The sequence below is a fragment of the Rhodococcus sp. BH4 genome (genome assembly GCF_002079265.1).
Lineage (GTDB): Bacteria > Actinomycetota > Actinomycetes > Mycobacteriales > Mycobacteriaceae > Rhodococcus_F > Rhodococcus_F qingshengii.
The window spans coordinates 5093212-5148844 of record NZ_CP014941.1; the positions used below are offsets into that span (position 1 = coordinate 5093212).

Sequence of the window (55633 nt, forward strand, 5' to 3'; positions counted from 1 at the left end):
CACGGAGTGACTGTTCGAGAGGTCTTCGCCGGAACGGACCCTGAGCGGCTTCGACGGCTACTCGCAGAACACACCGATCTTGCACCGAACGTCACCGCGCGTGTCCAGAGGTTCATCGAACAAGCAGAAGCGCAGGTGCACTCGTGAGTATCGAATTGGTGGAAGTGGTCCGCTCCGGATTCCGCGAATGCGTGCATCGCGGATCGGCCGTCATTCTCGGCGCCGACGGCGAGGTCGTTGTCGGACTCGGGGAAATTCACACACCTATCTACCCGCGCTCGGCGAACAAGCCGCTGCAAGCCGTCGCTGCGCTTCGTAACGGCTTTGCACCCACCAGCCCGGAAGAGCTGGCCGTCGCGTCGTCCTCACATGCGGGCGAGGCCGATCACATCGAACTGGTCGCAGCGCTTCTCGCTCGCTACCAACTCGGTGTCGACCAGTTGCAGTGCCCCTCCGATCTGCCGGGCAACGAACTGGCCCGAGCCGAACTGATCGCAGCGGGCGAGCTTCCCAGCCCGATCTACATGACCTGCTCGGGCAAGCACTCCGCGATGCTCGCCACGTGCGTCGTGAACGACTGGCCGCTCGAGACGTACATGGAGCCGACTCATCCCCTCCAACTCGCGATCCAGGAGACGATCTTCGATCTCAGCGGCGAGGAAGAGCAGGAACTCGGCATCGACGGTTGTGGTCTCCCGATCGTGCCGCTCTCGCTCACGAACCTGGCTCGGGCATTCGGACGCCTGCCATCGGCTGAGCCCGACTCACCCGAACGAGCTGTGGCCGACGCGGTCCGCGAGAACCCCTTCCTCGTCTCGGGCACCGGCCGCAACGATCAGCGCCTGATGTCCGCAGTGCCGGGTCTGTTCTCCAAGACCGGATACGACGGCATCTACGCCGGAGCGCTTCCCGACGGTTCCGCTTTCGCCCTCAAGATCGACGACGGTCACGAGCGGGCGCTCCTGCCCTTGGCGGCAGCTCTGCTCAAGCGGATGAACACCGAGTGGACCGAGGAGTTGGCGGCTCTCGCATCCGCTCCGGTCTTCGGCGGCGACGCCCGAGTGGGGACGATTCGCGCAATTCCCGGAAACTTCTGAGCAGTTCTCACAAAGTTCTGACGAGTTCTTTCAGCATCCTGGCAGCTCGCGGCCATAGTGAGAGCAATCAGACACGGCGGTGAGGCCTTCGTGGAAGCGGAAGCGACTTTTCCACGCTAGAGTGTGTGTCAGGAAACTTACACACTCAAACGGGGCCGCCAAATTCCCCAGGCCGCCCCGCGAAAGCGCGAGGGGGTCAGCCATGGGCCGCGGCCGGGCTAAGGCAAAGCAGACCAAGGTTGCACGCGAATTGAAATACAGCGTACCGACCACGGATTTCGACAGCCTGCAAAGAGAGCTCGCAGGTGGATCGACCAACTCGCATCGGAGCAGTGTCCGATCGGACCAGACTTCCGATAGGGAAGGGCATGCGCGAGAGGACGACTACGACGACTGGCGGCGTTGACCGCGCACTGCCACCGCGCAGACTGTGAAATGAGGAAGAGCTGATCGCTCTTCCTCATTTTTGCGTTCGATTTTCCGCCTCGCGCCTACTTGTACGGACACACAAAACTGCCCCACCGGATCTCTCCGATGGGGCAGCTGACGTTGCGGTCTAGAAGCGCGGGTGGTCTCCGGCCAGGAACGCACGCTCTGCAGCGGCGTCCGACGCCTTCTTGACGCTACCGAGCGTCCAGCAGTCGATGTGGCGTGCGGTGAGGACGGCAAGTGCGCGGTCGACGTCCTCGGGTGCGACGACGGCGACCATGCCGACGCCCATGTTGAACGTCTGCTCCATCTCGGCGCGCTCGACGCGTCCGCGCTGCGCGATCATGGCGAAGACCGGAGCGGGGCTCCAGGTTCCGCGATCGAGTTCGGCGACCAAGCCCTTGGGCATGACGCGCGCGAGGTTGTTGGCGAGGCCGCCACCGGTGACGTGGCAGAACGTGCGCACGTCGGTCTCGGCAGCGAGTGCCAGGCAGTCCTTGGCGTAGATCTTGGTGGGCTCGAGCAGTTCCTCACCGAGCGTGCGGCCGAACTCGTCGACGTGTGCGCTCAGGTTCATGCGGTCGATCTCGAGCAGGACCTTGCGGGCCAGTGAGTAACCGTTGGAGTGCAGTCCCGAAGAACCCATCGCGATGACGACGTCGCCGGGGCGAACGCGATCCGGTCCGAGCAGCTTCTCTGCCTCCACGACGCCGACACCGGTGGCGGAAAGGTCGTAGTCACCGTCGGCCATGATGCCGGGGTGCTCGGCGGTCTCGCCGCCGAGGAGAGCGCAGCCGGCCTGGATGCAGCCCTCGGCGATTCCGCTGACCAATTCCGCGACGCGCTCGGGGATGACCCGGCCGACGGCGATGTAGTCCTGGAGGAACAGCGGCTCAGCGCCACAGACGACGAGGTCGTCGACAACCATGGCGACGAGGTCGAGTCCGACCGTGTCGTGCTTGTCCATCGCCTGGGCGACAGCGAGCTTGGTTCCGACGCCGTCGGTCGATGCGGCGAGCAACGGCTCCTTGTAGTCACCCTTGAGGGAGAACAAGCCGGCGAAACCACCGAGGCCACCCATGACCTCGGGGCGGCTGGCCTTCTTGGCCAGAGGGGCGAAGAGTTCCACCGCCCGGTCGCCTGCGGCGATATCGACTCCTGCTGCCGCGTAGGAGGCGCCTGCGGTGCGGTGACTGTCCTCGGTCATCGGGTTACTACTCCAGCCTTGTATTTCTCGCGAGCACGTATTGCTCGTGCACAGGTAAGTGGTCTTGCAATGTGAAGTGTTTGCAATCCTCGTGACGCGAGATGGATCGTTCGACTCGAGACCCAGAGCGCGCACACAAATACCGACGATTACGCCCATACGCTACCGGACCGGCCCCCTCGGTGAGACCTCGCGTACCCCGAGACGTCAGTTCTGCAGCCGGGCACCGATCGAGGCGTGCAGTGCGCGCAGACTGTTCTGCCCGAGTGCGACCGTCTCGGATTCGATGTGTTTGAGGAGGTGTCCGTCGTGGACGACCTTCTCGCTCGACTGGATCAGTACCGTCCCGGCTCCGGTGAAATCGAACTGGCGTTCTTCACCGGTGTTCGCGCCGAACATGCTTCCGCGAACCGCGCCCAGGAAGCTCTGCATCCAGTCGGCGTCGAAGTGGTGGGACGGCGACGGGCAGTCGGCCCAACCCACCAACGCCTGCGGGTCGATGCGCAGCGGCGGCTCCGCGAACATGACCGGGCCATTGGACGACGCCAGGAACTTGCCTGTCCCCAGTAGCGTCAAAAAGCCTGGGACGATGGACTGTTTGAGGTCCAGGCTCGTCTCGAAGGCGAGGAGATTGGCCGCGCGAATCGTGAGGTTGCCGTCGTCGAGGTCGTAGGAATTGATGTTGAATCCGCGGTCCCCGAGGATCAACTTGCCCTGTCCCTGAGCGAGCACCCAGTCGTCGGCGTAGAGCGGCGAAGAGAACCTGGCCGCGACGATCGCCGTCATACTCGTGCGCCCGAGCGGCTCGAAGTTGATGTTTCCGTAGTACGCGATCATCGCGCCCTTGGACGTGAACCACGGCTGCCCGGCCATCTCGACGCAGAAGGCGTAGTCGTTGCCCGGGACGTTGTCGTTGGCGGGCAGAGTTGCCGGATTGTGAATTTCGATACCCATGCTCTGTGCCCTCTCAGAACTTCTGCTCGGACGCCTGGACCCAGACGGTGCCGGCGCCGGTCATCTTCAGCTGGATGGACTCCCCCGAGCCCTTGCCGACGGCCTCGCGCCAGCCGACGTTCGCGGAGATGTCGACGTTGATCTGACCGATGTGGCACACGTATGCCTGCGGGTCGACGACGACCTGAGGATTGTTCGGACCGACCTGCAACGGAATCGCGCCCCCGTGCGAGAGGACCGCGACGCTTCCCTGTCCGTGCAACTGCGTCGTGAACAGCCCTTGACCGGTCATGGCGCCGCGTACCGCTCCGCGCACACCGCCCTGCGACGTGAGAGCGACTATCGAACTCTGCAGGTAACCGTCGTGTGCGAGGAGCCGGTCGGCTTCGACCGTGAGCATCGACGAACCGTCGAGGTGGATGACCTCGACGTACAAGCCGGCGTGCCCGTAGAAGACCTCACCGTTTCCCTCGGCCGCCATCATGCGTGCGTGTTCGCCGGACATCATGCGGCCGGCCATCCCGGCGATCCCGCCCATGTTCGGCATGGCGCCGGGCCCACCGCCCATGCTGTGCGGGATGAAGCGGACGTCGCCGGTGTAGTAGAGCATCGACCCGGTGCGGGCGAGCACGTTCTGTCCCGGTGCGAGGGTCGACTTGACGACCTTGCTGTTCACCAATTCCAACGGCATGGGTCAGCGCTCCTCAGGCTGGATGTAGACGACACCGGATCCGTCGAATCGCAGCGAGAACGCTTCACCGCTGCCACCGCCGATCGCGGAGCGCCAGGTGACGTCGGTGACGAAGCTCTGGTTCAGCTGACCGCGGTGAGCGACGAAGGCGTCGGGATCGGCAACCAGCGGATACTGCGGGCTGACTTCGAGCGCGATGATCGGTCCGCCCTTCGACAGCACGGCCACCAGACCGGTGCCGCTGACGACCGTCGTGAACAATCCCTGTCCGGAACCTGCGCCGCGGAGGCCGGCAAATTTCACGTCGGTTCGCAGTTGTCCGACCAATGCGAGCAACTGTGACGCTTCCACGTGCAGAGCGTCGTTGTTGAGCTCGATGATCGTGATGTCCTGGGCATCGACCGCGAAATAGACGGTGCCTTGACCACTGACTTCCATCAGGGACAGTGATTCACCTGCCGCCTTCTGTTTCAGCGCGGCACGCAGCCCGCCACCACCGCCCATTCCGGCGTTCTTGAAGGTGATCGCACCCTCGTACGCCACCATCGAGCCGTTGATCGCTTTGATGGTGTCCCCCACCAGGTCTGCGACCAGTACCCGGTGCCCATCCATTCTCAGTTGCGCCACGGAGGGCACTATGCCAGATGCTCACGACGTATGCCGTGTCGTGGAACAGAAAGTCGTGAACAGAAAATCTGCCGCCCACATGCTGTGGACGGCAGATTCTCGGCTGTCGAATTTCAACGATTCTGATGTTCAGGGGCGGCTGAGCGCGCTCGCATTGTCGTTGTCGCGAGTGGCCGTCGAACCTGCGGTGCTCTCGAGCATCCCCTCGAGGACGTTCTTGCCGATCGACGTTTCTTTGGGAAGCGCGATCGGGTAGGTCCCGTCGAAGCACGCGGCGCACAGACGGCTGGCCGGCTGCTCGGTGGCGGCGATCATGCCCTCGGTGGAGATGTATCCGAGGGTGTCCGCTCCGATGGAACGACGCACACCGTCGAGCATCTCCTCGAACGTCGCATCCTGTCCGCCCGCGCCGTTGGCAATCAATTCGGCCGGTGAGGCGAAGTCGATGCCGTAGAAGCAGGGCCACTTGACCGGCGGCGAGGCGATACGGACGTGAATTTCAAGGGCGCCGGCTTCGCGGAGCATCCGGATGAGCGCACGCTGGGTGTTGCCGCGGACGATCGAATCGTCCACCACCACAAGGCGCTTGCCGCGGATGACTTCCTTGAGCGGGTTGAGCTTGAGCCTGATACCGAGCTGACGGATCGTCTGCGACGGCTGGATGAAGGTGCGGCCGACATAGGCGTTCTTCATCAAACCCTGGCCGTAAGGAATGCCTGAGCCCTGTGCGTACCCGACTGCTGCGGGGGTGCCGGACTCGGGAACGGGGATGACCAGATCACCTTCGGCGGGATGCTCGCTGGCGAGCAGACGGCCGATCTCGACGCGGGTCGAGTGGACCGAACGGCCACCGATGACGCTGTCGGGACGGGCAAGGTAGACGTACTCGAAAACACAGCCCTTGGGCGTCGGATTCGCGAAACGTGAGGAGCGAACGCCGTCGGCGTCGATCGCAAGCAGCTCACCGGGTTCGATGTCGCGAACGAACGACGCACCGACGATGTCGAGGGCTGCCGTCTCGCTGGCGACTACCCAACCGCGGTCGAGTCGACCGAGGCAGAGCGGGCGGATGCCGTGCGGATCGCGCGCTGCGTACAGCGTGTGCTCGTCCATGAAGGTGAGGCAGAACGCGCCCTCCAACGTGGGAAGCAATTCCATCGCGGCCTGTTCGATGGTGCTGTCGCCGGCAGCGTGTGCCAGGAGACCACCGATGAGGTCGGAGTCGGAAGTCGCGGCATTGGGGCGCTTGTCGTTGACCAGGCCGGCTGCACGGGTGCGGCTCGCGAGTTCAGCGGTGTTGACCAGGTTGCCGTTGTGGCCGAGCGCGATGCCGGTACCGGCAGTGGTGGTACGGAAGATGGGCTGCGCGTTCTCCCACGTCGTGGAACCGGTAGTGGAGTAACGGCAATGTCCGACGGCGACGTGACCTGGCATCGCTGCGAGGGTCTGCTCGTCGAATACCTGACTGACCAGGCCGAGATCCTTGAACACCAGCACCTGGGAGCCGTCGGCTACCGCAATGCCGGCAGCTTCTTGACCACGGTGCTGAAGTGCGTACAGGCCGTAATAAGTGAGCTTCGCCACATCCTCTCCCGGCGCCCAGACGCCGAATACACCGCATTCTTCGCGGGGCTCGTTCTCGTCCTCGTCGGACGGGTTCGAAGCGAGGAGATTTGGACTGTTGACCGACAGATCGGCACGAGTCACCGGGCGCTCCCTTTGTGGGCAGGGGTTGGGGGGCATCCACAGTCTACGGCCATTTTGGGACTCACTTCCCCTGAGGGCTGCCTTGGCTCTCAGATCACGCCGAAGCGAACCGGATGGTCTCTCACTGTTACTGCGTCAACCACTCTGTTGCTGCGCCAACCCCTCTGTTGCTAGGTCAACCGCAGCAGTGGGAGCCAGTGCGCAATTTCGGGAGCGCGGCTACCTGAGGCGTCGACTCTTCCGTCACCTGAGGCCTCGGAGAACTCGAGCAGTCCGGTGACCATCTGCAACCACGTCCGAGCGTCCGTCTCGACGACGTTGGGCGGGGTTCCGCGCGTGTGACGCGGACCTTCGATGCATTGCACCGCAACAAACGGTGGGACCCGCACCTCGACGCTCGATCCGGGGGCGATCTGTTCGAGAGTGCGCGCACTCATCTTCACTGCCGCACCGAGTTCACTGCGCGAAGGCTTCGGCAGTTCCGGATCTCGAAGCCACGGGCCGACGGCCAGGACGGCGGCACGAAATTCGGCGGGGTCGACGGCGCGGCGGGGCGGCATCAGTTCACTCCCTGTCTGCGAGTAGCGATACGAACGGCAAGTGCGCCACCGGCATTCGTGGCCAGGTGCAGCAGGGCGGGGGCAAGTACGCTGCCGCCACGGCGGTGCAGCCACTCGAACAGCAATGCCGAAGCGCCGGTGAACGCCACGGCTGCGGGAACGTTGTCGCCGGCACCGCGGGCGGGGGCGACGTGCCACAGCCCGAAGGTCAGTGCGTGAACAGCCTGCGCGGTCGGCCTGTTCAGTTCGCGGCTCCAGACGGCCGACATCGCGCTACGGAACAACAGTTCCTCGGAGAGCACCGTCCCGAACGGGATGTGCAGGATGATCCATTCGAGGAAGTCTTCGCGGCCGTCTGCTCGCTCGTCGGCAGCGAGAGTCGCGCGCAAGGACGGAACGGCCAAAGCGACGCTGTAGCCGGTGAGGACCGCCCCCGCCGCGGCTCCGCCGAACTGAGCACCACCACGAATGCCGGTGTGCGCCAAGCCGAGTTCCTCGCGGGTGTAACCACGTGCGAGTAGGACTCCGATCGCCGACAGACCGGCCGCGGTGTTGACCACGGCGCGGGCACGAGGCGAAAGACCGAATGCCGGAAGCACGACGTTGCTCCAGGTGATCGCGGTAGCGGAGAGCGCGATCGAGGCGACTCCCCTCACTTCTCGGGGCCCTCTGATTTCACGGCGACAACCAAAGCCGATCGCACCCGCTCGGTTTCTGCGGCCGTCCATCCCTCGGGCTGGGCAACGCTGATCCAGGCGTCCAGAACGGAGGTTCCGTAATTGTGACCATGGCCGTCCGGAACTCCCGCGGCGTTACCGAGGTCTGCAGACACCTGCCAGAACGTCACGACCGGGAACCACTTCATCGACGGCGAGCGGTCGAATCCCGGTACTTCCTTGAGCCACTCGGGCCGATTGAACATGAGGTCGGGTGACCACCACACCACTGGATCGGAAGGGTGCTGGACAAACAGAACCCGCGGCTGCGGCCACGTCATCCCGTCGGTCGGAATGTCTTCGGAGCGATCCGCGAACCGCACACCGGCCAAGCCGTCCGCGTAGACAGGAGCTACTTCGGGAGTGCCTGGATCGCGCCTCTTCTCGATCGAACGCCACAACTGCGTCGCGTTCGGTGGGCCAACCCACAGAATTCCGTCGGCGGTATCGCGTGCCGCCTGCAGTGTGTCGAAGGCTCCGGCGCCGGCCATGACGCCGAGGCTCTCGCCGTAGACCATCAACTTCGGCCTGGTGGCTTCCGGTTCCTGGAGCCATCTTTCGTGTACCCGCTCGATCAACAGGCGTCCGGCAGCTTGCGCCTTCTCCTGGTCGGCGAGGAACGAGATCCAACTCGGCAGGTACGAGTACTGGCTGGCGACAAGAGCAGTGTCGCCGTCATGCACAAGTTCGATTGCCTGTGCCGCAGTGGGATTGACCCACCCCGTACCCGTCGTCGGAATGACCACGAGGACCTTGCGTTGGAAGGCGCCGGTTCGCTCCAGCTCCTTGATGACCAGATCCATACGCTCTTCGGGATCTTCGGCGCTTTCAAGTCCGGCATATACGCGAATCGGATCCATCGCAGGCTTACCGGTTGCCGCTTCGAGTTCCTGCGCGTCGAGTCCGCGCGAGACGAAGTTTCGTCCCTCGAACCCCAATGTGTCCCAGGGAGCGGCTGATTCGGGGCTACCCGATTTCATCGGATCCTGCGGTTCGACGACGCCGTCGCGAGTGGTCGAGTTCTGCAGACTGAAGATCGAGTTGGTCGCTGCATAGATTCCGCGGACCAGGACGCCGTCGACCAGCATGAAGAACAGGACGGTGACAACCAGGGCACCGACGCCATTGGCCACCGACCGTGACCAGTGGAACCGCCGCATCAGCTGTCGGGCAATCAGTTTCACCAGATCGTGGAGGACCCGCCAGATCGAGATGAGCAGGCCACCGACGAGCAGGCTCAGTCCGAGGGTTCGGATGTAGCCGGAAGTGGTCGTGCCTTCGGCATCGGTCAGTGCCGCGATTTCACGTTGCCACCCGGCCGCGTAGACCAGCATGATGATCGCCGCGACGATGGACGCGACCGGAACGAAGACCTTGATCGCGGAAGGCACCGGCTCGGGCAGTGGCCACCACCGTCGCCCGCTGAGCAGGTATCGCTCGACAGCCCAACCGATCGCAGTACCGACGCCGTAGCCGATGGCCGAGTTGATTCCGCCGATCAGACCTTGGAAAAGCCAATCGCGCGGCAACAGCGAAGGGGTCAACGACCAGCAGAAGAAGAACGCGGCAAACGCGATGCCGGTGAAGTCGAGTTTGAGGAGCCCCCACGCCCACTCGGTGAAGCGGTTGTCGAGCTTCTCGAGGGGTGCGGGAACAGCCAGCCGCAGGTGGTGTTCCTGCGGCTGGCTGTCAGAAGAAGTCAGTTCTCCGGAATCGACCATCTATCACCCGAACAGTGCGGGCAGCGTTCCCTCGAAGGCCTCACGGAGCTTGGCCATCGTGACGGAGAAGTGTCCCTGGACCTCGACGGAGTCGCTGCCCTCGTCGACGACCCCGATACGCGTCCACGGCAAGCCGCGGGCGGTGCACATACCGGTGAAACGAGTCTCCTCGGTACGCGGAACTGCAACGAGGACACGTCCCGACGATTCCGAGAACAGGGTCACGAACGGATCTGCGCCCTCGGGAATCAGGATGCGGCAACCGGTTTCGCCGGCCAGCGCGGCTTCGACGACAGCCTGGGCCAGTCCACCCTCGGAGAGGTCGTGGGCTGCGGTGACGAGACCGTCACGCGAAGAGGCGAGCAGAATGTCGGCGAGCAGTTGCTCACGGGCGAGGTCGACCTTCGGCGGCACGCCACCGAGGTGACCGTGCTCGACCTGCGACCAGATGGAGCCGTCGAACTCGTCGTGGGTGTCGCCGAGCAGGATCAGCGTCTCGCCGGGCTCGAGTCCGAGGCCCGTCGGGATGCGGCGGTGAACGTCGTCGATCACACCGAGGACGGCAACCACCGGCGTCGGCAGGATTGCCGTGGATCCGGTCTGGTTGTAGAAGCTGACGTTGCCGCCGGTGACGGGGATGCCGAGGGTGGCGCAGCCGTCGGCAAGGCCGCGAACGGCCTGCTGGAACTGCCACATGACACCCGGGTCCTCGGGAGAACCGAAGTTCAGGCAGTTGGAGACGGCCTTGGGCGTTGCGCCCGTGACTGCCACGTTGCGGAAAGCCTCGGCCAACGCGAGCTGCGCACCGGTGTACGGGTCGAGCGCGGTGTAGCGGCCCGAAGCGTCGGTGGACAGTGCGATCCCGCGTCCGGTCTTCTCGTCGATGCGGATGACACCGCCGTCGGCGTTCTCGGCCAGGACGGTGTTTCCGCGGACGTAGCGGTCGTACTGCTCGGTGATCCACTTGCGGCTGCACAGGGCAGGCGAGGCGATCATCTTCAGCAGGGTCGCTTCGAGCTCGGCGTCGGTTTCGGGACGCTTCAGTCCGGCAGTCGTATTCGCGATCAAGGCATCCTGCGTTGCCGGACGCTCGACGGGGCGGTGGTAAACCGGACCCTCGTGCGCGACGGTGCGCGGGGGAACGTCGACGACGGTCTCGCCGTGCCAGGAGATGGTGAGGTGCTCACCGTCGGTGACCTCGCCGATGTCGGTGGCCAGGACGTCCCACTTCTTGCAGACCTCCATGAACGCATCGACGTTCTCGGGCGTGACCACGGCGCACATGCGCTCCTGCGATTCGCTCGAGAGCACCTCGGCCGGGGTCATTCCGGTGGCGCGCATCGGAACCTTCTCGAGGTTGATGTGCATGCCGCCGTCGCCGGCCGCGGCCAGCTCGGAGGTGGCGCAGGACAGCCCGGCGCCGCCGAGGTCCTGGATGCCGACGACGAGGCCGGCCTTGTAGAGGTCGAGACAGCATTCGATGAGCACCTTCTCGGTGAACGGGTCGCCGACCTGAACCGCGGGCAGCTTCTTACGTCCGCCGGTGTCTCCACCCTCGTCGTCGAACGTCGCCGACGCGAGGACCGAGACGCCGCCGATTCCGTCGAGACCGGTGCGTGCGCCGAACAGGATGATCTTGTTGCCCGCGCCCGAAGCGAAGGCCAGATGCAGATCCTCGACGCGCATGACGCCGGCGGCGAGGGCGTTGACCAGCGGGTTACCTGCATAGGACTCGTCGAAGACCGTCTCGCCGCCGATGTTCGGCAGGCCGAGGGAGTTTCCGTATCCACCGACACCACGCACGACACCGTCGACGACGCGACGGGTATCGGGGGCGTCAGCAGCACCGAACCGAAGCTGATCCATGACGGCGATCGGACGAGCACCCATGGCCATGATGTCGCGGACGATGCCGCCGACACCGGTCGCCGCACCCTGGTAAGGCTCGACGTACGACGGGTGGTTGTGGCTCTCGACCTTGAACGTGACTGCCCAGCCGTCACCGATGTCGACGACGCCGGCGTTCTCACCGATACCGGCCAGCATGTTGGCGCGCATCTCGTCGGTGGTGGTCTTGCCGAAGTATCCGAGGTGGACCTTCGAGGACTTGTACGAGCAGTGCTCGCTCCACATCACCGAGTACATCGCCAGTTCGGCGTCCGTGGGACGGCGGCCCAGGATCTCCTTGATGCGTGCGTATTCGTCGTCCTTGAGACCGAGCTCCTTGAACGGCTGAGCGGCATCGGGATCAGCCGATGCGTGCGTGACGGTATCGACCTGGTGAGCAGACACTGGAGAGTGGTCCCTTCCCTACGGGAGTCAAGAGGCAAGCCGGCGCGGAGCGGGACACCACGAATGTGCCCAACGAAAGAACGTGCCGGGGGACAGTCTATCGGTGTGGGCCGACGACTTCCGCAGACGGCAGCACCCGCAACACCTCCGGGCCTGCGAAGTATCGCCCGTCACACCCGCCCCGGTTGGGTGATCCGGTCGGTTTTCTTAAAGTCAGGGCCGGCCCACTCTCTCCCTCGAAAGGCCTCGCATGCCCCAGGATGTTCGTCAGTCCGACCTCACGGCACAGTCCCAGTCGGTGACCACTCCCCTCACTCCGGCTGCAATTTTCCTGGTCGCGACCGTAAATCCGGGTGGTGAGAACACCACACGAGAACTACTCGCCGACGTCGCCGGCCTGCAGCGCGCCGTGGGGCTGCGCGTCCCCGGATCAGGTTTGGATGTGGTGACAAGCATCGGTTCGTCGGTTTGGGATCGACTGTTCGCCGGTCCGCGCCCCGCGCTACTGCACCCGTTCGCCGCTCTACAGGGTGACGTTCACTCGGCGCCGTCGACTCCCGGCGATCTGCTCTTCCACATCCGCGCGATGAGCATGGATGCGTGTTTCGAGGTGGCTCGGCAGATCACGAAGCGACTGCACGGCGCAGCCACGGTGGTCGACGAGGTTCACGGCTTCCAGTACTTCGAGAACCGAGACCTCATCGGCTTCGTCGACGGCACCGAAAATCCGGTGGGCCGCGACGCCGTCGCCGCCGTGACTGTCGGAGACGAAGATCCTGCGTTCACCGGAGGAAGCTACGTCCATATCCAGCGCTACGTCCACAAGATGCGGGACTGGGAAGCAATCACCGTCGACGAGCAGGAACGTGTGATCGGACGCAGCAAGCTCGAGGACATCGAGATGACGTCCGAAGTGAAGCCGGCCAACTCGCACGTAGCCCTCAACGCAATCAAGGACGAGAACGGCAAGGCTCTCGAGATCCTGCGTGCCAACATGCCGTACGGGCGCCTCGGCGACGACGAGATCGGCACCTTTTTCATCGGCTACTGCCGCACGCCGGCGATCACCGAACGGATGCTCGAGAACATGTTTCTCGGCAACCCTCGCGGCAATTACGACCGTCTGCTCGATTTCTCGACGGCCGTGACGGGCTCGATGTTCTTCACTCCGAGCGCCGACTTCTTCGAGGATCTACCGGCTGCACCCGCTGGGCTCTCAGCCGTTTGACTGCCCGCTCCCAGCTACCCACCCTCTAACTACGCGGCGTGAGGAACGCACCGAGCGCGTCGGCATACATGCGGACATCTGCCGCGCCCATCAGCTCGCGGGCAGAGTGCATCGCGAGCTGAGGCGCGCCGACGTCGACGGTGGACAGTCCGGTGCGTGATGCCGTGATCGGTCCGATGGTGGAGCCGCACGGCAAATCGGCGCGGTGGACGTAGCGCTGCATCGGCACTCCCGCCTGATCGCACGCGAGCGCGAATTCGCCGGCACCGGCCGCATCGGTGGCGTAGCGCAGGTTCTGGTTCACCTTGAGTACCGGCCCACCGTTGATCTCGATCCGATGAGCGGGCTCGTGGCGGTCCGGGTAATTGGGGTGCGTCGCGTGTGCCATGTCGCCCGACGCGCATACCGAGCCGGCCATCGCCTGCAGGAATTCTTCGCGGCCACCACCGCGTCCCAACACGATCCGCTCGAGCACGGTGTTCAGCAGGTCCGAGAAAGCTCCGCGATCGGACATGCTGCCGACCTCTTCATGATCGAAGAGAGCAAGCACTGGGACCTGCTGAACGGGCGACTCAGCCGCGGCCAAAAGTGCTTGTGTCCCTGCATAACACGTGCCCTGATTGTCGAGCCTGGGGGCGCTGACCAATTCCTTGTCCACCCCCACGACTGCGCTGGGCGCAAGGTCGTGTGTCATCAATTCCCAGCCGAGAACCGACGACGCGGCTACACCCGCACGCTCGGCGACAAAGCCGATGAACGACTTGGGCTTCGAACCCACGCCCCAGATTCCGTTGACGTGCCTCTGCGGATCCAGCGTCACACCCTTGCGATCTTCGGACAGGTGGATAGCCAGCTGCGGAACACGAAGAATCGGGTCGTCGATGCGAACCAGCTTCTGCTCCACAGTGTTTCCCACCCGGACACTCAATCGGCCGGAGATACCGAGATCGCGGTCGAGCCAGGAGTTCAGCCACGCACCGCCATACGGTTCGAGGCCCACCATCTGCCACCCGGCCGAAGTGAGGTCGGGATGCTGTTTGACCCGCAGGTTCGGGCTGTCGGTATGACCTCCGACAATCCGGAACGGAGCGGTGTTTCCCACGCCCTCGGTGCTCCAGGCGATCAGCGAACCGCCTCGCACGAGGAAGTACCGTCCGGGCTCGGCTGGCCACGACTGCGTTTCGTGGACTTCGACGAACCCGCCGGCCGTCAGCTCGGTCGCCACCGTCGCGCACACATGGAACGGCGACGGTGACGAATCGACGAAGCTGCACAAGCCGTCTGCGTCGGCCCCGGTCAGAGAAGCCGCCCCGGCCCGAGCCGCCCGAGAAGTCTGAGAAGTCATGCCTCTCATCATGCCCGAACAGGTGTCCGGGATATCAGTGGCCACGAATCAGGTGAGCACAGAATCGGTTAGCTCAGGCGTGAGGACCGGACACGCAGAACTGATTCCCATCAGGATCGAGGAGCGTCACCCAGCGGAAACCGTCCATGTTCTCGCGGTGGTGCTCGGTAGCTCCGGCCTCGACGAGCCGCGCCACCTCGGCGTCGAGATCCGGACTCCCCAAATCGAGATGGATGCGATTCTTGCCGGCGGTGGGGTCCGGGACCTTCTGGAATGCGAAGTTGGTGGCGCTGTCAGGGACCGCGACGATGTAGAACCAACCGTCGTTTTCCTCGACGATGTTTCCGCCCAACTGCGCTGCCCACCACGTTGCGAGCGGACCGGGATCGAGACTGTCGAAGGTGATCATGCCGAGTGTGAGAGTCATGCGCACACGCTAATGGAAGCCACCGACAAAGACTCTCGATCTCGGGCTGAGATGAGACGATCGTCGAATGCGACTCACAACGCTGCGCGACCGTGTTGCAGAACCACTCTTCGCCGTTATCCACTTCGACCTCGAGCCGAACCTGATCACCTTCACCGCAACAGGTCTTGCCGTCGGCCTTCTCGCGGCCGCCCTGCTTTATGTCCGGAACTACTCGCTCACACGAACGAACTAGCGGGCGCGGAGATCACTCGACCGCTTCGAGTTCCGCGACACTCCCGTCCGAGATCACCCGGACGTGGCGGGTGATCTTCTCGATCGGCCAGTCCCACCATGCAATTCGCACCAACTTCTCGATGTCTTCGGCACTGAAGCGGCGCTTGATCTCCGTTGCCGGGTTGCCGCCGACAATTGCGTAGTCCGGGACGTCGCGCGTTACGACGGCGCCAGTGGACACGATCGCCCCGTGACCGATCCGGACACCGGGCATGACTGTCACGTTCCCGCCGAACCACACGTCGTTCCCGACGACGGTGTCACCGCGTGACGGCAGATCCTGCACCAAATCCATGTGCCTGGCCCAATCACCGCCCATGATCGGAAACGGGTAGGTGGAGACACCGTTCATACGATGGTTCGCGCCGTTCATGATGAAGGTGACACCGGTGGCCAGGGCGCAGAACTTTCCGATCACCAGTTTGTCGGGACCGTAGTGATGCAACACGTTTCGAGTCTCGAACTCTTCGGCGAACTCCGGATCATCGTAGTAGGTGTACTCCCCTACCTCGATCAACGGGTTGTCGATCAACGGCCTCAGCAACACCACACGCGGTTGCCCGGCCATCGGATGAACATTTGTGGGATCCGGCGCGTTCACTGCTTACTCCGATCCGTCGGCGCGGTGTCGCCGACCGCAGCAAGACTATCTGGTTCCTGCTGCGATCGACCGACAAGCGAAAACGTACCGGTGTCAGCCCAGGAGGCCCTTGGCGATATGGGTGACCTGAATTTCGTTGCTGCCCGCATAGATCATGAGCGACTTGGCATCACGCGCCAACTGCTCGACTCGGTACTCGGCCATGTAGCCGTTTCCACCGAACAGCTGCACGGCTTCCATCGCGACCTCGGTCGCTGCGCGCGAGGAGTACAGCTTCATCGCCGACGCCTCCGCCAGGCTCACTTTGTCTCCGGCTGCGGTGCGCTCGATCGCATTGAAGACCATGTTCTGCACGTTGATTCGAGCGACCTCCATCTCGGCGAGCTTGAGCTGGATGAGCTGGAACTGCCCGATCTCGCGTCCCCACAGTTTGCGGGACTTCGCGTATTCGATACTCAGACGGTGGCATTCGTTGATGATGCCGAGAGACAGGGACGCGATGCCGATGCGTTCGGCGGCAAAGCTCTCCTTGGCGCTGGATTTGCCGTCCGACTTTCCGCTGTCCTCGGTCTCGCCGAGCAGACGGTCCTTGGTGATGCGGACGTTGTCGAAGAACAGCTCACCTGTGGGTGAGGAGTTCATGCCCATCTTCTTGAACGGCGGGCTCTGGGTGAGACCCTCCATGCCCTTGTCGAGGATGAAGGCGAGCACCTTGCGATCGCGACGATCAACCGACGCATCGCCCTCGTCGAGCTTTGCGTACACGATCATCACGTCGGCGTACGGACCGTTGGTGATGAAGGTCTTGTTGCCGTTGAGAATGTAGTCGTCGCCGTCGCGGCGTACGTAGGACTTCATGCCGCCGAAGGCATCCGAGCCGGAGTCCGGTTCGGTGATCGCCCAGGCGCCGACGGTCTCGAATGTCACCAGGCCGGGGAGCCAGCGTTCCTTCTGCGCGAGTGTGCCGCGGCTGCGGATAGTTCCGGCGGCCAATCCGAGGCTGACACCCAACGATGCGACCAGGCCGAGGCTGACTCCGGCCAATTCGCTGTTGAGCACGACGCCCATGCTGCCGGCGCCGCTGAAGGCGCTCGACTTCTCACCGTCACCGGAGGGCGCATCGCCGCGCTCGCGTGCCAGCGACTTCTCGAGGCCCTCGCGTGCCATGTCCGCCAGACCGAAGGTCGAGTACAGCTTGCGAATGATGTCGAACGGCGGCAGCGCACCGCTTTCGAGCTCGTCGACGTGAGGTCGCACCTCTTTGTCGATAAAGCCCCGCAAGGCGTCGCGGAACATCAGGTCGGTGTCGGACCACTCGTACATGTGCCTGAACTCCAGTCGGTGAACGATCGAGAGACTGCCGAACGACAGCCACACACCGAATATAGAACACGTTCCAAAACCGGAACAGGATTCAGCTGATCAGTCCCATTCGCTGCGAGATCCACGTCAGCTCCTGCTCGACGCCGGCCGACCACACCGAAAAGCTGTGACCACCGGGAAGCTCGAGATACCTGGCGTCCATTCCGGCCGCTTTGGCCGCTTCGTACACCTTTTGCTGACCGGGCTTGAACTCATTGTCATCTGTTCCGACGACGAACACTCCGCCCGAGTTCGGGAACTTCCGAGTCGCCAGCAGGTCCATCGGATTCACCTTCACGAACGCCGCTTCGTCGCCGCCGAATATCTCGTCGACGGTTCGCTGTCGGTCACCGAGCGAAGGCTCCAATTGACCGGACAGATCGAGGAATGTCGGGTACACCTCGGGGTAATTGGTCGCCATCTGCAGTGAGCAGGTGCCACCGTAGGAGAGCCCGCCGATTGCCCACGCTCGCGGATTCGTGTCGATCTGGAACGCATTCGCCACCGCAGCGGGCAAGTCCTTTGCCAGATACGTGCCGACCTTGCCCTGTGACGAGTCGGTGCACAGCGGATTGGCCATCTGCGACCCTGTTCCATCGGCTATCACGACGACTGGAGCCAACCCCTCGTGATCTCGTGCAAAGGCATCCATTGTCGCGGTCAGCTTTCCGCCCTGGAGCCAGTCCTCGGGCTTGCCAGGCTGACCTGCCATGAGCACGAGCACGGGAAGAAGCGGACGCGGATTGGTGAAGTACGACGGCGGCAGATACACCTGCGCGTCGCGCGCGGAGAATCCTGAAATCGTCCCGGGGACAGGCAAAGTCGTGACCCGTCCGCGAATCGGCATGCCCTCCGGCGCTTTCCACACAGTGTCGGTGGGATCGCCGGTGACAACAGGATCGGTCGGACCGGGAACTTCACTGAGTGAGATGCGGTCGAAATCGTCGTGTCCGAACGCAATTCCCACAGTCGGATACGCGGCGAAAACCAGATTGATCTGCGTCGCGGCAGTGATGACGACCAGAACCGTCGCGATCACGGACAGGAGCGCTTTCGCGACGGTTCCGCCCGCCTTGATTCGCGGCCCGAGAAGTAGCAGCGCGTAGATACCGAGACCGATCCACACGTAGATCGACATCTCGATGGGATCGGGGAACGGCACGATCACCTTTTCGACGGTGATCCACACGGCGATCATGATCACCAGCGCAATCAGCCCCGCGATCGGCACCGCTCTGCGGTAGTACCAGCGCACGTTCGAACCGAGCAGCCACACGCCACCCAGGACCCCAAGGACAGTCAGGATCACCGGCAGCGGTCCCGAGATCAAACTGATTCGGTAGAGCCAGTCCACGTCAAACCTCTCGCGCGTAGAAATGTCGCACGCACGAGGCTAGACGACGACGCTAGTACTCTGTATCAGGTGACATTCATCAAGGTCTGTGGCCTACGCGACGTTGACACGGTCGACCTCACGGTGGGCCTGGGCGTCGACGCCATCGGTTTCGTCTTCGCCGAGAGCGTCCGCAAAGTCGACCCCACACTCGCAGTCGCTCTGCTCGCGCGAGTTCCCGATCACATCCGTGCAATCGGAGTCTTTCTCGGCAACCCGATCGGACAGATCCTCGAGATCGCGAAGATCACCGGGCTTCGCACCGTACAGGTTCACGATCTTGTCGACGCCGAGCAAGTGCAGCGGCTGCACGATGCCGGCCTCACCGTCATCCGCGCGGTCGTCTCCAGCAACGTCCGCGACGGTTACAATCTCGACCTCGGCGAGGACGAACTCCTGATCGACGGCGCAGACGCCGGATCAGGGGTGCCGTGGAACTGGGCCCAACAGCAATCGCGCCCGCAAGGCAAGTGGATCCTGGCGGGCGGACTGTCCCCGGACAACGTTCGCGACGCACTCGATGCCACCGGAGCCTGGGGCGTCGACGTCTCCAGCGGCGTCGAATCCTCCCGCGGCGTCAAGGACCACGCGTTGATCGAGAAGTTCGTGAGCGCTGTCCGCCAGACCGATCACTCGAAATAGGACGCGTAGTCACTGAAAGCGACTTGACCGGTGGGACTCGCTTTCACGGCGTCGGCAACGGCAGGCGGAATGGGAGCCCAGTGCGCAGGCATGGCCGCCGCCAGTGACGGCTTCAAGATGTAGAGCAGTGCGAAGTTCACTATCCAGAGCGGCGGTGCCATCGACATGCCGACTTCCGAATTCACATCGCCTTTGGTGTTGGCCACCAGCTGCGCTGCTCCCGAAATCTGTTGCGCTGCAAATCCGTAGACTGCCTGCACCGTGTATGCCGACTGATAGAGCGCAATCAGAGTGTGCGTTGCACCGTTGTTGCGCAACCAGGTGCCCACGAAACCGCCAGGGGCGATCAGCGTATTCACCTGTCGCGTCGGCGCATCCGCGTTGGCCGGACTCTCCAGCAATCCGTCGGGATTCACGTACAACCCGTAACTGGCCAGAACCGACGGCGTAGTGCCGGAATAGAGGGGCCGCCCGTTCGTATTGGTGAGAATCCGGGCGCATTCGTCGATCACCTCGGCATCCTCGAGATTGCCACCGACCCCACCACCGGCCATGAGGTCGCGATACTGCTCCTCGGTCAAAGCGTCGGCTGGCTCGAGTCCGATCTGCGCGGCAATCTCTTCCGCAGTCTGCTGACCGAGTGGCTGGTTGAGTTGATCCGGAGTAGTCATCTGCGTGGGCGCGACGCTCTCGTAGACCGGTGCCCCGGCAAAAGGGATCACGAACCCGGTATCGACATTCTCTGCAACCGGTTGCGCGCCGGCCATCTGAGTGGTGGCAAACGAAAGTACGCACACCCCAACCAAAGCCAGAACCGAGACGGTCCCGCGATGAGACCGTGCTCCACGTCTACAGCCCTCGCCTGAGAAAGCCTTGCCTGCAATTCCATTGCCGCGCATAGGTCAACCTCCCGGAACGCAGTCGGGCGAATCAACTCGAGCTTGCATCTCAGTCAAACGCTGTGAACAGCGCCGTGTCAAGACACAGGTCAGGTCGAGGCACGGCGACAGCTCGCTCGATACAGGCGACAGCTCGCCCGCTACAGTGATGCTTCCATCTGAAGTGACCTCACCCCATTTGAATTGCAGGACATCTCTGGAGGCGAGCAGTGTCTGACAAGCGCGGGACCGTATTGATCACCGGTGTCGGTCGGAGCAAGTCGATCGGAGCGGGCCTCGCATTGGGCCTTGCCGAGGATGGTTGGGATCTGGCTATCGGCTACTGGGAGCCTTACGACGAACGCGTCGGGTTCGGGCGCGGAGCGCACGATCCGCAAGACATTGCCGAGAAGTGTCGCGCACTCGGAAGCCGTGTCGACCTCGTTCCCGGAGATCTGGCCTCGCCCGACGTGGCCGATCAGCTCGTTGACGCTGCCGCAGCGCGGAACGACCTCCGTGGGCTGGTGCTCTCACATTGCGAAAGCGTCGACAGCTCGATCCTCGATACCACCGTCGAGAGCTGGGAACGACATTTCGCCGTCAACACTCGCGCCTCCTGGCTGCTGATCAAAGCGTTCGCTGAACGGCTTCCGGAACAGCGCGACGTCAGTCAGGTGGCCGGGCGGATCATCGCACTCACCAGCGACCATGCGGCCCACAATCTTCCGTACGGGGCCAGCAAGGGCGCTCTCGACCGCATCGTCATCGCCGCCGCAGTCGAACTTGGATCACGCGGCATACGAGCCAACGTCGTCAACCCAGGACCTATCGACACAGGATGGATGACACCCGAGATCAGACAGGCCACAACCCTCCAGACTCCTGCCGGCCGGCTGGGTACTCCCGGCGACACTGCAAACCTCGTTCGGTTTCTGATGTCCGACGCCGGAGGCTGGATTACGGGACAACTCCTTCACTCCAACGGCGGATTCAGTACGAACTGAGCCTTGGCCGGACTCAGTTCAGGCTTTGTAGGTCGGTAGCGTCTGCCCGAGCCTCTTACCCATTTCGGCAGCCAAAGCCGCGAGCCCGCTGGCCGGACGCACCATGACCTCGAAATCGACGATCTTGCCGTCCTCGTCGAATTCGACCATGTCGATTCCCTTGAGACTCTTGTCGCCGATGTTCGCACTGAATTCGAGCACGACCTGTCGACCGTTGGCTCCGGCGAACTGACGGTGGTACTCGAAGTTCTCGAACACCTGGATCACCGTATTGAGAATGAGCACAACGGCATCCGCGGACTGGTACGGCTTGAATCCCGTGGGCGATCGGAACTGCGCGTCGGGCGCGACGATCGTCGGTAGCGCCGACAGATCGCCGGTTTCGATCATGGTGTGCCACAACTTCAGTGCAGCTTCGACTTTCGGTTCGAGCGTCAATTCCGTGCTCATGCTTCTACCCTTCCCTCGACGTTACCTGCCGCTTGATCTACCGGCACTTGACTTGCGACGGACCACGCACTCAACACAGTTCGCACCCCGGTCACGAGTTGCAACGGCTGATCGATCATGACGTGATGTCCGGCTTCGGGAATCTCCGCCACGATGGCCTCCGTTCCGAACAATCCGCGCATGTGCTCCATGAGTCGATCGGACACGATGCCGTTCTCGGCTCGGAAATAGGCTACGCGGCAACGTGGTTCGCTGTCGAGGACATCTTCGGCGCCTACTCGGAGAAAGAAATTCGGATCGAACTTCCACGACCAACCGCCCTCGACTTCCTCCATCGACGTGGCCGCCACATGGTCACGCACCGCAGGCAGACCCGAATCCTGCGGCGGAACGAAGCGGAAACGGCCCATCGCGTCTTCCCTGGTGGGATAAACCTTCTTGGGGCCGAACGCATTCTGGCGTCGAGCCGCCTCCTCTTCGGGCGTACGCGCCTTGAGCGGAGAATCGATGATGACAACCCCGTCCAACAGTTCGCCATGCAGATGCGAGGCCACGAAAGAAACAATCCCACCCATACTGTGCCCCACCAGAATCGGCTTGCCGTCGATTCCCCCGGCCTCGGCCGCCGCCAGCACCTCGCGAGCCCACTGGGACATCGCGTAGGCGTCGCGAGTGTCACTGTCGCCGTGGCCCGTCAAGTCGAGAGCGACGACGCGGCGCCCCTCGGCGAACTGCGGCGCAATGTGATCCCACCAGCGACTGTGGGCTGCGCCGCCGTGAATCAGCACGATTCCCGGCCCCGCCGGCCCCCAAGCCCGAAAGTGCACCGAGGCACCCTCGACCTCCACCGACCCCGTCTCGACCGGCGCTGCCAACGCCCGAGTGAACCAACCAGGCGCGTCTTCGACCACATTGCTCATCGATCGAACATACATAGTCGTCAATCGGTTCATCCAACTCTTCCCAGTTCGTGATCCATCACCTATATTGAATCCGGCCTCAAGTTCAATTCGTTTCGCCGAAGGGGAGAGATGACCAACCGCCAAGTACGCCTCGCCGCCCGCCCGACAGGACTTCCCGACGCTTCCACCTGGGAATACGTCGATGCCGAGATCCCGTCCGCCGGACCGGGCGAGTTTGTCGTCAAGGTCGAATACCTCTCCCTCGACCCCGCGATGCGCGGTTGGCTCAACGACGTCAAGTCGTACGTTCCGCCGGTCAAGCTCGGTTCCGTCATGCGCGCCCACGGCGTCGGACGCATCACCGAATCACAGCACCCCGATTACCAGGTCGGGGACATCGTGGCCGGATCCTTCGGCGCTTCCGAGTACGGCGTTTCCGACGGTACAGACGTCACTCGGGTCGACGAATCGATCGCTCCCCTACCGACCTGGCTCGGCGCTCTCGGTTTCCCCGGCGTCACTGCGTATTTCGGATTACTCGACGTCGGAAAGCTGAAAGACGGTGACACCGTCGTCGTGTCCGGTGCCGCGGGTGCGGTCGGCAGTCTGGTCGGCCAGATCGCAAAGCTTCACGGATGCAAGGTCATCGGCATCGCCGGCGGTCCGGAGAAGTGCGCGTGGCTCACCGAGGACCTCGGCTTCGATGTCGCCATCGACTACAAGAACGAATCCGTATACAAGGCGCTCAAGTCCAACGCTCCCGACGGTATCGACGTGTACTTCGACAACGTCGGCGGAGAAATTCTCGACGCCGCTCTCTCCCGTCTGCGCCTCGGAGCTCGGGTGGTCATCTGCGGCGCCATCGCGGGCTACAACGCCACCGAACCTCAGCCAGGCCCTGCTCACTACCTGTCACTTCTCGTCAACCGCGCCACGATGGCCGGCTTCGTGGTCTTCGACTACCTCGATCGCTACGCAGAAGCACAAGAGCAGATCGGAAAGTGGATCAAGAGTGGCGAATTGACTGCTCGCGAGCACGTCGTCGACGGCGGTATCGACGCGTTCGGCGACAGCCTCAATCTTCTCTTCGCCGGAGCGAACACCGGAAAGCTGGTCTTGAAGGTCAGCTGAGTCGGCCACACACGCAGATCGGCCACCGGTATTCCGGTGGCCGATTCGCTTGGGTCAACTGACTCCGGACGGAGTGGGAACGCTGTCCTCCCCCAACCGCGGCGGGGCCGACCGATAGGTTGCCGGCGTGCCGCTCATCCGAATCGGATTGGCTACCTGCCGAGTCGGTGCATCGCGACGCGGGTCGTCGATGGACACCACCGGATCGAGATTCAGCCGTTCCGCCAGCGCTATCGCGTCGGCGATGTCGTTGAGAGGCCCACACGGAACACCTCGCTCGGTCAGTGCCTCGAACCACGAGTCCGCAGAGCCCTTGGCCAATGCAGCAGTGACGGCGTCGAACAGTTCTTCTCGATGCGCAACCCTGTCGCTGTTGGACGCGAAACGCGCATCAGCGGCAAGTTCGGAAACTCCGAGAACCTCTGTCAACGAACTGAATTGCCGATCATTGCCGACCGCGAGGACCAGCGGACGGTCCGCGGTGTCGAATACCTCGTATGGTGCGATGCTCGGATGCCGGTTGCCCATTGCCTGCGGCACCACGCCCGCGGCCACGTAGCCGGACGACTGGTTGGCCAGTGCGGACAGCAACGAGGACAACAGATTGACCTCGACGTGCTGCCCTTCGCCTGTGCGATCGCGATGGCGCAGCGCTGCAAGGATTCCCACGCTGGCATGCAGGCCGGTGATGACGTCGACCACCGCGACACCGACCTTGGTGGGAGTCTTGGGATCGGGTCCGGTGATACTCATCAATCCGCCGACCGCCTGAATCAACAGGTCGTATCCCGGCAGAGAGTTGTTGCCACCGAAGCCGCTGATCGAGCAGTAGACCGCACGCGGATTCATTTCTCGGACAGCGTCGTAGCCCAGCCCCAGACGGTCCATCGTTCCCGGCAGGAAGTTCTGCACCACGACGTCCGCATTGCGAACCAGCTCGCGTGCACTCTCCAGATCCTCGCGCTCGCGCAGGTCCAGAGTGACCGACTTCTTGTTACGGTTCACCGACAGAAAGTAGCTCGACTCGTCCCCCACCCACGGTGGGCCCCAGCTGCGAGTGTCGTCCCCGACACCCGGCCGCTCGATCTTGACGACCTCGGCACCCAGGTCGGCGAGAATCATCGTGGCGTACGGACCGGCGAGGACGCGGCCGAAATCAGCGATCACCAACCCGTCGAGCGCTCCGACAGCATCTGCCGTCACCGGAAAGCTTCTTCACCGGTGAGAGCGCGGCCGATCACGAGCTGGTGAACCTCGGACGTGCCCTCGTAGGTGAGAACGGATTCGAGGTTGTTGGCGTGCCGGATCACGGGGTACTCGAGCGTGATGCCGTTGGCGCCCAGAATGGTTCGGCATTCACGGGCGATCTTGATGGCCTCGCGGACATTGTTGAGCTTGCCGGTGCTGACCTGCTCGGGGCGAACCGTCCCGGCGTCCTTGAGGCGCCCGAGGTGGATGGCGAGCAACTGCCCCTTGCCCAATTCGACTGCCATGTCGGCGATCTTGGCCTGGGTGATCTGATACGCGGCGAGCGACTTGTCGAAGACCTTGCGATCACGTGCATATGAGATCGCAGTCTCGAGGCAGTCACGTGCTGCACCCATTGCCCCGAAGATGATGCCGAAGCGTGCCTCGTTGAGGCAGCCGAGCGGGCCGGACAGTCCGCGAGCCTTGGGCAGCATCGCCGAGGCAGGCAGACGCACGTCCTCGAGCACCAGTTCCGAGGTGACCGACGCCCGGAGCGACATCTTGTTCTTGATCTCGGGGGCGGAGAATCCCGGAGTGTCGGTGGGAACGACAAATCCGCGCACGCCGTCGTCGGTTCGAGCCCAGACCACGGCGACGTCCGCGATGGAGCCGTTGGTGATCCACATCTTGGTGCCGTTGAGGATCCAGTCGTCGCCGTCGCGCTTGGCGTTGGTTCGCATACCGCCGGGGTTGGATCCGAAATCGGGTTCCGTGAGACCGAAGCAGCCGATGGCTTCACCCGCCGCCATTCGCGGGAGCCATTCTTCCTTCTGCTCTTCACTTCCGTTGTGGTGGATCGCGAACATGGCGAGCGAGCCCTGGACCGAGACGAGGCTGCGAATGCCCGAATCGACAGCTTCGAGTTCCTGGCAGGCCAACCCGTACGCCGTGGCGCTCATCCCGGCACAGCCGTAGCCCTCGAGGTGCATGCCCAGTACGCCGAGCGCGCCCAGTTCCTTGGCCAGCTCACGAGCCGGCAGTGCTGCCGCTTCGAACCATTCACCTACGTGCGGGCGAATGCGATCGTCGACCATCTTGCGGACCGTGTCGCGGATCGCGATCTCCTCGGCGTCCAGCAGGGTGTCGATGGCAAAAAGCTCGGACAGGGACTGCGGCGTGGTCACGGGGCCTCCAGTGTTCTCGGGCGCAATCCTTTGCGAGAACGATTGCGCAATCGTTTGCATCGCCTAGAGTAGAGCCCGGTTGCGCACCCGTCAATCCCCGAACAGCCGACCGACACCGAACCAACTCAGAACCGACGCACACCAGGAGCCACGACGCAGATGACGCCCGATCCGTCGAACCGCAGCAACGGCCGTCCGCCGACGCTGCGCGAAATCGCCGACCAGGCCGGGGTCCACATCTCGACGGCGTCGCGGGTCCTCCGTCAGCCCGAGCCCGCCGACGGCTGGTCCGACTCCGCACTCCGGGTTCGTCAGGTTGCCGAGGAACTCGGTTACCAACCGAACCTGTGGGCGGCCAGCCTTCGTACCCGCAAGACCACCACCATCGGCGTCGTGATGCCGAGATTGACAGACGTTGTAGTGGCCACCATGTTCCAAGGCATCGAGGAAGCCGCCACCGCAGCCGGGTACTCCGTCTTGCTCTCCAGCCCGCCCGACGATCTGGAAGCGCAACGCAAAGCGGTCGAGTTCCTGGTGAGCCGACAGGTCGACGGTCTCATGCTGAGCAGCATCCACCTGCCGGGTACCGATTTCGTCGACTCGCTCCCCCTGCGCTCACTGCCGATCCTGCTGCTGAACCGGCACATCGACTCGGCGACGTCATCCGTCAACCGAAGCCTTCCCTTTGTCAGCGGCGACGACCGCCTCGGCGGCTACCTCGCGGGGAAGCATCTACTGGACTGCGGCTATCGCGATCTCGGAGTGATCGCGGGGCCGGATCACGCCAGCACGTCGCGGGAACGCGTCGCGGGTTTCCGCGATGCCCTGACCGAAGCCGGTCTGGAACTGCCGCCGAACCGAATAGTGGCGTCCGAGTTCGAAGTTCAAGGGGGTGTCGATGCGGCGGCGACACTGCTCAGCGGGAACACGCGCCCTGACGCCGTCTTCACGGTGAGCGACACCATCGCGATCGGCGTACTCGGTGTGGCCCGTGATCTCGGGTTGAGCATTCCCGACGATCTTGCGTTGGTCGGCTACAACGACATTCCGGTTGTCTCCCAACTCCCGGTGCCCCTGACGACGGTCAGGTCCCCCGCCCGAAAGATCGGTGCGACCGGGCTCGAGCACCTACTCGCACTGATCTCCGGCAAGAACGTCGAATCCGTGAAGCTTCCCGTCGAACTGATCGCGCGAGCCTCCACCAGAAAGCCTGCCAGTCGCAAACTCTGAGCAGCTACCAGACCTGAGATTCGTCGATGCCCAACTGTCGCGCGTAACCGGAGTTGAGTGCGTCCCAGCCGTACTCGCGCGCCCGTTCACCCACAATCGGTCCGAAGGGCTCGCCTGCCAGAAGGGCATCGAGTACGTCGAAGCACAGATGCCACCCCGCAGCGAGCGCCGACGCCATCCCCTCGGCGCGCGACCTCTGCGTCAGCACGACGCGGGTACCGTCTTCGATCGGGGTCAGGTCCCACACCAATTCGTCCGGGCCCCACTCGTGTTCGAGCCGCCGAGTGGTCTCCACGACGTGAACGGTGACCGGCAGCGACATTTCGGGGGCGCCGTCCTCGGTGAGCATGGTGATCACCGCATCACCGGTACGGCTCAGATTCCGATCGGCGGTGTACGGCGTCCATTGCGCCAACATCTCAGGGTCGGTGATCGCCTCCCACACCTTCTCGACGGAATACGGCAGCACCCGAGGAAAGCTGACGACTGTGTCGTCACCGTCGACGCTCACCGTGACGTCGGACAGGGCACTGGGCTGATACGGCTGGGCACTCATGGTTCGATCTCACCAGGAACCACCGACACGGGCAACCGCCCGCTCGGCGTTCAGAACGCAAACACCGCCGATGCGGCCGCGACTGTCTCCTCCACCACCGGAAATTTCACCACGGACAAGTCGTGTCGAGCTCCTTCGAACTCCACCAGACGCGTCGCGGCGGGAATCAAGGCGAGTGCTGCCCGCATCTCCTCCGTTGTCGCGAACTCGTCCTTCGATCCGTGGACGACAACGGTCGGTGTGTTCAGGTCGGGCAGGTGTTCGGTTCTGAGCTTCTCGGGCTTCTTCGGTGGATGCAGTGGATAGGAGAGAAGGACCAGGCCGTCGACAAGTCCCGGGTTCTCCGCCGCAAGCATCGACGCCTGCCGACCGCCGTACGAATGTCCGCCGAGCAGAACGGGTCCGGGCACCGAGTAGTCCTTGCGAAGAGCAGCAATCACCTCGGCAATGCCCGCGCGATCCTCCGCAGCACGCGACGGATGCGGAGGCCCCGAAGCTCGACGCACCCGAAACGCGAGATCGAAGCGCAGAACTTGCGCTCCTGCCGCAGCAAAGCCGTCGGCAACAGCACGCAACAGCACGGTGTCGCAGTTACTTCCCGCGCCGTGAGTCAGTGCAAGCGTGGCGACGGGCGACGCGAAGGACACAGAAGCAGGTCGATGAAGGAAACCGTGCACCGCACCTTCGTCGACCGTTTCGACAGTAGTCATGGACGCATCCTTGTCCGACCCGCTCGGGCCTGTTCGACCGCGGCAGTCATGCTGCCCTCGTAAACCGGACCGTGTCCGGGAAACAGCACGCCGGCAGGTGCACCGGCGATATTGTCCAACGCCTGGTCGGTCGCTTCACGGTCATGATTGAAGGGGCACACCAGAAATTGTGGTCCGGCGACGCTCGACGTCGCGTGTCCGGTCACCAGAGCGTCACCCGACGCGATCACTCCTGCGTCGGGAACAAGGTAAGCGCTGTGGCCGTCGGTATGCCCATGAGTGGGAATCGGCACGATCCGACCGGGAACGTCCAGCGCACCACCGGACGCAAAGGACTGTGCCCGAGGCAGTTCCGCACCTTTCAACGCGCCGACTCCGATCACGTCGCGAAGCCATTTCGGAGCACCTCGCCGCCACAACAGCAACGGAACTCCGGCCGGCGACAACTGTTGCAGATACTCCCTCTTCGCATGCGGCACTTCCAACGGATCCATCAGGACCGGAACCTCGAGCCGAGTCACGATGTCCGCGATCCCACCGATGTGATCGATGTGCGCGTGCGTGACGAGAATTGCCCGAACATCCCCGAGCTGGTGACCGATCTGTTCGATCGAGCGTTCGACGTCGGTGCCGTTGGCCGGATATCCGCCGTCGATCAAGGTCAGATCGGACCCCTCTTCGACCAGGACCCAATTGGCGTGACCGCACCGAACCAGATGTGTGTTCTCGATCTGCGTGATCGACAGTGCCGCAGTAGTCATGCTTGGTAGTCTGCGCCACGTGTCGGAATCCGTGAAGCAGGCCAGCAGCCGCAGCATTCGAGATCGCGCCGAAGCATCCTTGGTGGCAGCCGCATTCGCACTGCCCAGCGCGGTGAAACGTCGAATCACCGGACCACCCGTCGTCATCGAGGGCAACACGCTCGACGCCGACGCACACCTTCTGCTCACGCTCGCGAAGACGCGGCCACTCCCCTCGCATTCAACCGATCCCCAGTCACTCGCCGCTGCTCGCGCCAATCTCACCCGAACCGCGATCATGATGGGCGGCAGGCCCACGCCCGTCCACACCGAGGAGATCTCCGTTTCGGGTGCCGACGGCCCGCTTCGCGCCCGGCTCTACGTCCCGACAGCCGACACCGGCGCTCTGCTCGTCTACTTCCACGGCGGCGGGTGGGTACAGGGCAGCATCGAATCCCACGATGCCCCGTGCCGCCTGTTGGCCGAAACCTCCGGCGCACGGGTCATCTCGGTCGACTACCGGCTCTCACCCGAATTCGCTTTCCCCACACCGGTACACGATGCCTACGCCGCCTACCTCGATATCGTCGACCGCGCCGACGAGTTCTGCGCAGACCCGACGCGCATCGCTGTCGGGGGCGACAGCGCGGGCGGGCATCTTTCCGCAACGGTCGCGCTGCGTGCCCGCGACGACGGCAAGACCCCACCGGCGGCGCAGCTGTTGATCTACCCCGCGACCGACTTTCACGAGAAGGCCCCCTCGCGAACGACGTTCGGTGAAGGTTTCTTCCTGACCGAGGCCAACATGAACTTCTACGAGTCCAGCTTCCTCGGCAGCAATGCCGATCGACTCGATCCGATGGTGTCGCCGCTACGCGCCCCCGACGCGACCGGACTGCCGCCGGCCATCGTGATCACGGCGGGATTCGATCCACTCCGGGACGAAGGCGAAGCCTACGCAGCTCGATTGCGCGACAACGGTGTTCACGTGACCGATCGACGCTATCGCGGGTTCATCCACGGCTTCGTCAACGTTCTGGGACCGAGCGTGAGTTCGCGCACCGCCGTCGCCGAGATCGGCGGAATGCTCCGCGTTCTACTCACCCACCCAGCAAAATCTCCCGCAACGTATCCACCAGCGGATCAACCGGCAGCTCAGGGCTGATCGCACGCTGTAGCCCCAAACCGATTCCGACGCTGAGTATGCGCAGTGCCGCGGCGTTCGGGTCCAGTGCCGGCGTCACGCCGTTGGACTCGGCAAGATGTTGCACCACTCCGGCAATCAATCCGCGCACCTGATCGGCACCCGTCGCGATCTTTTCGCGGATCTCTTCGCTGTGCCGCGATCGCACCGAGAACTCGACTTCGAGCAACGTCCATCTCTTGTCCCCGATGGTTCGCTCGGCCCATCGCGCGAACTCGGCCACCGCGTCGTCGAGCGTCGAATTGGCTCCGAGCTGTGAGGTGATCTCGCCGACCTTGGTCAACCTGATTCGGCCGAGCACCTCGGCGCACAACTCGTCCTTGTTCTTGAAGTTCGAGTACACCGCACCTTTGGAATAACCGGCATCCTCAGCGATCTGATCGAGCGACGCGGCGGCGTACCCGCGATCGAGGAAATGTTCGACGGCCGTCGCCAACAAGGTCTCGCGGGTCATCGCCTGCGCTTCCTGCCTGGTCAATCGCGCCATCGGAACCTCCTCGCGGTTCTGAGTATCGAGATTCCAACGGTAGCCGAATACCGGAAGCGCACCGCAGGCGCACTCCCGAAACCCCAATTTGGGGTACCCACGTTATTCAGATACTGATAGTCTCCGAAATATGACTTCAGAAGTGACCGGCACCACCGCGCCCGGGTCCGGACGACACAGCGCGCCTAGACGGGGATTGGCAATCGGATGCGGCGGCACCCTCGGCTTCGCCTGGACCGTTGCTGCCCTCGCCTCGGTTCGGGACGCCCTCGACTGGGATCCCCGCGAAGCCACCGCCATCATCGGCACGTCCGCCGGAGCCGAGTTCGTGACAATGCTCGGCAGCGGAGTCGGCGTCGACGAGTTGGTAGCCATGCAACTCGGAGAGCCCGCCGCACGTCCCGAACTCCTCGCCCACACAGCATCGGCGCCCGGAAGAATCCCGCCACTTCCGAGTTTGGGGATCGGCAATCCACGACTGGTGACGCGTCGAGATCTTCCCGTTCTGAGCCGGATGAGCGGTATCGCACCGCGTGGTGGCGGCGACCCGTCCTGGCTCACCACGCTCGCCGAATCTCTTGCCCCTGGCGATTCGTGGCTCCCACATCCGTGCGCGTACATGGTATCCATGGACTACAGAACCGGGCGACGGGTCGCGTTCGGGGCACAGGGGGCTCCGAAAGCGACAGTCGGTGAAGCGCTTCGAGCGTCTTGGGCGATTCCCGGCTGGTTCCCACCTGTCACCATCGACGGCGTCAGGTACATCGACGGCGGCGCGGCGTCCACGACATCGGTAGACCTCCTGCTCCCCCTCGAACTCGACGAGCTGGTTGTACTGGCGCCCATGGCATCTCGAACACTGAAGCCGGCGCGCGGCGCCGCCCGTATCGAACGCGGCGCCCTGCGGAACTCCATGTCCAAGGGCCTCGACCGGGAAATCGAACTGGTGCGCGCTGCGGGAACCAGGGTCTTGCGCATAGACGCCACCGACGACGATCTCGCCGTCATGGGCGCCAACTTCATGGACGGCCGACGGCGGCTCGCCACCTTCGAATCATCCCTACGTACAACACGTGCGAGCGTGAAACGCGAACTCGATGCGCGCCCGTTCCACTCCACCCCGTCCCACCAGTGAAAGCGCAGACTCAGTGAACAACAGAACTGACCACTTCGAGGTCGTGATCATCGGTGGCGGGATCTCCGGGATCGGTGCAGCAATTCACCTGCAGCGCCTCGGGATCGACAATTTTGTCCTGCTCGAGAAAGCGGACTCCCTCGGCGGCACCTGGCGCGCCAACACCTATCCCGGTTGTGCCTGCGACGTTCCGTCCGGCCTGTACTCGTATTCCTTTGCCGCCAATCCGGATTGGACCCGACTGTTCGCGGAGCAGCCGGAGATCCGCGAGTACATCGAGGACACGGCCGTCCGCCACGGGGTCGACAAGCACGTTCGCTTCGGGGTAGAAATGCTCTCCGCACAGTGGGACGCATCGCAATCACTCTGGAAGATCACAACTTCCAGCGGTGAACTCACTGCTCGTTTCGTGATAGCCGCCGCCGGCCCGTGGAACGAACCCTTGACGCCGGCGATCCCCGGGCTGGAAACGTTCGAGGGCGAGGTGTTTCATTCCTCGCAGTGGAATCACGACTACGACTTGACCGGAAAGCGCGTCGCCGTCGTAGGTACCGGCGCTTCCGCAGTCCAATTCGTGCCGCGCATCGTCTCCGACGTGTCCGCCCTTCACCTTTACCAACGCACCGCTCAATGGGTCCTTCCCAAACCCGATCACTACGTACCGCGGATCGAAAGGTCCGTCATGCGATTCGTACCGGGAGCGCACAAGGCTCTACGCAGCATCGAATACGGAATCATGGAAGCGCTTGGATTGGGGTTCCGCAATCCGTGGATCCTGCGTATCGTGCAGAAACTCGGGTCGGCCCAATTGCGCTTGCAGGTGCGCGATCCGAAGCTACGCAAGGCGCTGACTCCCGACTACACCCTCGGTTGCAAGCGACTACTCATGTCGAACTCGTACTACCCGGCCCTCGGCAGACCCAACGTGACCGTCCATGCCAACGCAGTCGAAGAGATCCACGGCAACACCGTGATCGGAGCCGACGGAGTGGAATCGGAAGTGGACGCGATCATCTTCGGAACGGGCTTCCACATCCTCGACATGCCCATTGCATCAAAGGTATTCGACGGAGAAGGTCGATCACTCGACGATCATTGGCAGGGAAGCCCGCGGGCGTACTTCGGTTCCGCCGTCAGCGGATTCCCCAACGCGTTCATTCTGCTGGGCCCGAGCCTCGGCACCGGACACACGTCGGCCTTCATGATTCTGGAAGCCCAACTGAACTATGTGGCACAGGGGATCGGCCACGCTCGTCGGCACGGCTGGAAAACCATCGACGTGCGCCCGGAAGTACAGGCAGCCTTCAACTCTCAAGTTCAGGAGGCATTGGGTACCACGGTCTACAACGCCGGTGGTTGCGAAAGCTATTTCTTCGACGTCAACGGCCGCAACAGCTTCAACTGGCCGTGGTCGTCAGGAGCCATGCGTCGACGGCTACGGGCCTTCGATCCATATGCCTACAACCACACGCTGTCCGACAACCCTGCGTCAGACGACACCCCCGCTGAGCCCACCACCACCCCCGAACCGGAGTACACCACATGAGCCTTTTCGGCACCACCTACCCGCCGATCGATCTCGACGGAGCAGTCGTCGTCATCTCCGGAGGTGGCCGCGGAATCGGCCGGGCCACAGCGGAGTTGTTCGCAGCTCGCGGCGCACTCGTCTGCGTCGGCGACCTCGACGAGGAGACGGCCGTCGACACCGCCGCATCCATCGGCGCACGGGCCCGCGGGTACGCTCTGGACGTCACCTCACGCGAATCCTGGGATGTGTTCGTCTCCACAGTGATCGGCGAATTCGGTCACATCGACATTCTGGTCAACAATGCGGGCGTGATGCCGCTCGGCAGCTTCCTCGACGAGTCCGACGCCACCAGTCGAGTAACCCTCGACGTCAATGTCTGGGGCCCGATTCACGGGATGCGCACCGTGCTGCCCGGCATGGTGGATCGGCGACGCGGCCACGTCGTCAACATCGCGTCCATGGCAGGCAAGCTACCGGTGCCAGGAATGGCCGTGTACAACGCAAGCAAGTTCGGTGCGGTGGGCCTTTCCGCCTCTGCTCGTGTCGAATTCGCAGATTCCGGCGTCAGCGTCAGCGCCATCCTGCCCAGCGCGGTGCGCACCGGGCTCTCCTCCGGTGTGCCACTCGGAAAGGGCATGCCGACGGTTGAACCCGAGGTCGTGGCCAAAGCTGTCGTCGACACGGTCGCGCACCGGCGAGCCGAAACTACTGTTCCGCGTTACCTTGCGGGCTGGGACCTCATCGACGCTGTAGTACCCGAATGGATGATCAACATCGGACGCCGGGTGATCGACGATCGCCGCGCGCTGACATCGGTAGATCCGAACGGGCGTGCGGATTACGAAAAGCGAGTGGCACGTCAGGCCGAAAACGAGGAGCACGATCGGAGATGAAGCGGGTAGTTTCGTGGCCATGTACATCCGCCGCGAAACTTCTTCCGACCGTGACGCAATCTATTCACTGCTCGGGGCGGCGTTTGCCGACCAAGCGCCGCCCGGCGAGTCTCCCTACGAGATCGAACTGACACGTCAGCTCTTCGCCTCGAACGACTACTTACCGAAGTTGTCCCTTGTCGCCGTCGCCGGTGATGAGATCGTTGGTTTCGTGATCGGAACACGCGGATGGGTCGGTCCCGTTGAGGCGGTTGGCCTCGGCCCGTTGGCAGTCACACCGGACAACCAACGCAGCGGCGTCGGTTCGGCGCTGATGCACGCGGTGATCGGTGCGTCCGACGCTCTGGACGTGCCACTGCTCGCCCTCCTGGGCAGCACCGAGTACTACCCGCAGTTCGGGTTCGTCACCAGCACGGACGCCGGGATCGAGTCTCCGGAAGCCGAGTGGGGCAAGCACTTTCAGATCAGGACCCTCACCACGCACCGCCCCGATCAGACGGGGAAGTTTTCATACGCAGCGCCTTTCGGGGTCGCTTGACCCTCAGCGCGATGTAAGAGTTCTTTGACATCCAGCGCACGTAGACCTACGCTCAGGCATGTCAAAGAACTCTTACACCTGGGAGGCTTCATGAGCACCACGGCACGGTGGAGCCTGATCATCGGTATCGGCGTCGCAGCAACGCTAGCCTTCAGCTTTTTCGCAGCAGTGACCGCCGATGATCGGAAGACGTTGGCCTTCATCGTCTTCGCAATCGTCATGGCACCGGCTTGTATCGGGTCGGCGTGGGCCCTTTTTCCATCGGAGAACGACAAGGCCCCCGCCTACCCCGAGGACACCGTCGAAACAGAATGGAGTCGCAAGGCCGGCTTCGGCGCGTTCACCGACTTGATCACTGCCATGGGGATCGCGCTGATCGCGCACAATGTCTTCGGCGCTCCCGAACTGCCGCTCGTAATGTTTACAGCCCTCGGTCTGGCCGACTTCGGAATCCGGTACTGGGCAGTGTCGAGGGACCGCACCCCACATTCGAGATCTGACGAGATCTGATGCGCAACAACCTTCAAGAACTTCGTACGGCAGCCGGATTGTCACAGCAAGCGTGCGCCGACGCGCTCGGCATCACACGCCAGACCGTCATCTCGATCGAGAAGGGACACTTCGACCCGCGTCTGTCACTGGCGTTCCGAATCGCCGAATACTTCGACAAACGCGTAGACGACATTTTCTCCAGCTGACGCCGACTCGAACTGACGGAAGATCAGTCGAGCTGCGGTTTCAGTCGAGCTGCGGTTTCAGTCGAACAGAGTTGGCGCACCGTTTTCGTCGTTCCCGTCTTCGACGGCCGTTGCCTTCTTGCCCGAGCCCTTGCGGACGACGGTCAACGTCGTCGTTCGACGCGACAACCTGTGCCCGTCACTGTGTTCGAGCAGCGCCATCCCCTGGCGAACTTCGACTACCGTCCACGGACCCGCATGGCCGGCTGCCTGCACGAGGTCACCGGACTCCACCTCAGTTGCCATGACCACTCCTTGTTCGTCGTGTCCTGCACGTTCTCCTTCCTATTATCGACGCGGCCACCTGGTAGTCGACGCGCAGGGTACCTACGCTGCAGCTGCAACCTTGACCGCATGGCCGACTTCGGCTCGGAATGCCGCGTATTCGGGTGAGCCTCGGAGATCGTCGGGATCGACGCCGGTTCGTGGCAGATCGATTTTCAGGTCGAGCGCGACCTTGCCCGGTCGGCTTGTCAGAACTACGACGCGGGAGCCGAGAAAGGCCGCCTCGTCGGCACTGTGAGTGACGAAGACACTTGTTCGCCCCGATTCGGCACTGACACTGCGCAGGTCCTCCTGCAGACGCTCGCGAGTGAGGGCGTCCAGCGCGGCAAAGGGTTCGTCCAACAGGAGCAACGACGTTTCGGCCGCCAAGGCACGAGCAATTGCCACCCGCTGCTGCTGCCCGCCGGAGATTTCCCAGATACGCCGGTCCGCAGTGCCGACCAGACCGACGCGGTCGAGAAGCTCGTCACGCCTTTGCCCGCGTTCGCTCTTCGCAACGCCGGCGTATTTGAGTGCCAGATCGATGTTGCCGCCCACCGATTTCCACGGAAAGAGCCGTGGCTGCTGAAACACCACTCCCGCACTCGACCCGGGAATCGGGTCGGATCCGGAGACCTGAACCGTTCCACTGGAAGGATTTTCGAAACCCGCGATCAGGCGCAGCAATGTGCTCTTGCCGCAACCCGACGCTCCGACGAGAACCAGAAACTCACCAGGTGTGACGTCGATCGATACGGGCCCGAGTGCCGTGACGGACTCTCGACCGTGGCCGTACCTGTGCGAGACGGTGTCGATTCGGATCGCGCCCGGGCGGTCGGGGGCGAATCCTCCCGAGGCCTGCTGTGCGGTCACGCTACTGGTCAAGGACATCGGGAAGCCCCTTCACATAGAGAGCATTCTGAAAGACCGCCAGATCAGGCACACTGTCGATCTGCTTCTGCTCGGCCAGGAATTGCGCTGCACTCTGCAGGTTCACTGCCAGATTCCCGGGAGCGCCCTCGGTGCCCAACCATTCCGGCGAGGAGATCTGCTCCGGAGTGAGGAACACACCCTGTTTCAACTGCGCTGCCGCGTCGTCCTTCGAGGCGCCTAATTGTGCGGCAACAGCTTCCGCTGCCGCGTTCGGATCAGTGGCGATCGTCGTGAGCGCGCGGGCCTGAACCTGGCGCCAGGTGTCGACGATCTCGGGGTGATCCTTGGCAAACGCAGTCGACACCACACCAAGATCGAGTGTCGGCTTTCCTGCTGTCGCGAGCTCACGGCTGGCGATCAACTGTGTTCCGTCCTTACGGAGTTCGTCGAGCGTGGGCAGCCAGGTGTAGACGGCATCGATGTCACCGCGCTGCCAGGCTGCGAGGGATGCTTGCGGCTGGAGATCCACCAACTGGACGTCGTCGGCACTGAGTCCGGCCTGGTTCAGCGATGCCAGCAGACTGTAGTGCGCGGTCGAGGAGAATGCCGTGGCCACTTTCTTGCCGCGCAGATCTGCGACGGTCTTGATTCCGGTTGCGTTGCGCGCCACCAGGGCTTCGTTGTCGCCGGCCACGTCGAGAACAAACGCGACCTGGTACGGAATGTTCAGCGGTGCCGAGAGGCCACGAGCAACCGGGCTCGAACCGATTGCGCCGAAATCGATTTCACCGGCGATGAAGGCGGTGTTGATGTCGGCTCCCGAATCGAACTTCGTCCACTTCACGTTGTATTCGGGCAGCGCGTCTTCGAGCCAGCGATTGTTCTTGACGATCAAGTCGCCGCTCGGGAACGACTGGTAAGCGATACGGATTGTTTCCTTGGACGAATCCTGGCCCGAATGATCCACTGAGCACGCACCGAGAACAAGGGCAAGGACGCCGATCAGCACCGTGAACGCCGTCCGGGAAGCCCTTCCTTCATTGCGCGTCGAATTACTGCTGCGCTTCAGATTGCTGCTGGCGTGTTTCTGATTGTCAGTCATACTTTTCCCCTCCAGGGAACGGCGCGGCGCTCTGCAGCCCGCAGCAGTCCGTCGATGATCAGGCCGGAGAATCCGATGGCAAAGATCCCCACCAGCACGACCGGTGTGTTGTTGTAATTGCTTGCATCCTTGACCATTCCGCCGATTCCGGGGATGCCGTTGAACAGTTCGGCCGCGACCACCGACGAGTACGCCATACCCACCGACAGCCGAATGCCCGTGAAAGTTTCCGGTAAGGCCGACGGGATGACGACGTCCCGGATCACTTGCGCCCGTGAGGCTCCCAGGGCCCTGGCCGCTTCGACCAGTCCGACCGGCGCCGCGACCACAGCAGCTGTGGTGGCCACCGCTGCCGGCGGAAGAGCAGCGAGCGCCAGCAATGTAATCTTCGGCGCCTCGTCGATTCCCAGCCAGATCACCAGCAGGAAGAAATACGCCAGGGGCGGCAGTGCGCGCAGGAACGTCAACCACGGTTCGAGCAGGCTCCGCAGCCATGTCACCGATCCCATGGCCAAACCGAGGATCACGCCCAATCCGACGCCGATGATCACACCGACCAGCACCCGTCGCAGCGTCATGTAGAGGTGCTCCCAGAGCAGGTAACCCTGGTAGCCGCGCACTCCGTCGTGCGTGGTCATCGTGTTGACGAAGGCATGCCAGACCGTGCTCGGGAACGGCACGAAGGTCTCACTCCAGGTGCCGCTCGCGGCAGCGACCTGCCACAGGGCCAAGAATGCGATCACGGAAAGCACCGGCAGTCCGACCGTGGTCGCACTCGAAGTCCACGGCCGACGCGGCTCACGGTTCGGTTCCGTGACTGATGTTGGTTCTATTGCTTCGACAGGAGTCGACATCGCTGTTCTTCCTCGACGTACGGAAAATTCCGGCACACATGCAGCAACGGGCGCATATGCAGGGGCGAAGGCGCACAGAGCGGCGCCATTCTCACTCAGGAGAGTCGGAAGGAATCAACAGCAACAGCAGTTGGCACCAAGACGGCACAGGTCGACGGCGATGCGTCGTGTCAGTGGCGTCGAGGGCATGGGGGTAATTACTACCTGTGTCTGCAATTACCCGCAAATGCGGGGGAAATAGGCGTCAGTCGGCCAAGCGAACCGACAGCGAATACATGAGCGGGATCTCGGGTCGTCCGGCCGGGACTCCCCAACGCTTGCCGCCGAGTTCAGCCATCTCCTCGAATCCTTGCCAACCGTTGGCGTACGGGTACTCGTCGAAAGACTCGAGCGTCAATCCGGCGCGCCGCAAAGCTCCTAGCACCTCGGAAATGGACCAGTTGAATTCACATGAGGGGAAAGGATTTTCGAAGTTCTCGACTCCGTTTCCCTCAGCGCCTGGCAAGACGAGATCGGCCGAGTCTGCCACGTAGTCGCCCACGCCACGGGGTTCGGTCACGGGAGTCCCGCCTCCGTACGGGTATGTCAGCGACCACTTCTCGTCGAAACACATGGCAAACGGATGAAACTCCACCAGAACGAATCGACCGTTCGGCGCCAGAACACCGGCAATCCCCTCGGCCCACTCGTCGAGATCGGGTAACCAGATCACCGTTCCGTACGAAGAAAAGACTCGGTCGAACTTTCTCTGGCCAGCGGCAGCAGCGCGGAGCCACGCAGATACATCGGCACGCTCGAAATCGGCGGCAATATCGGATTCCGCGGACAAGGTTCGGGCGAAGTCGATCGCGGAATCCGCGATGTCGACGCCGGTCACCGCGGCACCGAGAGCGGCCAAACTTAACGAATCCTGACCGGAATTGCACTGCAGATGAAGAATCGAGGAGCCGTCGATCTCGCCGAGCAGCGCCAGTTCTTCCGGATACAAGGTCGACCCGCCGTTGCGAAAGAACTGTGCCTGGTCTCCTTTGTGACTGTTGTGAGCGACGGTCGCCGCATTCCACGACAACCGATTCATCTCCGCTGCATCCATCACTACTGCATCCACTTCTCGACGCACAACAAGTCCGCCCGAGTTCACCACGTCCCCGGTCACGTCGGCAATCGATTTACTGGGCCGGAAACCTATCCGAACGAAGATGCAACAGGTTACAGTTTTTCGACGGACCATCGAAGGAGAACCAGTGCGCTACGGACTCAGCCTGTTCACCAGTGATCGCGGCATCCGCCCTGCCGATGCAGCAAAGGCTGCGGAGGCGAATGGATTCGACGCCTTTTACGTTCCGGAGCACACTCACATCCCCGTCTCGAGGGATTCCGATCACCCCGGAACCCAGTCGGCCGAATTGCCCGACGACCGTTACATGCGCACACTCGACCCCTGGGTTGCCCTCGGCACCGCCGCGTCGGTCACGAACACCATCCGATTGGGCACCTCCGTGGCCCTCCCCCTCGAACACGATCCGATCACTCTCGCGAAAACCATCGCATCGCTGGACCATCTTTCCGGCGGACGCGTGGTCTTCGGCGTCGGATTCGGCTGGAATGCAGAGGAACTCGCCGACCACGGCGTACCGCCCAACAAACGCCGGACCGCACTCCGCGAGTATCTCGAAGCCATGGGCGAACTGTGGTCGAAGGAAGAAGCGTCGTACGACGGCCAATTCGTGAAGTACGGACCCAGCTGGGCGTGGCCCAAACCAGTTCAGAAGCCCCGTCCTCCCATCCTCTTGGGCGGCGGCGGCAACGAGAAGACTTTCAAGTGGATCGCAAAGTCTGCCGACGGGTGGATCACCACACCCATCGAGCAGGAGATCGACGGAAACGTGGAACTGCTCCGAAAGATCTGGGCCGAAGCAGGTAGAGTCGGCGAGCCTGAAATAACCGTCCTGGCAGGCAAACCCGATTCGGAGAAGCTCGCCCACTGGGAAGACATCGGTGTCACCGAAGCAATGTTCGGCACTCCGGACAAGAGCCCCGACGAGGTTGTCGGATACATGGAACGTCTGGCAGCCAAGCTCGGACGGTGAGGTCCGCCACAGCATCTTGACCTCAACTGCACTCGAGGTTTTAACGTCGGTATTGCACAAGACAGTGCAACGGCAGCAAAACCCGAGACAGAAGAGGGGCGAGGAGTGACCACAAAACTGGTTGGCACCCAATCTGTTTCGGACGACTCTGTTGATGCGGAGCCGTCCATCCGAAACTCCTTCGTCGAGGCGTTCCGGAACCATCCCGCCGGCGTCTCGATCATCACCGCAACGGGCGATGACGGCCCGGCCGGCATCACGTCATCGTCGGTGATCTCGATCAGCGCCGATCCTGCAGTTCTGGCGTTTTCACTGCAGTCGTTGCGAGGCTCTGCGAGCGTCATCGCTTCCGCCCGCAGTTTTGTTGTTCACCTGGCAAATTCGGCGAACGAACGACTGGCTTCCACGTTCGCAACCCGCGGCGCTGTGCGCTTCGGAGACGATATGCCCTGGTCGTTTCTCTCGACGGGTGAACCGTTCCTACATGGGACAGGCCACGCCCTGCGTGCGGTTCCCTTGAATGCCACTACATGTGGCGCCGCAGTGATCGTCACTGCACGCGTCGTCGACGTCATCGATCCGCAGCACATGTCAACGCCGCTCGTCTATCACAATCGAACCTATCGGAATCTCTCGACTCACAACATTTCCTCAAAGGAAGGCATGTCACATGACTGAATACGTTCTCCCCGAACTGGATTACGACTACGCCGCTCTCGAACCGCACATCTCCGGCGAGATCATGGAACTGCACCACAGCAAGCACCACGCCACGTACGTGGCGGGCGCCAACAGCGCAATCGAGCAGTTGGCTGCTGCGCGCGAAGACGGCACGATCACCGCGAAGGCGCCGCTGCTCAGCAAGAACCTCGCCTTCCACCTCGGCGGCCACACCAATCACTCCATCTTCTGGAAGAACCTCTCCCCCAACGGCGGTGAGCGGCCAGAGGGCGAGTTGGCAGCCGCAATCGACGAGCACTTCGGCACCTTCGACGCATTCGTCAACCACTTCTCCGCTGTAGCAACCACTTTGCAGGGGTCCGGCTGGGCGGTACTGGCCTACGACACGGTCGGGCAGCGCCTGGTCATCGAGCAGCTCACCGACCAGCAAGGCAACATCAGCATCGGTATCGTTCCGTTGCTCATGCTCGACATGTGGGAGCACGCTTTCTACCTGCAGTACAAGAACGTCAAGGCCGACTACGTGAAGGCCTACTGGAACGTCATCAACTGGGAAGACGTTGCACAGCGATACGCGACGGCCACAGCGGCGACGGGCTTGATCGTCCCCGCCTGATCGTCCCCACCCGATCACTGCCATATCACCCCGATCAGCCCAGCTCGGCACGGTGGCTCCGTTGCCGAGCTGGGTTTTTACACCCCCGAGATCGATGTATGTGAAGGCAGGTAACATACACCGAGCGCGGCTGACTCGGCCGTCCGCCGATTCGACTCCGAGGGGAACCAGTGCTCGATATCAGTGGTTTGATCGCGACGTGGCGTCCGACGCTGGACACCGCAGCACGCAATGCATGGGGACTCTCGTTCGGCGACGGTGTCGAGAAGACCGAACGCACCCCGTCCGTACTGATCAGCGAAGGTCCACACCGCGATCTGTATCGCTTCGGCGCATTGTGGAGGCCAAGAGGTAATCCGGTTCTCCTCGTACCGCCCCTCGCGGTTTCAGCCGACTGTTACGACCTTCGTGCGGGCCAAAGCCTCGCCGCGCACCTACTGGATGGGGCGAACACGCCCTACCTCCTCGACTACGGGACCATGCGGTACTCCGACCGCGGGATGGGTTTCGAGGCCTGGGTCGACGACATCATCCCGGAAGCGATCCGTACGATCTCGGACCTACATGACGGCGCACCGGTTTCGCTGATCGGGTGGAGCCTCGGCGGGACCATGTCTCTGCTCACGGGCTCCGCTCACTCCGACCTGCCGATCGCATCGATCACGGCAATCGGAACGCCAATCGATTACACGAAGATTCCCGCTATCAGCCCCTTGAGGCTGATCGGCAAATACACGGGCGACACCCCACTCACGTCCGCGACCAATCTTGTCGGCGGACTACCTGCTCCACTCGTTCAGGCGAGTTACAAGGTGACGGCGTTGCAGCGCGAAGTTCTCAAGCCATGGTTCATCATGCGCAACCTCCACAACACCGAGACACTGGCTCGCATGGAATCGATAGACAAGTTCATGGCAGCCATGCCTGGATACCCTGGCAAGGCTTTTCAGCAGATCTGCGAACAACTCATGCTCGGCAACAATCTCTACAACGACGCCGTCACGCTTGCCGGACGCGAGATCAAACTGTCAGCTCTGAGCGTTCCCGTTCTCGCGATCGGCGGCACCACTGACGTGATTGCACCCATCGCTTCGGTGGAAGCGATCACGTCGGTCCTCACCGGAGCGCCGTCGGTCCGGTTCGAGAAGGCGCCGGGAAGTCACCTCGGGCTCGTTGCCGGCCCCACCGCGAGAGACTCCACCTGGGCGCACATCGACGAATTCTTGAAAGAGAATGCACCGCAGTTGGTTTCGACCAGCTAAATCACGGCGTTGTGATGCCCGCGGCTACAGCTGCCTTGTGCCAATCCGGGAATTCACTCAGCAAACGGGTGTACAACTGGGCGTCGTCGACGGTGTCGATGTCGTCCAGCGCGAAGAATCCGGCATTGTCGACCACCCTGCCGTCGAGGTCGTCGAGCTTCTCCAGCACTCCGTAGTTGGCCTTGCCGATTCCGACGAACTGCCAAAAGGCCGGGAGCCCAGACGCTTCGCGCATCAATTTCGTGATTTCCTTGCGCTCGCTGAAGCCACCGTCGGTGAAGAACAGGACGAGCGTCGGCGCGGAACCACGTGTCAGGCCGGAAAGAATCTCAGTCATGATCGGCACTTCACGATTTGCGGCGCCGATCTTGTCGTAGTTGAATCCGCCGTGCGAGCCGCGCAAGTGCAGGTAGGTATCCGACCACTCTTCCGCGTCATGGACAGAGATCTCGGGAAGTTTGACGAAGCTGACTGCATACAAGTACGGCTCCAGCTTGCCGTCGTCATCGAGTTGGATCGCAACGGGAATCATGCGTTCGACAACACGATGCACCACTCTGGTGCGGTACTGCTTGGCCATACTTCCGGTTTTGTCGATCACCAGGACCACCCGTGCCCGAATTCCGTTGCCACCCTTGGTCAGCAGGACCTTGGCCACTTCGCGCTTTCGGAGGTCCAGCTTCTCCCGCTTCACCATGGAGAGTTTGGCTTCGTCGGGCACGGTCCGGATACCGCCTGTCGATTCAGCAGAGCCGGCGGGTCGAGCCGGCGGTTCCTCGTCGACCGAAACGCCGAATGCTGTTACCAGGTCCGCCAATCCGCTGTCCCAGCCAGCTGACACGTTTCGCAGCTTCCAGCCCGTGCCGCGGCGATAGATCTCGACGAGAACCGCTGCTCTCTCACTCGTCAACCCCAAAGCCTGAGCCGCGATGGCGGTGGAACCAACCTGCTCCACCACGATCCCAAGGCCCCCGACAGCAGACAGGGTTCCGTTTGCCGCCGCATCAAGTGCCACGGCAACACTCAGCTGATGGATGTCAGCGGGCAACCTCGCAATGTCGATTTCGATGACGCCGCCGGACTCCAAGCGCACCGCGCCTTCGGGTGAGACCGGCTGATTGAAGAAGACAAAATCTGCGTCGTCCCGTACTTCGTTCCGTTCGTCGAGCTGGAACACCATCAGGTCTACCGTGCCCGGGGCGCTACCGTTCACCGCCACCTTCAGCGAAGTTCCCTCAACGACTGTGTTCGCTCCACGCGCCAGCTCCATACCGGAAGATTAGCTGGCCACCAAAGAATCAACGGCCCCGCGGTCGGAAGAATCACAGCACACTTTCAGCAATCGCGAGGATTCTCGAGGCAGACTGTTCGTGGAAGATTTGTCGCACGCGGGACCAAGAGCCTGAACATCGACAGAATCCTAGGGTCGATCAGGAGGTCAAAATGCCGCACGGCCAGACGCGCACCATCCCGATGTTGCCACTCTTGCCACCTTTGACGAATTTCGACGACGCAAGTCGCTCGGTCGTGTCCTACCTCGACGAATATCTTCCGCTGGCACTGTGGTCGATCACGCGGTTCGACGGGTCCAATCAAATCTTTCTCACCGTCTCACCCAACCCACTCCACATCGAAGTCGGCGAGACCCGGGCTTGGCCAAACACCATATGCAGCGAGGTGGTACTCGGAAATGCGCCGCCAGTCTCTTCGAATCGGGCGCTCGTGCGCGCACTGTCCCGTGATGGCAGGTGGGAAGGCATTGGCGCATACGTCAGCATCCCAATCCTCCACAACGACGGCAGTCTCTTCGGCACTCTGTGTGGCGCCGACCCGAGTGCGGGCGACTCCGCACTCGAGGACAACCTAGCCCTCCTCAATCTCCTGTGCCGACTTCTCGGAACCATTCTCGATGTCGACTATCAGCGCGCGCAGTCAGTCCGACTGGCCGAAACTGCGCAACTCGATGCCGAGACCGACCCGTTGACAGGTCTTCTCAATCGGCGCGGGTGGAATCGCATCCTCGAGGCCGAGCAAACTCGGTACCGCCAATTCGCCGATCCGGGAGCTATCATCATCGTCGATCTGGACGGCATGAAGACCATCAACGACGAACTCGGCCACGCCGCGGGCGACGAATACGTTCAAAGGGCCGGCAAGATCTTGGCAGCGTGCGCGCACCCTGGTGCGGTGGTTTCACGGTTGGGCGGAGACGAGTTCGGAATCGCTCTGCCCGATACACAGCCGCGCGCCGTCGACTACCTGCTCGAGTGTTTGGAGAAGGCGTTCCGGAATGCCGACGTCTGTTGTTCGATCGGTCGAGCCGACTTTTCCATGACCCAAAGCCTTTCCGAGACTTGGGATACGGCCGATGCGGAGATGTACCGCCACAAGCGTTCGAAGCGCTGATTCGACTCCTCCACGGCCGGTTGGCACCGCATCGGAGGATCCCTTCGATGCGGTGCTCGGTCCGTGTTCTGTTGTCGCCAAAGAGGTTTGACCTCTCAGGTTTTGAAGGTGGTGTTCGCCGGCCTGGGTTGCTGTCCGGGGTCGATCGAGGGCGGCGGGATGAACCAGGGTTTGTTGTCGGCGCCGATTCGGATTTCCCATTTGCCGACGAACCCGGATTTCCGGTGCATCAGTCGGTGATGTGAACGGCACAGCAGGACCAGGTTGTTCATCACCGTCGGGCCGCCGTTCGCCCAGTGCCGGATATGGTGCGCATCCGTCCAGGCAGGCACACATGAACACCCCGGGAACGCGCAGCCTTTGTCTCGGGCGATCAAGGCCACTCGCTGTTCGGGGGTGACCAATCGTTTTCCGGGTTTCGCATCCAAGGGTGCGCCGTGGCCATCGAGCAGGACGGTGGAGAGGAAGCAGTCGCAGCCGAGGAGTCTGGTCTGCGAGACGGACAGTGGCCCCAGCCACGGCATGTGCCCGACATCAAGATCGGCCAGGTCCAGTGAGCCGTCATCACCCGAATCCGAAGACTGTGCGGAACAATCCCGATGCTCGACCAGATCCCGAGCATTGATGTGCACATTCACGTGCGGACGCCGACCACCATCGGTTCCGGTCTTAGCGCAATCGAGATACCGGCGGATTAGTTCCGTGAACCCGTCCGCCGTCCGTTTCGCCGCCGACCGAGAATCCGGCGTCCCATCCGGTGCCGGGGTGGGCATCGTCAGATTCGACAACGCCGACAACAACATTTCACCGGTGAGGGCATCGAAATCCCCACGCACCACCACCCGACCGTTCAACGTCGACGCGATCCGCAACTCATTCCGATCCACATCCTCGGCGGGCGGAATCTCATCCGATTCGAAAATGCGCTCTAACGTCGCGATCACGTTCCGCACTTTCGTCGTCGTCGCCTCCACCCCCGACGCGGCAGCCAACAACAAATCGATACAGCGAGGGAGCGCCTCCTCCGGCATGCCCTTCGGCGGTGACTCACAGAACGCCACGATCAACACAGCATGATCGAACGAGCAATCCCCGCCATCGAACCGAGCCGCCACCGCCGGAAACGGCCGCAAAGCCGCACCCAGCGCGGCGATCTTCTTCCCGTCCCGAACCTGCAGCATCGTGTTCGCCGCCAACCAGGACCCGACTCCACGGCTGGCAATCACCTGATCATCCGGGCGCAACGACAACTCGTCCACCACCGCCACACGCACCGCTTCCAGGCGCAGAATCTCCGCACTCGCCTCGACAGCAGCAGCACGCAACTCGGCAGAAGACAACCGCCACAGGCGTCCGCGTAACCCCACCGCAGAACCCGACACCACATCCGACAACAAGACACTCATTGAATCCCCCGATCCCCTCCCCAAACAATACTCGAACATGAGTTCGAGTCAATACCTCGCTACCAGCGCAAATAAGAGCAGGGAATAGTTCGACGGTCGCACGCGTATTATTTGAGTAAGCAATACTTGCGGTCGCAAATAAATGGAGGGCGTCACCGATGACAACTGATGAACACGTACGTGGTCGTGTGTGGCGCGACCTCGTCGTCTCCCACAGCGTCATCCTCGGCAAGATGGAGGCGGATCTTCGAACCACCACCGGGCTCACCCTTGGCCAGTACGACGTTCTGCTCCGACTGCACGAAGCTCCGGGAAACACGATCCGAATGGGCGATCTGGCCGAACTGGTCCTGGTCACCACCAGTGGCGTGACGCGCGTCGTCGATCGATTGGTCGAGGCCGGATTAGTGGAGCGCGTTAGACCGGACAACGATCGACGCGTCGTGACGGTATCGATGACGCCTGCGGGCAAGAAGACGCTTCGAAAAGCGTCCGCCATACACACGCGAGGGATCGCCGAATACTTCTCCGATCTCATTGAAACCGAGGAGCTTCCGGTGCTCGAACGCTTCTTCTCCCGACTTGCCACACATCACACGAATCAAGGCGGCGCATGCGATGCGCACGTAGAACAGCTTTCCATCACCCCCACGAACAGATAGCGAGAAACAACATGGCTTTCGAATTGGGCGTCTACCATTTCGGTGAACTCACCCCAGATCCCACCACCGGCGCGATGATGAATCCCGGTGTCCACCTTCGTCATTTGGTGGAGCAGGCAACCGTTGCCGATCAGGTTGGACTCGATGTCTTCGGCGTCGGCGAGCACCATCGCACCGACTTCGCAGTCTCAGCCCCTGCCGTTGTGCTCGCGGCAATGGCTCAGGCTACCGACAACATCAAGCTGTCCAGCGCCGTAACCGTACTCAGTTCCGACGATCCCGTACGTGTGTTCCAACAGTTCGCGACAGTCGACCTGCTTTCCGAAGGCCGTGCCGAGATCATTGCCGGCCGAGGTTCGTACACGGAGTCATTTCCGCTCTTCGGGTACGACTTGTCCCAGTACAACGAACTCTTCGCCGAAAAGCTTGATCTACTACTGAAACTGCGCGACGAAAACCCGATCAACTGGGAAGGACAACTTCGCCCACCACTGATCGACGGTGACGTGACGCCCCGCCCGGACCGTCAGATTCCGGTGTGGATCGCAGTCGGAGGCACTCCGGCCTCTGTCGTCCGTGCCGCGAAACTGGGCCTGCCCCTCTCACTGGCCATCATCGGTGGAAGCTACCAACAGTTCGAACCGTTCGTCGATCTATACCGCAGGGCTGCAGCGGAGTTCGGACACGATCCGAAGAAACTGGCTGTCTCGATTGCTTCGCCAGGATTTGTCGATACCTCGAAGCAAACAGCACTCGACACGTCGTACCCGTACTTCCAGGCCGGGTGGATGCAGAATCATCATCAGCGCGGAAACGGAGTTCCCATGCCCCGCAGGGCATATGAAGCGCAGGCAACCACCGCGGGTGCGTTCTTCCTCGGCGGCCCGCAGGAAATCATCGACAAGACGATGGCGCAGTACGAACTGTTCCATCATGACCGCATCATGATCCAGATGGGGTTCGGCAACGTGCCACAGAAGGACATGCTGCGTGCGATCGAGATCCTCGGCACCGAAGTAGCCCCCGTTGTGCGTAAGGAAATCGAATCACTGAAGTCGTCCCAAGAATAGGAGTTTCGATGAGCACACCGCTCAAAATTGTTGCCGTTGTCGGCAATCTCCAAAAACCCTCCAAGACTCGTGCCCTCGTCGACCTGATCGTCGAAACCTTGGGAGACTTCGAGCAGATCGACACACGAGTTTTCGAGATCGTGGATCTGATTCCAGGTCTTGCATCTGCTCTGGATCGCGATCACGTCGACTCAGTGACCGCCGAAGCGCTGGCAGCAGTCGAGTCCGCCGATATCGTCATCGCGGCGTCACCGGTGTTCCGCGGTTCGTACACGGGAATGTTCAAGCATTTTTTCGATCTCGTCGACCAGTACGCGCTTGCCAACACTCCGGTGATTCTTGCCGCTACAGGTGGTAGCGACCGCCATGCTCTCGTGTTGGATCATGCCCTGCGGCCACTGTTCGCTTTCTTCCAAGCGCTGACCGCTCCGGTCGGAATCTATCTCGGCTCCGGTGATTTCGACGGAACGACCATCCTCAATCCCGAGGTATTCGAACGTATCGAGATGGCAGCAAAGGACGTCCTGCCGGTAGCGAGGATGCTCGCGGAGCGGAATCGAGTTGCGCTGACGTGAACACCCCTCGTCTGCACAACAATGACCCGGAACCACCACCAGCGGTCACGACTGGCAATGCGGCTGATCCAGCACACTTACGCCGCTGATCCACATCGCATCACCGAACACCGTTTTTCAGTGATTCTTCAGCTCCATCGCAGTAGCGTCGAAAGGGCCACCTCATGTCAGGAGCCCCCATGACCACCCCGGATCAACCCACTGTCCAGCAATCCGTTCCTCAGCACCCGATTCGACCACCCGTCAATGCGGGCTGGGCAGTGGTCTCGCTGCTGTTCTTCTGGCCGCTTTCCTTCTCCGCTTTCACGCACGCCTTCAACGTGTATCCGCTGTGGGCTGACGGCGATGTGGCCGGGTCGCGGTATGCGTCCGATCGAGTGAAACGGCTCGGTCAGATCTCGCTGTGGATCGCAGGCGGCCTACTACTCCTGGTCTGCATCCTGTACGCGATTGCGGCAATCGTGTGGTTCGCCAACGGTGGCCACGATTACGGTCCGCGGCGTATGCGCTGAACAGCCACCCTGGACAACCACACCACCAGGACATCACCTCATCAATCGATCGACGAACTCCATGGTCTGGTCCATCGAAGCGACCGTCGTTTGACCGTGGCTGATTCCGGCGAGTTCTTGATACTCGAACTGCGTTCCCCGCGAACGCATGTCGACCAGTTGCGCCCAGGTAAGGGCGACAGGAACCGTTGTGTCCGACACGCTCTGCACCACGCGCAGTGGACGGTCGTAGCCGTCGACCGGCACCTGCATCATCGCGCGAAACAGATCGTGGAAGCGTGGCGTCCATACCGACCGAGAAAACAACGAGCTCAATTGGATTCGTTCGGCGCGAATGTGGCGGCCGAGATCTCCGGCGCACAGTGTCCGAGCCTTTTCCATCCACTCGATCCCCTGCGGCGAGAGAACCTCGCGAATGTTCTCTTCGGGTCGTTGATCGTCGATCCCGGCCAGAACGTACAGCGCGTATCCCACCAGCCCGGTGATGCCGAAGTCGGGAAACAGCGGTCCGCCCAACGGAAACAGCCCTTCCATGTGTGTGGGGCCGGCAACAACGACCGAGCCGCGGAAATCCAATTCCGGTGCACGAGTGGTGGCCTCGTGTCCCGCGAAGTACGCCGCATGACCACCTTCGGACAAACCCGCGACCATCCACCGCGGACTCAGCACATTGCCGTACAACTCGTGCGCGGCCCGCACGATGTCGACGGCATTCGCCCCGGCGGCATGTCCGTCGAGATAGGCCAGCACCCCGTCGGTACCAACTCCCGAGTAGTCGGTAGCGACCACCGCGTACCCCTGCTCCAACCAGCGTTCGATCGGTTCGATCTCGCCCGGACCGAGTCCGGTCGACGAGGGTGCACACTGATCCGCACTGCCCAAAGTTCCGTGGGCATAGGAGATGACGGGCCAACCGCCCGCCGGTGGGGCGCCTTCCGGCAGAAATACGGACCCTGACGACTCTCCCCATCTGTCAGCGGTACGCAGAGTTCGATAGACGACCCGCTGCGTCTCACCGGCGCCGACCGGAAACACTGCGGCCGAGAGTTCGCCATAGGACTCCAGCGCGCCCGCGACTTCCGGTTCGTCCGCCGTCGCCACTGCAACACCTGACCCCCACCCGAGACCCGACAACAGAATGCTCGCCACCACGGCCGCAACAGAGGTTCTACCCGAACGACTCACCACGCCAACCCCTCCCGACCTATGCAGAGCATGATGTCGATATGCAGATCATCATCACCGGTCACAGCCTGCCCGGACGTGAGTGTTCCGAAACCGCAACCTTCGAAGAGCGCAGCAACATCCACGTCGGCGTTCAGCGCCGAGGCAAGCCACACGAAATCCTCGACCTCGTACCGGGAGATACCGAGACAGTGCGATGGGAACTGACAGCGAGTCTGGAGCGAAAGTCCGGTGCCTGGGACTTACTCGGTCCATACATCCAGGGTCCACCTCGCGGACGCTTCATCTACCTGTCCTGGGTGACGGTATCCGATGACCAGACGTTCGAGATGTTTCGGCGCGCAAAGCTGATGCTCGACGCGATCCCCGAGCACATCGCCGAGGAGGCCGACGCTTCCGGCATGCTCCACGGAGACCTCGGCCTCACCGACGCCGCAGGTAAACCACTGTGTGCGGCTATCCGACCGCCGACGATCACATGGTCATCCTCGCCTTACTGAGCATCGTTCAGTAGTGTGGAGATCGAACACTTAGTCTGCCCGGTGGCCCCACACGATCGATACGGAGTCCGAACTGATGAGCACCGAACACCTCGATGTCCTGATCGTCGGCGCCGGCTTGTCCGGCATCGGTGCTGCGTATCGACTCCAGACCGAGCTTCCCGGCAAGTCGTACGCAATCCTCGAGGCCCGTGCGAACAGTGGCGGAACCTGGGACCTCTTCAAATACCCTGGCATCCGATCGGATTCCGACATGTTCACGCTCGGCTACCCGTTTCGGCCGTGGACAGATGCCAAAGCAATCGCCGACGGTGATTCGATCCTCCGGTACGTGCGCGACACCGCGCGAGAGAACGGGATCGACAAGAAGATTCGGTACAACCGGAAGGTGACGGCCGCATCATGGTCGTCAGCGGACTCGACGTGGACAGTCACGGTCACGACCGGCGACGAAGACGAAACATTGACCTGTAACTTCCTCTATCTCTGCAGCGGTTACTACAGCTACGAGGGCGGATACACCCCCGACTTCCCCGGACGTGAATCGTTTGCCGGCGAGGTTGTGCACCCGCAGTTCTGGCCCGAAGAACTCGATTACTCCGACAAGAAGGTCGTTGTGATCGGAAGCGGCGCCACCGCAGTCACATTGGTCCCCACGATGTCACGGGACGCAAGCCACGTCACGATGCTCCAGCGATCACCGACATACATTCTGGCTCTGCCGTCCAGCGACAAATTATCGGACACCATTCGCGCAGTACTGCCGAATCAACTCGCGCACAGCATCGCTCGATGGAAGAGCATCGTAGTGAACCTGAGTTTCTACCAACTGTGCCGGCGCAGTCCTGCGCGCGCAAAGCGGTTGCTGAACCTCGCGATCAGTCGCCAACTCCCGGAAGAGATCCCACTCGATCCTCACTTCACACCCACCTACGATCCCTGGGATCAACGCTTGTGCGTCGTACCGGACGGCGATTTGTTCAAAGCCCTCCGATCCGGCAAGGCCTCGATCGAGACCGATCACATCGACACTTTCACCGAGACCGGAATTCGTCTCGCGTCAGGTCGCGAACTCGAAGCTGACATCATCGTCACTGCAACAGGATTGAAGATGGAAGCGTGCGGCGGGATGTCGATCGAAGTGGACGGCGAACCCGTCACCCTCGGTGATCGTTACGCCTACAAGGGCATGATGATCAGCGACGTACCGAACTTCGCGATGTGCGTCGGCTACACCAACGCCTCGTGGACTCTGCGAGCAGATCTCACGTCGATGTACGTCTGCCGACTGCTGACGGAGATGGACAAGCGCGGCTATTCGAAGTGCGTGCCGCACGCGAGCGAAGAGATGGACCAGCGGCCGATCCTGGACCTGGCGTCGGGGTACGTCATGCGTGCTGTGGAACAGTTCCCGAAGCAGGGATCGAAGTCACCGTGGAACATGCGTCAGAACTACATCCTTGATCGTCTTCACTCGACGTTCGGGAGCATCAACGACCACATGACGTTCTCGAAGGCGCCAGCTCGACATTCGACACCGGTACCGAGCAAGAGTTGAGCGGACCACGAACAACCAGGTAGAGCAATCGGGCGAAGCCACCAATCGATCCGACGACAAAGAACACACCCGAACCTGCGACTACTGCACAGAGCGCACCGAGAACGATGATCGCCGACGCTTCTACCATTCGACCGGCGGACTCCGATCCGAGAACGTGTATTTCATCAACTCCTTCGTCCATAAAACTATTTTCAGCCAACCGTCCAGCCGGTTTGTAGGGACTTTAGTCGCGAGTCGGATCAAAATGGACTCATAATTGCAGGTCAAGCGTTCAGTTGGCCATTCCGGCCGGATGATCTCCAGTCCGTTCCGTTGTGATGGTCGGCAACAGAGTGCTGGTCGAATACATGGACGATTCACGAATCGAAACGGTCGTATCAAATCTCCGTGCCTCTCCACCCACTCTTACGCAGGGTGTGGCCCAGCAGCGTGACCACCAGTGAAAACATCGGCAGGGCAATGATCACCCTCGCGGCAAACACCCCCGATCTTCCCGGCCGCGTCCTTCGCAGCGACAAGATCAACGAACTCGCGCAGGCCTGACAGCTTGACCTCGAAAGACGAAACCGCGGGCGACGAGTTCCAACGCCACGGCCACCGAGCAGGTTTGTGCCAACAACAACCCTGCCAATACAAGAATTTGCACAGCACCGGCCTGAACGGCCGATCCCGTCGCGAGCAACACACCGACAAAGGCTCCGGGCAATGTCACGAGGCCGACGGTGCGCGTCTGGTCGACTCCAGGCAGCAGAGCATCGGAGGCAGCGGTGCGGGCTACCTCCCACCGCGCATCGCGTTGGGAAAATCCAAGGCTCAGTGCTGCTTCCACTTCCCCGTACCGGTCGTCGACGGCGTCGAGTCCGCGTTTGGCTGCCATCGATGTTGCAGTCATCGCGCCACCCAGAACAATGCCGCCGATCGGCACCAGAGCGACGCCTTGCAGCGGAACCACTCCGGACAGCAGCATCAGTGGCAGAACCACACCGATTCCCGACGCCAACGCGATGGTCAGCCAAACTCCGGACGTCCCCGCGTTCGAGCGTCGTGCCGCGGTGAAAGACGCTGCAACGAACATGCCGACGAGCACGAGGAGCGCCGACCAGATGTGGGCCAAGGCGGCGGCAAGGATCAACGAAATCGCAGCCAACTGAAGAGCGCCACGAGCGAGGGCACCGGGGACCACCCGAACGCTACCGAGATAGGTGAATCGGTAGACGAGCGTGGCGACAAGTGCCATGACGATGCAGAGCACAGCCAGACGGATGCCGGAGTCGGCTATCGAAAGGCTCATGGGTCTCAGTGTTCCCTACGAGCCGAGTCCGATCCGAATTCGAGAACCGCTCAGAACACCCAACCGCGAAGGGCGACGAATCGCAGGCCACCGACAATTCCGCTCACGGCGATCACAAGCCCGGCTTGAAGAAGCCCGTCGGCGCCCGGGAGAAGGAAGCCGAGCGCACTGATGGCGGCAGAACTGGCGATCAACCCGACCAGTGCGAGTCCACCACCTTCCCACTGCGCGGTGAACCAGTTGACGCGATCCGCGGCATGGAAGGTGAGCCGGCGATGCAGCTCATTGGCCAGAATGGTGCTCAAGACCGCACCAACTGCGTTGGCGACCAGCGCTCCGTCACCGCGCAGCGCCAGAAAAGCGGCAAAGTACAAGATGTTGCTGGCTCCGCCGACGAGGGCAAAACGAACGAGCTGAGCAAAGGCGCCGTCGCCGGCAAGGGCGCGAAGCCTCGTTGCCGCGAAACCTGCACTCCGCGTACCCACCATCGAGATCGGATTGCTCCCGACCCAGATGTCAGACGTGCTCATATCGGCTTCTCTCATACGGACAATCGGAACCACACGTTCCGCTTAGTAATATAGCACTAACGGAATCGATCATTCCGCTTAGTGCCGTAGACTGTGAGGATGCCGACAACACACCCCGACGCTTCTCATGCGGGGACCTCGGCCGACTGCTCACAGCCGCGCCTTCGGTCCGACGCCAAGGCCAACCTCGAGCGCATCCTCAACTCCGCTCGCGAGGTGTTCGCTGCCCAAGGACTCGACGCCACGCTGGCGGACGTCGCGAAGCACGCCGGCGTCGGCGTCGGCACCGTCTATCGCCGGTTCGCCAGCAAGGACGAACTGATCCAGGCACTGTTCGACACGCGGTGTTCCGAGATCGAAACGATCGCCGCCACCGCCCGAGAGATGCCCGACGCCTGGGAAGGTCTTGTCTACTTTCTCGAC

At 62.4% G+C, this 55633-nt stretch carries 61 protein-coding genes (2 of these 61 running past the window's edge); 28 read left to right on the forward strand and 33 right to left on the reverse strand.

The annotated features are described in order from the left end of the window. From A0W34_RS23435 to A0W34_RS23445, 3 genes are all read left to right on the forward strand, one after another. Positions 1–147: the 3' portion of an MOSC domain-containing protein gene (locus A0W34_RS23435; RefSeq protein WP_030535239.1), read on the forward strand. 522 nt of this gene lie to the left of the window's left edge; the window shows 147 of its 669 coding nt (coding positions 523–669); its start codon lies beyond the left edge, outside the window; it ends in the stop codon at positions 145–147. Further along, positions 144–1097: an asparaginase gene (locus A0W34_RS23440; protein WP_003940365.1), complete on the forward strand. Its 954-nt coding sequence runs from the start codon at positions 144–146 to the stop codon at positions 1095–1097. The genes A0W34_RS23435 and A0W34_RS23440 overlap by 4 nt, the downstream gene beginning before the upstream one ends. Positions 1098–1299: 202 nt before the next feature. Continuing rightward, a complete protein-coding gene (locus A0W34_RS23445) occupies positions 1300–1503 on the forward strand; it encodes a DUF3073 domain-containing protein (protein WP_003940337.1) in 204 nt (67 codons plus the stop codon). Between the two features lie 150 nt (positions 1504–1653). Here A0W34_RS23445 and purM read toward each other — a convergent pair whose 3' ends face one another. From purM to purL, 9 genes are all read right to left on the reverse strand, one after another. Continuing rightward, positions 1654–2733 carry a phosphoribosylformylglycinamidine cyclo-ligase gene (purM, locus tag A0W34_RS23450; protein WP_003940225.1) on the reverse strand — a complete coding sequence of 360 codons (1080 nt, stop codon included), beginning with the start codon at positions 2731–2733 and terminating at the stop codon, positions 1654–1656. Positions 2734–2940: 207 nt separating this feature from the next. Beyond that, entirely contained in the window at positions 2941–3687 is a 747-nt protein-coding gene (locus tag A0W34_RS23455) for an AIM24 family protein (protein ID WP_003939813.1), read from the reverse strand. Between the two features lie 13 nt (positions 3688–3700). After that, the gene (locus A0W34_RS23460) at positions 3701–4378 is read right to left on the reverse strand and encodes an AIM24 family protein (RefSeq protein ID WP_003939918.1); all 678 of its coding nucleotides are present in this window, start codon (positions 4376–4378) and stop codon (positions 3701–3703) included. Positions 4379–4381: 3 nt separating this feature from the next. Further along, positions 4382–4990: an AIM24 family protein gene (locus A0W34_RS23465; protein ID WP_003940441.1), complete on the reverse strand. Its 609-nt coding sequence runs from the start codon at positions 4988–4990 to the stop codon at positions 4382–4384. Between the two features lie 144 nt (positions 4991–5134). Then, positions 5135–6712 carry an amidophosphoribosyltransferase gene (gene purF, locus A0W34_RS23470; protein WP_003940541.1) on the reverse strand — a complete coding sequence of 526 codons (1578 nt, stop codon included), beginning with the start codon at positions 6710–6712 and terminating at the stop codon, positions 5135–5137. Between the two features lie 170 nt (positions 6713–6882). After that, positions 6883–7272 carry a sterol carrier family protein gene (locus A0W34_RS23475; protein WP_007733822.1) on the reverse strand — a complete coding sequence of 130 codons (390 nt, stop codon included), beginning with the start codon at positions 7270–7272 and terminating at the stop codon, positions 6883–6885. Then, positions 7272–7928, reverse strand: coding sequence for a CPBP family intramembrane glutamic endopeptidase (locus A0W34_RS23480; protein ID WP_007733821.1), 657 nt, complete (start codon positions 7926–7928; stop codon positions 7272–7274). The genes A0W34_RS23475 and A0W34_RS23480 overlap by 1 nt, the downstream gene beginning before the upstream one ends. Further along, entirely contained in the window at positions 7925–9709 is a 1785-nt protein-coding gene (locus A0W34_RS23485) for an alpha/beta hydrolase (RefSeq protein ID WP_081558360.1), read from the reverse strand. Before A0W34_RS23485 ends, A0W34_RS23480 begins: the two co-directional genes overlap by 4 nt. Positions 9710–9712: 3 nt before the next feature. Beyond that, positions 9713–12001, reverse strand: coding sequence for a phosphoribosylformylglycinamidine synthase subunit PurL (purL, locus tag A0W34_RS23490; protein ID WP_003940379.1), 2289 nt, complete (start codon positions 11999–12001; stop codon positions 9713–9715). 250 nt (positions 12002–12251) lie between these two features. Between purL and A0W34_RS23495 the strand changes: the two genes are divergently transcribed. Continuing rightward, positions 12252–13229, forward strand: a complete 978-nt coding sequence (locus tag A0W34_RS23495) for a Dyp-type peroxidase (RefSeq protein ID WP_081558361.1) — start codon at positions 12252–12254, stop codon at positions 13227–13229. A 25-nt stretch (positions 13230–13254) separates the two neighbouring features. On the opposite strand, the gene A0W34_RS23500 is transcribed toward A0W34_RS23495, so the two are convergent. After that, the gene (locus A0W34_RS23500) at positions 13255–14574 is read right to left on the reverse strand and encodes a M18 family aminopeptidase (RefSeq protein WP_081558362.1); all 1320 of its coding nucleotides are present in this window, start codon (positions 14572–14574) and stop codon (positions 13255–13257) included. 73 nt (positions 14575–14647) lie between these two features. Continuing rightward, entirely contained in the window at positions 14648–15001 is a 354-nt protein-coding gene (locus tag A0W34_RS23505; RefSeq protein WP_020970627.1) for a VOC family protein, read from the reverse strand. Positions 15002–15068: 67 nt separating this feature from the next. Between A0W34_RS23505 and A0W34_RS32810 the strand changes: the two genes are divergently transcribed. After that, complete coding sequence (locus tag A0W34_RS32810; protein ID WP_156888943.1) at positions 15069–15236, forward strand: hypothetical protein; 168 nt, start codon at positions 15069–15071, stop codon at positions 15234–15236. A gap of 12 nt (positions 15237–15248) precedes the next feature. Here the strand turns inward: A0W34_RS32810 and A0W34_RS23510 are convergent, their stop codons facing one another. The 3 genes from A0W34_RS23510 to A0W34_RS23520 all read right to left on the reverse strand — a co-directional run bounded on the left by A0W34_RS23510 (position 15249) and on the right by A0W34_RS23520 (position 18594). Next, positions 15249–15845, reverse strand: a complete 597-nt coding sequence (locus tag A0W34_RS23510) for a CatB-related O-acetyltransferase (protein WP_042451521.1) — start codon at positions 15843–15845, stop codon at positions 15249–15251. Positions 15846–15971: 126 nt separating this feature from the next. Then, positions 15972–17201: an acyl-CoA dehydrogenase family protein gene (locus A0W34_RS23515; RefSeq protein WP_007733810.1), complete on the reverse strand. Its 1230-nt coding sequence runs from the start codon at positions 17199–17201 to the stop codon at positions 15972–15974. Positions 17202–17292: 91 nt separating this feature from the next. After that, on the reverse strand, positions 17293–18594 hold the full coding sequence (locus A0W34_RS23520; RefSeq protein WP_030535234.1) for an alpha/beta hydrolase: 1302 nt from the start codon (positions 18592–18594) through the stop codon (positions 17293–17295). A gap of 69 nt (positions 18595–18663) precedes the next feature. Between A0W34_RS23520 and A0W34_RS23525 the strand changes: the two genes are divergently transcribed. Beyond that, the gene (locus A0W34_RS23525; protein WP_058037744.1) at positions 18664–19275 is read left to right on the forward strand and encodes a phosphoribosylanthranilate isomerase; all 612 of its coding nucleotides are present in this window, start codon (positions 18664–18666) and stop codon (positions 19273–19275) included. Here the strand turns inward: A0W34_RS23525 and A0W34_RS23530 are convergent. Continuing rightward, positions 19263–20174, reverse strand: a complete 912-nt coding sequence (locus A0W34_RS23530) for a hypothetical protein (RefSeq protein WP_058037743.1) — start codon at positions 20172–20174, stop codon at positions 19263–19265. The genes A0W34_RS23525 and A0W34_RS23530 overlap by 13 nt on opposite strands. Positions 20175–20383: 209 nt before the next feature. On the opposite strand from A0W34_RS23530, the gene A0W34_RS23535 reads away from it, so the two are divergent. Beyond that, positions 20384–21157 carry an SDR family oxidoreductase gene (locus tag A0W34_RS23535; RefSeq protein ID WP_058037742.1) on the forward strand — a complete coding sequence of 258 codons (774 nt, stop codon included), beginning with the start codon at positions 20384–20386 and terminating at the stop codon, positions 21155–21157. 18 nt (positions 21158–21175) lie between these two features. Here the strand turns inward: A0W34_RS23535 and A0W34_RS23540 are convergent, their stop codons facing one another. Continuing rightward, entirely contained in the window at positions 21176–21607 is a 432-nt protein-coding gene (locus A0W34_RS23540; RefSeq protein WP_003940510.1) for a nuclear transport factor 2 family protein, read from the reverse strand. Then, complete coding sequence (locus tag A0W34_RS23545) at positions 21604–22527, reverse strand: alpha/beta fold hydrolase (RefSeq protein ID WP_058037741.1); 924 nt, start codon at positions 22525–22527, stop codon at positions 21604–21606. The genes A0W34_RS23540 and A0W34_RS23545 overlap by 4 nt, the downstream gene beginning before the upstream one ends. A gap of 111 nt (positions 22528–22638) precedes the next feature. On the opposite strand from A0W34_RS23545, the gene A0W34_RS23550 reads away from it, so the two are divergent. After that, positions 22639–23640 carry an NADP-dependent oxidoreductase gene (locus A0W34_RS23550; protein ID WP_003939765.1) on the forward strand — a complete coding sequence of 334 codons (1002 nt, stop codon included), beginning with the start codon at positions 22639–22641 and terminating at the stop codon, positions 23638–23640. A 54-nt stretch (positions 23641–23694) separates the two neighbouring features. Here the strand turns inward: A0W34_RS23550 and A0W34_RS23555 are convergent, their stop codons facing one another. Next, positions 23695–24843 carry a CaiB/BaiF CoA transferase family protein gene (locus A0W34_RS23555; RefSeq protein WP_003939934.1) on the reverse strand — a complete coding sequence of 383 codons (1149 nt, stop codon included), beginning with the start codon at positions 24841–24843 and terminating at the stop codon, positions 23695–23697. After that, positions 24840–26012 carry an acyl-CoA dehydrogenase family protein gene (locus tag A0W34_RS23560; protein ID WP_003939770.1) on the reverse strand — a complete coding sequence of 391 codons (1173 nt, stop codon included), beginning with the start codon at positions 26010–26012 and terminating at the stop codon, positions 24840–24842. The genes A0W34_RS23555 and A0W34_RS23560 overlap by 4 nt, the downstream gene beginning before the upstream one ends. A 159-nt stretch (positions 26013–26171) precedes the next feature. On the opposite strand from A0W34_RS23560, the gene A0W34_RS23565 reads away from it, so the two are divergent. Next, positions 26172–27242 (forward strand): LacI family DNA-binding transcriptional regulator, encoded by a 1071-nt coding sequence (locus tag A0W34_RS23565; protein ID WP_042922299.1) that lies wholly within the window; start codon positions 26172–26174, stop codon positions 27240–27242. Positions 27243–27246: 4 nt separating this feature from the next. Here A0W34_RS23565 and A0W34_RS23570 read toward each other — a convergent pair whose 3' ends face one another. Genes A0W34_RS23570 through A0W34_RS23580 form a run of 3 tightly spaced genes read right to left on the reverse strand, consistent with a single transcriptional unit; the run spans position 27247 to position 29269 of the window. After that, positions 27247–27798, reverse strand: a complete 552-nt coding sequence (locus A0W34_RS23570) for an SRPBCC family protein (protein WP_081558363.1) — start codon at positions 27796–27798, stop codon at positions 27247–27249. A 50-nt stretch (positions 27799–27848) separates the two neighbouring features. Continuing rightward, positions 27849–28508: an alpha/beta hydrolase family protein gene (locus tag A0W34_RS23575; protein WP_081558364.1), complete on the reverse strand. Its 660-nt coding sequence runs from the start codon at positions 28506–28508 to the stop codon at positions 27849–27851. After that, on the reverse strand, positions 28505–29269 hold the full coding sequence (locus A0W34_RS23580; protein WP_042922301.1) for an MBL fold metallo-hydrolase: 765 nt from the start codon (positions 29267–29269) through the stop codon (positions 28505–28507). The genes A0W34_RS23575 and A0W34_RS23580 overlap by 4 nt, the downstream gene beginning before the upstream one ends. Before the next feature lie 19 nt (positions 29270–29288). On the opposite strand from A0W34_RS23580, the gene A0W34_RS23585 reads away from it, so the two are divergent. Then, positions 29289–30413, forward strand: coding sequence for an alpha/beta hydrolase (locus A0W34_RS23585; protein WP_232329910.1), 1125 nt, complete (start codon positions 29289–29291; stop codon positions 30411–30413). Here the strand turns inward: A0W34_RS23585 and A0W34_RS23590 are convergent. Continuing rightward, positions 30349–30939 carry a TetR/AcrR family transcriptional regulator gene (locus tag A0W34_RS23590; protein ID WP_030535226.1) on the reverse strand — a complete coding sequence of 197 codons (591 nt, stop codon included), beginning with the start codon at positions 30937–30939 and terminating at the stop codon, positions 30349–30351. The two genes, A0W34_RS23585 and A0W34_RS23590, sit on opposite strands and share 65 nt — an antisense overlap. A gap of 130 nt (positions 30940–31069) precedes the next feature. Between A0W34_RS23590 and A0W34_RS23595 the strand changes: the two genes are divergently transcribed. The 6 genes from A0W34_RS23595 to A0W34_RS23620 all read left to right on the forward strand — a co-directional run bounded on the left by A0W34_RS23595 (position 31070) and on the right by A0W34_RS23620 (position 35731). Further along, complete coding sequence (locus A0W34_RS23595; protein WP_081558366.1) at positions 31070–32074, forward strand: patatin-like phospholipase family protein; 1005 nt, start codon at positions 31070–31072, stop codon at positions 32072–32074. 13 nt (positions 32075–32087) lie between these two features. After that, the gene (locus tag A0W34_RS23600; protein ID WP_081558367.1) at positions 32088–33620 is read left to right on the forward strand and encodes a flavin-containing monooxygenase; all 1533 of its coding nucleotides are present in this window, start codon (positions 32088–32090) and stop codon (positions 33618–33620) included. Then, positions 33617–34495: an SDR family oxidoreductase gene (locus A0W34_RS23605; RefSeq protein ID WP_007733788.1), complete on the forward strand. Its 879-nt coding sequence runs from the start codon at positions 33617–33619 to the stop codon at positions 34493–34495. The genes A0W34_RS23600 and A0W34_RS23605 overlap by 4 nt, the downstream gene beginning before the upstream one ends. A 19-nt stretch (positions 34496–34514) precedes the next feature. Next, a complete protein-coding gene (locus A0W34_RS23610) occupies positions 34515–35033 on the forward strand; it encodes a GNAT family N-acetyltransferase (RefSeq protein ID WP_081558368.1) in 519 nt (172 codons plus the stop codon). A gap of 90 nt (positions 35034–35123) precedes the next feature. Next, positions 35124–35543 carry a hypothetical protein gene (locus A0W34_RS23615; protein ID WP_081558369.1) on the forward strand — a complete coding sequence of 140 codons (420 nt, stop codon included), beginning with the start codon at positions 35124–35126 and terminating at the stop codon, positions 35541–35543. Further along, positions 35543–35731, forward strand: a complete 189-nt coding sequence (locus A0W34_RS23620; RefSeq protein ID WP_003940277.1) for a helix-turn-helix transcriptional regulator — start codon at positions 35543–35545, stop codon at positions 35729–35731. The genes A0W34_RS23615 and A0W34_RS23620 overlap by 1 nt, the downstream gene beginning before the upstream one ends. 57 nt (positions 35732–35788) lie before the next feature. On the opposite strand, the gene A0W34_RS23625 is transcribed toward A0W34_RS23620, so the two are convergent. From A0W34_RS23625 to A0W34_RS23645, 5 genes are all read right to left on the reverse strand, one after another. Continuing rightward, positions 35789–36016 carry a hypothetical protein gene (locus A0W34_RS23625; RefSeq protein ID WP_172403438.1) on the reverse strand — a complete coding sequence of 76 codons (228 nt, stop codon included), beginning with the start codon at positions 36014–36016 and terminating at the stop codon, positions 35789–35791. Between the two features lie 81 nt (positions 36017–36097). Then, entirely contained in the window at positions 36098–36925 is an 828-nt protein-coding gene (locus A0W34_RS23630) for an ABC transporter ATP-binding protein (RefSeq protein WP_081558371.1), read from the reverse strand. Next, positions 36909–38009 carry a taurine ABC transporter substrate-binding protein gene (locus tag A0W34_RS23635; protein ID WP_063315833.1) on the reverse strand — a complete coding sequence of 367 codons (1101 nt, stop codon included), beginning with the start codon at positions 38007–38009 and terminating at the stop codon, positions 36909–36911. Before A0W34_RS23635 ends, A0W34_RS23630 begins: the two co-directional genes overlap by 17 nt. After that, positions 38006–38863: an ABC transporter permease gene (locus A0W34_RS23640; protein WP_054827123.1), complete on the reverse strand. Its 858-nt coding sequence runs from the start codon at positions 38861–38863 to the stop codon at positions 38006–38008. Before A0W34_RS23640 ends, A0W34_RS23635 begins: the two co-directional genes overlap by 4 nt. Positions 38864–39107: 244 nt before the next feature. Further along, positions 39108–40019, reverse strand: coding sequence for a class I SAM-dependent methyltransferase (locus tag A0W34_RS23645; RefSeq protein ID WP_081558372.1), 912 nt, complete (start codon positions 40017–40019; stop codon positions 39108–39110). 88 nt (positions 40020–40107) lie between these two features. On the opposite strand from A0W34_RS23645, the gene A0W34_RS23650 reads away from it, so the two are divergent. The 4 genes from A0W34_RS23650 to A0W34_RS23665 all read left to right on the forward strand — a co-directional run bounded on the left by A0W34_RS23650 (position 40108) and on the right by A0W34_RS23665 (position 43512). Then, complete coding sequence (locus A0W34_RS23650) at positions 40108–40953, forward strand: LLM class F420-dependent oxidoreductase (RefSeq protein WP_050654799.1); 846 nt, start codon at positions 40108–40110, stop codon at positions 40951–40953. 105 nt (positions 40954–41058) lie between these two features. Further along, the gene (locus tag A0W34_RS23655; protein ID WP_081558373.1) at positions 41059–41631 is read left to right on the forward strand and encodes a flavin reductase family protein; all 573 of its coding nucleotides are present in this window, start codon (positions 41059–41061) and stop codon (positions 41629–41631) included. Beyond that, a complete protein-coding gene (locus A0W34_RS23660; RefSeq protein WP_030535220.1) occupies positions 41624–42250 on the forward strand; it encodes a superoxide dismutase in 627 nt (208 codons plus the stop codon). The genes A0W34_RS23655 and A0W34_RS23660 overlap by 8 nt, the downstream gene beginning before the upstream one ends. 170 nt (positions 42251–42420) lie before the next feature. Further along, positions 42421–43512, forward strand: a complete 1092-nt coding sequence (locus tag A0W34_RS23665; RefSeq protein ID WP_007733778.1) for an alpha/beta fold hydrolase — start codon at positions 42421–42423, stop codon at positions 43510–43512. A 1-nt stretch (position 43513) separates the two neighbouring features. On the opposite strand, the gene A0W34_RS23670 is transcribed toward A0W34_RS23665, so the two are convergent. Further along, positions 43514–44782 carry a vWA domain-containing protein gene (locus A0W34_RS23670; RefSeq protein WP_081558374.1) on the reverse strand — a complete coding sequence of 423 codons (1269 nt, stop codon included), beginning with the start codon at positions 44780–44782 and terminating at the stop codon, positions 43514–43516. Between the two features lie 173 nt (positions 44783–44955). On the opposite strand from A0W34_RS23670, the gene A0W34_RS23675 reads away from it, so the two are divergent. Then, the gene (locus tag A0W34_RS23675) at positions 44956–45918 is read left to right on the forward strand and encodes a sensor domain-containing diguanylate cyclase (protein WP_081558375.1); all 963 of its coding nucleotides are present in this window, start codon (positions 44956–44958) and stop codon (positions 45916–45918) included. 95 nt (positions 45919–46013) lie between these two features. Here the strand turns inward: A0W34_RS23675 and A0W34_RS23680 are convergent, their stop codons facing one another. Then, positions 46014–47324, reverse strand: a complete 1311-nt coding sequence (locus A0W34_RS23680; RefSeq protein ID WP_081558376.1) for an HNH endonuclease signature motif containing protein — start codon at positions 47322–47324, stop codon at positions 46014–46016. A 158-nt stretch (positions 47325–47482) separates the two neighbouring features. On the opposite strand from A0W34_RS23680, the gene A0W34_RS23685 reads away from it, so the two are divergent. The 4 genes from A0W34_RS23685 to A0W34_RS23700 all read left to right on the forward strand — a co-directional run bounded on the left by A0W34_RS23685 (position 47483) and on the right by A0W34_RS23700 (position 50143). Next, positions 47483–47986: a MarR family winged helix-turn-helix transcriptional regulator gene (locus A0W34_RS23685; protein ID WP_007731489.1), complete on the forward strand. Its 504-nt coding sequence runs from the start codon at positions 47483–47485 to the stop codon at positions 47984–47986. Between the two features lie 11 nt (positions 47987–47997). Then, positions 47998–49056 carry an LLM class flavin-dependent oxidoreductase gene (locus tag A0W34_RS23690; RefSeq protein ID WP_047271106.1) on the forward strand — a complete coding sequence of 353 codons (1059 nt, stop codon included), beginning with the start codon at positions 47998–48000 and terminating at the stop codon, positions 49054–49056. Positions 49057–49064: 8 nt separating this feature from the next. Next, complete coding sequence (gene msuE / locus A0W34_RS23695; RefSeq protein WP_064073449.1) at positions 49065–49631, forward strand: FMN reductase; 567 nt, start codon at positions 49065–49067, stop codon at positions 49629–49631. Between the two features lie 179 nt (positions 49632–49810). After that, entirely contained in the window at positions 49811–50143 is a 333-nt protein-coding gene (locus tag A0W34_RS23700; protein ID WP_007731480.1) for a CD225/dispanin family protein, read from the forward strand. Between the two features lie 33 nt (positions 50144–50176). Here the strand turns inward: A0W34_RS23700 and A0W34_RS23705 are convergent, their stop codons facing one another. Beyond that, the gene (locus A0W34_RS23705; RefSeq protein ID WP_081558377.1) at positions 50177–51331 is read right to left on the reverse strand and encodes an alpha/beta hydrolase; all 1155 of its coding nucleotides are present in this window, start codon (positions 51329–51331) and stop codon (positions 50177–50179) included. 38 nt (positions 51332–51369) lie between these two features. On the opposite strand from A0W34_RS23705, the gene A0W34_RS23710 reads away from it, so the two are divergent. Beyond that, on the forward strand, positions 51370–51828 hold the full coding sequence (locus tag A0W34_RS23710) for a DUF5990 family protein (protein WP_042452701.1): 459 nt from the start codon (positions 51370–51372) through the stop codon (positions 51826–51828). Positions 51829–51904: 76 nt separating this feature from the next. Continuing rightward, a complete protein-coding gene (locus A0W34_RS23715) occupies positions 51905–53386 on the forward strand; it encodes a flavin-containing monooxygenase (RefSeq protein WP_081558378.1) in 1482 nt (493 codons plus the stop codon). A 523-nt stretch (positions 53387–53909) separates the two neighbouring features. On the opposite strand, the gene A0W34_RS23720 is transcribed toward A0W34_RS23715, so the two are convergent. Together A0W34_RS23720 and A0W34_RS23725 are read right to left on the reverse strand one after the other, a co-directional pair. Continuing rightward, entirely contained in the window at positions 53910–54680 is a 771-nt protein-coding gene (locus A0W34_RS23720; protein WP_042452705.1) for an ABC transporter permease, read from the reverse strand. Positions 54681–54730: 50 nt separating this feature from the next. Then, on the reverse strand, positions 54731–55168 hold the full coding sequence (locus A0W34_RS23725; RefSeq protein ID WP_020908979.1) for a GtrA family protein: 438 nt from the start codon (positions 55166–55168) through the stop codon (positions 54731–54733). Between the two features lie 141 nt (positions 55169–55309). Between A0W34_RS23725 and A0W34_RS23730 the strand changes: the two genes are divergently transcribed. Further along, positions 55310–55633, forward strand: the beginning of a protein-coding gene (locus tag A0W34_RS23730) for a TetR/AcrR family transcriptional regulator (protein WP_007731468.1). 384 nt of this gene lie beyond the right edge of the window; only the first 324 of its 708 coding nucleotides appear in the window; it begins with the start codon at positions 55310–55312; the stop codon falls past the right edge of the window.

Excerpts from the sequence above, each read along its gene's own strand:
- A0W34_RS23445 (WP_003940337.1), top strand. The coding sequence starts at position 1,300 with ATGGGCCGCGGCCGGGCTAAGGCAAAGCAGACCAAGGTTGCACGCGAA.
- purM (WP_003940225.1), bottom strand. The coding sequence starts at position 2,733 with ATGACCGAGGACAGTCACCGCACCGCAGGCGCCTCCTACGCGGCAGCA.
- A0W34_RS23455 (WP_003939813.1), bottom strand. The coding sequence starts at position 3,687 with ATGGGTATCGAAATTCACAATCCGGCAACTCTGCCCGCCAACGACAAC.
- A0W34_RS23460 (WP_003939918.1), bottom strand. The coding sequence starts at position 4,378 with ATGCCGTTGGAATTGGTGAACAGCAAGGTCGTCAAGTCGACCCTCGCA.
- A0W34_RS23465 (WP_003940441.1), bottom strand. The coding sequence starts at position 4,990 with ATGGATGGGCACCGGGTACTGGTCGCAGACCTGGTGGGGGACACCATC.
- A0W34_RS23475 (WP_007733822.1), bottom strand. The coding sequence starts at position 7,272 with ATGCCGCCCCGCCGCGCCGTCGACCCCGCCGAATTTCGTGCCGCCGTC.
- A0W34_RS23485 (WP_081558360.1), bottom strand. The coding sequence starts at position 9,709 with ATGGTCGATTCCGGAGAACTGACTTCTTCTGACAGCCAGCCGCAGGAA.
- A0W34_RS23495 (WP_081558361.1), top strand. The coding sequence starts at position 12,252 with ATGCCCCAGGATGTTCGTCAGTCCGACCTCACGGCACAGTCCCAGTCG.
- A0W34_RS23500 (WP_081558362.1), bottom strand. The coding sequence starts at position 14,574 with ATGACTTCTCAGACTTCTCGGGCGGCTCGGGCCGGGGCGGCTTCTCTG.
- A0W34_RS23505 (WP_020970627.1), bottom strand. The coding sequence starts at position 15,001 with ATGACTCTCACACTCGGCATGATCACCTTCGACAGTCTCGATCCCGGT.
- A0W34_RS32810 (WP_156888943.1), top strand. The coding sequence starts at position 15,069 with ATGCGACTCACAACGCTGCGCGACCGTGTTGCAGAACCACTCTTCGCC.
- A0W34_RS23510 (WP_042451521.1), bottom strand. The coding sequence starts at position 15,845 with ATGGCCGGGCAACCGCGTGTGGTGTTGCTGAGGCCGTTGATCGACAAC.
- A0W34_RS23515 (WP_007733810.1), bottom strand. The coding sequence starts at position 17,201 with ATGTACGAGTGGTCCGACACCGACCTGATGTTCCGCGACGCCTTGCGG.
- A0W34_RS23530 (WP_058037743.1), bottom strand. The coding sequence starts at position 20,174 with ATGCGCGGCAATGGAATTGCAGGCAAGGCTTTCTCAGGCGAGGGCTGT.
- A0W34_RS23540 (WP_003940510.1), bottom strand. The coding sequence starts at position 21,607 with ATGAGCACGGAATTGACGCTCGAACCGAAAGTCGAAGCTGCACTGAAG.
- A0W34_RS23545 (WP_058037741.1), bottom strand. The coding sequence starts at position 22,527 with ATGAGCAATGTGGTCGAAGACGCGCCTGGTTGGTTCACTCGGGCGTTG.
- A0W34_RS23550 (WP_003939765.1), top strand. The coding sequence starts at position 22,639 with ATGACCAACCGCCAAGTACGCCTCGCCGCCCGCCCGACAGGACTTCCC.
- A0W34_RS23565 (WP_042922299.1), top strand. The coding sequence starts at position 26,172 with ATGACGCCCGATCCGTCGAACCGCAGCAACGGCCGTCCGCCGACGCTG.
- A0W34_RS23570 (WP_081558363.1), bottom strand. The coding sequence starts at position 27,798 with ATGAGTGCCCAGCCGTATCAGCCCAGTGCCCTGTCCGACGTCACGGTG.
- A0W34_RS23575 (WP_081558364.1), bottom strand. The coding sequence starts at position 28,508 with ATGACTACTGTCGAAACGGTCGACGAAGGTGCGGTGCACGGTTTCCTT.
- A0W34_RS23580 (WP_042922301.1), bottom strand. The coding sequence starts at position 29,269 with ATGACTACTGCGGCACTGTCGATCACGCAGATCGAGAACACACATCTG.
- A0W34_RS23590 (WP_030535226.1), bottom strand. The coding sequence starts at position 30,939 with ATGGCGCGATTGACCAGGCAGGAAGCGCAGGCGATGACCCGCGAGACC.
- A0W34_RS23595 (WP_081558366.1), top strand. The coding sequence starts at position 31,070 with ATGACTTCAGAAGTGACCGGCACCACCGCGCCCGGGTCCGGACGACAC.
- A0W34_RS23605 (WP_007733788.1), top strand. The coding sequence starts at position 33,617 with ATGAGCCTTTTCGGCACCACCTACCCGCCGATCGATCTCGACGGAGCA.
- A0W34_RS23610 (WP_081558368.1), top strand. The coding sequence starts at position 34,515 with ATGTACATCCGCCGCGAAACTTCTTCCGACCGTGACGCAATCTATTCA.
- A0W34_RS23615 (WP_081558369.1), top strand. The coding sequence starts at position 35,124 with ATGAGCACCACGGCACGGTGGAGCCTGATCATCGGTATCGGCGTCGCA.
- A0W34_RS23620 (WP_003940277.1), top strand. The coding sequence starts at position 35,543 with ATGCGCAACAACCTTCAAGAACTTCGTACGGCAGCCGGATTGTCACAG.
- A0W34_RS23625 (WP_172403438.1), bottom strand. The coding sequence starts at position 36,016 with ATGGCAACTGAGGTGGAGTCCGGTGACCTCGTGCAGGCAGCCGGCCAT.
- A0W34_RS23630 (WP_081558371.1), bottom strand. The coding sequence starts at position 36,925 with ATGTCCTTGACCAGTAGCGTGACCGCACAGCAGGCCTCGGGAGGATTC.
- A0W34_RS23635 (WP_063315833.1), bottom strand. The coding sequence starts at position 38,009 with ATGACTGACAATCAGAAACACGCCAGCAGCAATCTGAAGCGCAGCAGT.
- A0W34_RS23640 (WP_054827123.1), bottom strand. The coding sequence starts at position 38,863 with ATGTCGACTCCTGTCGAAGCAATAGAACCAACATCAGTCACGGAACCG.
- A0W34_RS23660 (WP_030535220.1), top strand. The coding sequence starts at position 41,624 with ATGACTGAATACGTTCTCCCCGAACTGGATTACGACTACGCCGCTCTC.
- A0W34_RS23670 (WP_081558374.1), bottom strand. The coding sequence starts at position 44,782 with ATGGAGCTGGCGCGTGGAGCGAACACAGTCGTTGAGGGAACTTCGCTG.
- A0W34_RS23675 (WP_081558375.1), top strand. The coding sequence starts at position 44,956 with ATGCCGCACGGCCAGACGCGCACCATCCCGATGTTGCCACTCTTGCCA.
- A0W34_RS23680 (WP_081558376.1), bottom strand. The coding sequence starts at position 47,324 with ATGAGTGTCTTGTTGTCGGATGTGGTGTCGGGTTCTGCGGTGGGGTTA.
- A0W34_RS23685 (WP_007731489.1), top strand. The coding sequence starts at position 47,483 with ATGACAACTGATGAACACGTACGTGGTCGTGTGTGGCGCGACCTCGTC.
- A0W34_RS23690 (WP_047271106.1), top strand. The coding sequence starts at position 47,998 with ATGGCTTTCGAATTGGGCGTCTACCATTTCGGTGAACTCACCCCAGAT.
- msuE (WP_064073449.1), top strand. The coding sequence starts at position 49,065 with ATGAGCACACCGCTCAAAATTGTTGCCGTTGTCGGCAATCTCCAAAAA.
- A0W34_RS23700 (WP_007731480.1), top strand. The coding sequence starts at position 49,811 with ATGACCACCCCGGATCAACCCACTGTCCAGCAATCCGTTCCTCAGCAC.
- A0W34_RS23710 (WP_042452701.1), top strand. The coding sequence starts at position 51,370 with ATGCAGATCATCATCACCGGTCACAGCCTGCCCGGACGTGAGTGTTCC.
- A0W34_RS23715 (WP_081558378.1), top strand. The coding sequence starts at position 51,905 with ATGAGCACCGAACACCTCGATGTCCTGATCGTCGGCGCCGGCTTGTCC.
- A0W34_RS23720 (WP_042452705.1), bottom strand. The coding sequence starts at position 54,680 with ATGAGCCTTTCGATAGCCGACTCCGGCATCCGTCTGGCTGTGCTCTGC.
- A0W34_RS23725 (WP_020908979.1), bottom strand. The coding sequence starts at position 55,168 with ATGGTGGGTACGCGGAGTGCAGGTTTCGCGGCAACGAGGCTTCGCGCC.